Origin of the sequence: Phocaeicola plebeius, from assembly GCF_003437535.1 — a bacterium.
Taxonomy (GTDB): domain Bacteria; phylum Bacteroidota; class Bacteroidia; order Bacteroidales; family Bacteroidaceae; genus Phocaeicola; species Phocaeicola plebeius_A.
On the sequence record NZ_QSQT01000022.1, the window covers coordinates 1 to 57,671 of the forward strand.

Below are 57,671 nucleotides of genomic sequence, written 5' to 3' on the forward strand. Positions count from 1 at the left end.
GGAAAAAGTCTGTACCTTTGCAACCGCTTTCGAGAGGGAGAGCCGCTGAAGATGACAGACTGGCAGAGCTGAGGCTACGGGAGATAGTGCTGACTGCTGCACTGAGTATCTTACCTTGCGATGTGCAAGGGAGCGAGAAAGGGTAAGCCGCACGCCTTCTGAAAACCTTCCGAAAATTTTTTCAAAAAAACTTTCGAAAAAATTTGGAGGTTACGAAAAAACGCCTTACCTTTGCAAACGCTTTCCCGCTGAAACGGGAGCACGAAAGAAAAGATAGTTCTTTGAAAGACTTTAGATAAACAGACTAGGATGTAGTACAAGAAGTAGTCCTGTATATAATAAATAATGTATAGGATGAACGGAAGACAACCGTCAATAACCCTTGGAAACAAGGAGAATGAAAAAATCGGTTTCCTGAACAGAGAAAACAATACTCGAAAGAGTTAAGAAAATATTTTACAATGAAGAGTTTGATCCTGGCTCAGGATGAACGCTAGCTACAGGCTTAACACATGCAAGTCGAGGGGCAGCGGGATTGAAGCTTGCTTCAATTGCCGGCGACCGGCGCACGGGTGAGTAACGCGTATCCAACCTTCCGTACACTCAGGGATAGCCTTTCGAAAGAAAGATTAATACCTGATGGTATCTTAAGCACACATGTAATTAAGATTAAAGATTTATCGGTGTACGATGGGGATGCGTTCCATTAGGTAGTAGGCGGGGTAACGGCCCACCTAGCCAACGATGGATAGGGGTTCTGAGAGGAAGGTCCCCCACATTGGAACTGAGACACGGTCCAAACTCCTACGGGAGGCAGCAGTGAGGAATATTGGTCAATGGACGAGAGTCTGAACCAGCCAAGTAGCGTGAAGGATGAAGGTCCTACGGATTGTAAACTTCTTTTATAAGGGAATAAACCCTCCCACGTGTGGGAGCTTGTATGTACCTTATGAATAAGCATCGGCTAACTCCGTGCCAGCAGCCGCGGTAATACGGAGGATGCGAGCGTTATCCGGATTTATTGGGTTTAAAGGGAGCGCAGACGGGTCGTTAAGTCAGCTGTGAAAGTTTGGGGCTCAACCTTAAAATTGCAGTTGATACTGGCGTCCTTGAGTGCGGTTGAGGTGTGCGGAATTCGTGGTGTAGCGGTGAAATGCTTAGATATCACGAAGAACTCCGATTGCGAAGGCAGCACACTAATCCGTAACTGACGTTCATGCTCGAAAGTGTGGGTATCAAACAGGATTAGATACCCTGGTAGTCCACACGGTAAACGATGGATACTCGCTGTTGGCGATATACTGTCAGCGGCTTAGCGAAAGCGTTAAGTATCCCACCTGGGGAGTACGCCGGCAACGGTGAAACTCAAAGGAATTGACGGGGGCCCGCACAAGCGGAGGAACATGTGGTTTAATTCGATGATACGCGAGGAACCTTACCCGGGCTTAAATTGCAAAGGAATAATCTGGAAACAGGTTAGTCTTCGGACCTTTGTGAAGGTGCTGCATGGTTGTCGTCAGCTCGTGCCGTGAGGTGTCGGCTTAAGTGCCATAACGAGCGCAACCCTCGCCGCCAGTTACTAACAGTTAAAGCTGAGGACTCTGGCGGGACTGCCATCGTAAGATGTGAGGAAGGTGGGGATGACGTCAAATCAGCACGGCCCTTACGTCCGGGGCTACACACGTGTTACAATGGGCGGTACAGAAGGCAGCTACCTGGCGACAGGATGCCAATCCCTAAAGCCGCTCTCAGTTCGGACTGGAGTCTGCAACCCGACTCCACGAAGCTGGATTCGCTAGTAATCGCGCATCAGCCACGGCGCGGTGAATACGTTCCCGGGCCTTGTACACACCGCCCGTCAAGCCATGAAAGCCGGGGGTACCTGAAGTGCGTAACCGCAAGGAGCGCCCTAGGGTAAAACCGGTAATTGGGGCTAAGTCGTAACAAGGTAGCCGTACCGGAAGGTGCGGCTGGAACACCTCCTTTCTGGAGTGAAACCGAAAGAGGTTGGTTTCCACTTGTACTGCAGATGAGTTTGTTTAACGAAATAAAGAGAGAAAGATGAAGCCGAGTCAGTAACAGAGACGAGGTTGAACTGAATCACAAAGCTAGTCCTATAGCTCAGTTGGTTAGAGCGCTACACTGATAATGTAGAGGTCGGCAGTTCAACTCTGCCTGGGACTACCCGAAGAGAAGGAAGAAAAAAACTTCCTTAAAATTTTGCAGGAACAAAGTAAAATGCTTACCTTTGCAGCCGCAAAAAACGGGGGATTAGCTCAGCTGGCTAGAGCACCTGCTTTGCACGCAGGGGGTCAACGGTTCGAATCCGTTATTCTCCACAAGCAATGGGTTCTTAATTATTCATTATTAATTATTCATTGAAAGAAGGTCTATGACATGATGTAACAAGCAAAAGTAATTTTAGTACGAAAGCTAAAAGTATATATCATCCCGCACGCATCGGAAGATGCGCGTGCACGTGATAAGGAAAGTAGGAAAGGGCGCATGGCGGATGCCTTGGCTCTCGGAGGCGATGAAGGACGTGATAAGCTGCGATAAGTCACGGGGAGGTGCAAATAACCTTTGATCCGTGAATCTCCGAATGGGACAACCCGATATCCTGAAGGGATATCACCTCATCTAGTTGAGGAGCTAACGCAGGGAACTGAAACATCTTAGTACCTGCAGGAAAAGAAAATAACAATGATTCCCCCAGTAGTGGCGAGCGAACGGGGAAGAGCCCAAACCATTCATGTTACGGCATGGATGGGGTTGTAGGACCACGGCGTTGCAAGAACTCTTGTGAGAGGAACAGCCTGGAAAGGCTGACCAGAGACGGTGACAGTCCGGTATTCGAAGCAAGACGAAGCATAGTGGTATCCTGAGTAGCGCGGAACACGAGGAATTCTGCGTGAATCTGCCGGGACCATCCGGTAAGGCTAAATACTCCCGAGAGACCGATAGTGGACCAGTACCGTGAGGGAAAGGTGAAAAGCACTTCGAACAGAAGAGTGAAAGAGTACCTGAAACCGTGCGCCTACAAGCGGTCGGAGCACGAAAGTGTGACGGCGTGCCTTTTGCATAATGAACCTACGAGTTACCGTATCTGGCAAGGTTAAGGGTCACGAGACCTGCAGCCGAAGCGAAAGCGAGTCTGAAGAGGGCGTCGAGTCAGTTGCGGTAGACGCGAAACCAAGTGATCTACCCTTGGCCAGGATGAAGTCTGGGTAACACCAGATGGAGGTCCGCACCAATAAGCGTTGAAAAGCTTCTGGATGAGCTGAGGGTAGGGGTGAAAGGCTAATCAAACTTGGAGATAGCTCGTACTCCCCGAAATGCATTTAGGTGCAGCCTCGCGGGTTACTGATGTGAGGTAGAGCGACTGATTGGATGCGAGGGCTTCACCGCCTATCAAGTCCTGACAAACTCCGAATGCGCATCAGTTTTACCGCGGGAGTGAGGGCATGGGTGCTAAGGTCCGTGCCCGAGAGGAGAAGAATCCGGACTATCAGCTAAGGCCCCGAAATGACAGCTAAGTTAAACTAACGAAGTCTGATTGCTAAGACAGCTAGGATGTTGGCTTGGAAGCAGCCATTCATTTAAAGAGTGCGTAACAGCTCACTAGTCGAGGAATCGGGCGTGGATAATAATCGGGTATTAAGTTGTCTGCCGAAGCTATAGAATCAGCAATGATTGGTAGGGGAGCATTCCATTCTGCGTTGAAGGCGTGGCGTGAGCCATTCTGGAGCGTATGGAAAAGCAAATGTAGGTATAAGTAACGATAAAGGGGGTGAGAAACCCCCTCGCCGAAAGACTAAGGTTTCCTGATCAACGCTAATCGGATCAGGGTAAGTCGGGTCCTAAGGTTCAGCCGAACGGCGAGACCGATGGCAGAAACGGTTAATATTCCGTTACTACCTTTGAGGGTGACGTGGGGACGCAGGAGTGACACCGCCGCCGGCTGACGGAATAGCCGGTTAAAGAGTGTAGACGTTGATTTCCGCAGGCAAATCCACGGAAAGAGTCGAACTTGACAGTATGGAACGTCCTTCGGGACAATCCAATAGTGCGGGTAAGCAGACTGCCTAGAAAATCCGCTAAACATAACTTCAGAGGTACCCGTACCGCAAACGGACACACGTAGTCGGGTTGAATATACTAAGGCGCTTGAGTGAATCACGGTTAAGGAACTAGGCAAACTGACCCTGTAACTTCGGGATAAAGGGTCCCTACCCAGAAATGGGAGGGCGCAGAGAATAGGTCCAGGCAACTGTTTAACAAAAACACAGGGCTGTGCCAATATGAAAGTAGACGTATACAGCCTGACACCTGCCCGGTGCTGGAAGGTTAAGAGGAGATGTCATCGCAAGAGAAGCATTGAATTGAAGCCCCAGTAAACGGCGGCCGTAACTATAACGGTCCTAAGGTAGCGAAATTCCTTGTCGGGTAAGTTCCGACCTGCACGAATGGTGTAATGATCCGGACGCTGTCTCAACCGTGAGCTCAGTGAAATTGTAGTATCGGTGAAGATGCCGATTACCCGCGATGGGACGAAAAGACCCCGTGAACCTTTACTATAGCTTAGCATTGAATTTGGGCACGCGATGTGTAGGATAGGTCGGAGGCATTGAATCGGGCACGCCAGTGTTCGTGGAGCCGCTGTTGAAATACGACCCTTCGTTTGTTTGAGTTCTAACTTCCGGATAGAAGGACATTGCTTGGTGGGTAGTTTGACTGGGGTGGTCGCCTCCAAAAGCGTAACGGAGGCTTCTAAAGGTGCCCTCAGGACGATCGGTAACCGTCCGCAGAGTGTAATGGCAAAAGGGCGCTTGACTGGGAGACAGACAAGTCGAGCAGGTAGGAAACTAGAGCATAGTGATCCGGTGTTTCCGTATGGAAGGGACATCGCTCAAAGGATAAAAGGTACTCCGGGGATAACAGGCTGATCCCTCCCAAGAGCTCATATCGACGGAGTGGTTTGGCACCTCGATGTCGGCTCGTCACATCCTGGGGCTGGAGAAGGTCCCAAGGGTTGGGCTGTTCGCCCATTAAAGTGGCACGCGAGCTGGGTTCAGAACGTCGTGAGACAGTTCGGTCTCTATCTATCGTGGGCGTATGAAATTTGCGTGGCTCTGACACTAGTACGAGAGGACCGTGTTGGACCGACCTCTGGTTTACCGGTTGTGCCGCCAGGCGCATCGCCGGGTATCTAAGTCGGGATCGGATAAGCGCTGAAAGCATCTAAGTGCGAAGCCGGCCACAAGATTAGATTTCTTGAGGGTCGTTGAAGACGACAACGTTGATAGGATGCAGGTGTAAAGCTGGAGACAGCAAAGCCGAGCATTACTAATTGCCCGTCAGCTTTCCTTATCCGCGCGGAGCGGATGGAAGTCATCGAAAGGATGGTATATACGTTTAGCAGAAACAAGTGCTGAGATTGCTTGCTTGTGAGTCATGAATATATAAAGGTATTCAGGTGACTATTGCACGAAGGTTCCACCTCTTCCCATTCCGAACAGAGAAGTTAAGCTTCGTCACGCCGATGGTACTGCGCAAGTGGGAGAGTAGGTAGTCGCCGTTTTAACAGAAGTCCTGAGGCAGAAACGCTTCAGGACTTTTTTTGTCTGTACGCCTGCGTCCGTTTCCGCGGCAGGCCGCTTCTTCTTTTTGCTGCCGGATTCTTTCTTTCCTTCCTTTTCCCCTTGCTTTCCTTTGTTTCCTTACCGCTTATCCGGACGGCCTTCAGAAATGCGCCTGGAGACGTTTTCTCCGCAAAGGAGAGTCATTCTTTATTGGAGCATCCAGACTTCCTCAGAGCGAATGAAAACAGTTTGAGAAGAGAAACTATATTGAAGATATGTTTACTTCTTCATAGGATTATTATCCTGCTTGGAATTTCTGACATGTTGGGGATGTAGAAGGCACTTTGGAAGAAGGGGATAGAGAAGGGGCTGTATTGTACCAACCTTCCTGAAGTATAAAGACAAAAAAATCCCCGAACTTCACAGTCCAGGGAATTTTAGATTGATTTCTATAATATAATTAGGTTAGGTTAGTGAATCATTGTATTGGTGCCTTCCACGATTTTTCCTTGAGAGAATACGCAGCGTACATTGATGTCTTTGTCAAGAATGACAATGTCGGCGTCTTTTCCCTTTTGGAGAGTTCCTTTGTGTGATTCGATACCAATAAGCTTGGCGGGAGTTTCGGAAGCCATGCGAACAGCATCGGCCAATGGAATGGAGGCTTTTTTCACCATGGTTTGAATCAGTACATCCATGGTTGCCAGACTTCCTGCCAGTGAGGAGTGGTCGGCTAATTTACAAACTCCGTTTTCGATGATATATTTCGGATCATCAATGGTTCCTCCCTCGTTGGCTGCGTATTTAAGTGCGTCAGTGACCAGACAGGTTTGCTCTACTCCTTTGAGCTTATAGACTAATTTCAGGATGGTAGCAGGCAGGTGGATACCGTCGGCAATTACTTCTACACTCATTCCGTCTGTCAGGTATACGCTTTCTACTGTACCCTCATATTTATATTCACGGCGTTTGTGAAATCCCGGCATTGCATTGTAGAAATGTGCGGCGTGAGTGAATCCGGCTTCGAATGCGGCTTTGATTTCCGGATATTCGGCTTCGGTGTGAGTGACTGCTGTCAGAATACCTTTGGAACGAGTATATCTTGCGAAGTCATGTCCTCCAGGGAGCTCCGGACTGATGTCCCAGCGTTTGACACACTGTGTGCTTTCCAGTAAAGGAATATATTCTTCAGGATCTGGATCTTTCAGGAACTCTTCCCACTGTGCTCCAGCCATTTTCTTATTGAGGTACGGACCTTCAATGTGAAGTCCTTGAATAATGTTTCCAGGTGCTTTCATCAGTTCCTCGCATGTAGTTACTGCACATTTGATATTATCAAAGCTGGTAGAACTTAGTGTGGGGAAGATAGAAGTTGCTCCGTGGGCCAGGTGAGCTTGTGTAGCTTTCTGAAAAGCTTCGGTAGTACCTTCTGTAAAATCGTGTCCGGCACCTCCGTGTGCGTGCATGCTTACAAATCCTGGTACGATGTACATGCCTTTGGCATCAATTACTGTTGCACCGATAACAGCCAGGTCGCTGTTAGTTACTTCCAGGATTTTTCCGTCGCTAATGAGGACAGAGCCGTCTTTCAACCATCCTTGTGGGGTAAGAATATGCCCATTTATGATTTGAGTCAACATAATCGTCGAGTATTTAAGTCGTTAAAAAAGTTTGTTGGTACCTTCCACCAGTTTTCCCATTGCCCATACGGCACGAACATTCAGGTCGCGGTCAAGAGCGATGATGTCTGCATCTTTTCCTCTTTCCAGTGTACCTTTGCGGTCGAGCACACCCATAATGCGGGCAGGTGTTTCTGAAGCCATTCTGACTGCATCTTCCAATGGAATCTCAGCCTTTTGTACCATGGTACGAATCAGGCGGTCCATGGTGGCGATGCTACCTGCCAGTGCAGAACGGTCGGCCAGTTTACAAACTCCATCTTCAATGATGACACGAGGGTCGAAGGCTTCTTTGCTGTCGCTGGCTGCACATGCCAGTGCATCAGTAATCAGAGCTGTCTTTTCTACTCCTTTGATTTTATGTACCAGACGAAGAATGGTAGGAGGAACATGGATGCCGTCGGCTACCACTTCTACTGTCATGTCGTCCATTAGGTAGATACTTTCTACAGTTCCTTCGTACTTGTATTCGCGACGTTTGTGGAATCCCGGCATCGCATTATAGAAATGTGTGGCATGAGTATAGCCGGCGTAGAATCCTGTATAGATGTCTTCAAATTCAGCTTGTGTATGTCCTACTGAGGCTAATACACCTTTTGAAGTGATATACTTACCGAATTGCATAGCACCCGGAAGTTCGGGAGCAGCATCCCATCGCTTGATGCAGTGAGTTTCTTCCAAAAGTGGAATGTATTCTTCTGGATCAGGGTTCTTGATATTTTCCGGCATCTGTCCCCCTGCCATTTTCATATTGAAATAATGTCCTTCCAAATGGAGTCCGAGTACCGGACTGTCAGGTTCACTCATTAATTTTTCCGTAGTTTCAGCAGCAGCACGAATCATAGGAATGGTAGACGAAGAAAGCGTCGGGAAAATACTTGTGGTACCATGCTGCATGTGAGCCTTGATAGCTGCACGGAACGCATCTTCAGATCCTTCCATGAAGTCACGTCCACCTCCACCATGTACATGGATCTCGACTCCTCCCGGCACGATATACATTCCTTTTGCATCAATAAGTGTCGCACCGACGATAGCCAGGTCACAATTGGTTACTTCCAGGATTTTGTTGTCTCTGATTAGTACAGAACCGTCTTTTAACCAGCCTTGTGGAGTTAAAATACGGGCATTAATTATTTGAGTTAACATACAGATAAGGTTTTATTTCTTTGATATGTGCCGCAAAGTTACTTAATTTGCTAATTAAATGTGCTATTAATACTATATTTATTTACGATATTAGGGTTAATTATATTAAAACTCTATTCTATCAGGGGGCAATGTTGCTTCTTTAAAGATAAAGGAGAGGAAAGCAATAGCGTTTTAGTCTTAATGATTAGGAAATATGGGTATATTATAATAGGTATTAAGAAGGCAGATTCGAAGGGAAACAAGTATTTTTAATAAATAAAAAGTAGAAAGACTAGATAAAATGAATTATTATTTGTATCTTTGTCGCCCGATTTATATAGTATTGCGACTTGGGAAAACTTGCTACATATAAAATAGAATTGAAGAACATGAAGGAAAACTCGGCTCATTATGAGTTTTCACTGACAAATCAGTTCTTCGCGGATATTGATGCTCCGGAGATTCAAAAAGGAAAACTGCAGGTACAGTTGGATGTGAAGAAAACAATGGGCATTTATGTCTTGAATTTCCATATTGAGGGTTCCGTAGTTGTGCCGTGCGATCGTTGCCTGGATGACATGGAGTTGCCGGTAGAAACGGATGACACATTGAAGGTAAAACTCGGACTCGAATTCTCGGACGAAGACGATATGGTGATTGTGCCGGAAGAAGACGGCTATATTAACGTCGCTTGGTTTATGTACGAGTTTATCGCATTGAGCATACCGATGAAGCATGTGCATGCTCCCGGAAAATGTAATAAAGGTATGATGGGAGCCTTGAACAAACATTTGCGTACTTCTGCAGATGAAGAAGATGAAATGGATGATTTCCTGGATGAGGAGGAAATGACAGATGAGCCTTCAGAAGCACGTGAGATAGATCCGAGATGGAACGAATTGAAGAAAATATTAGATAATAATTAAATAAAAGTTTAGAAAAATGGCACATCCTAAAAGAAGACAATCAAAAACGAGAACTGCGAAGAGAAGAACTCATGACAAGGCAGTTGCTCCTACTTTAGCTATTTGTCCGAACTGCGGCGAATGGCATGTTTATCACACAGTATGTGGGGCTTGTGGTTATTACAGAGGTAAATTGGCTATCGAAAAAGAAGCTGCTCTTTAATAACTTGACGCTTTGTAGAACATCTTTGCATGTTCCAGGGAAATTAAAGCCGGAGAGCCATTTCGGCTCTTCGGCTGTTTTTTTATAAGCCACGAAATTAAGAAATGATGGAAAAAATAAATGCTGTAATTACAGGAGTCGGTGGATATGTACCTGATTATGTCCTGACAAACGAAGAATTGTCGAGAATGGTTGACACCAACGATGAGTGGATTATGACTCGTATCGGGGTGAAAGAAAGACGTATCCTGAACGAAGAAGGTTTGGGAACTTCATATTTGGCCCGTAAGGCTGCCAAGCAGTTGATGCAGAAAACGGACTCGGATCCGGCTTCTATTGACTGCGTGATTGTAGCTACTACAACTCCTGACTATCATTTCCCTTCTACTGCTTCTATTCTTTGTGACAAACTGGGATTGAAGAATGCGTATGCATTTGACTTGCAGGCTGCTTGTAGCGGATTCTTGTATGCCATGGAAACTGCTGCCAGCATGATTCAGTCTGGTCGTCATAAAAAAATTATCATTGTAGGTGCAGATAAGATGTCTTCAATGGTGAACTATGGAGACCGCGCTACATGTCCGATTTTCGGTGACGGTGCTGCGGCTTGCATGGTAGAAGCTACTACAGAAGACTATGGTATCATGGACTCTATCTTGCGTACAGATGGTAAAGGACTTCCGTTCCTGCACATGAAAGCAGGTGGTTCGGTTTGTCCTCCTTCTTATTTTACAATTGACAATAAGATGCATTATCTGTATCAGGAAGGTAGAACGGTATTTAAATATGCTGTATCTAATATGTCTGACGTAACGGCTCAGATTGCAGAACGTAATGGCTTGAATAAGGACAACATCAACTGGATTGTACCTCATCAGGCAAATCTGCGAATCATTGATGCGGTTGCTTCTCGTCTGGAAGTTCCATTGGATAAGGTGATGATTAATATCCAGCGTTATGGTAATACCAGTGCTGGAACTCTGCCACTTTGCTTATGGGATTACGAAAAGCAACTGAAGAAGGGCGATAATATCATCTTCACTGCGTTTGGTGCAGGATTTACCTGGGGTGCCTGCTATGTGAAGTGGGGTTATGACGGAAATAAATAAAGAAAGAATTAACACTACAGATAAAAAACGCATCCCAATCGATGCGTTTTTTTGTCTGTGAACTAATATTTACTTATGCACAAAGCCGGATTTGTGAATATTGTAGGTAATCCGAATGTCGGAAAATCTACTTTGATGAACTTGCTGGTGGGGGAACGTATCTCCATCGCGACTTTCAAGGCTCAGACAACTCGCCATCGTATTATGGGTATTCTTAATACGGAGGATATGCAGATTGTCTTCTCTGATACTCCGGGGGTATTGAAGCCTAACTATAAGCTTCAGGAGTCTATGCTCAACTTCTCGGAATCGGCATTGGTGGATGCAGACGTGTTGCTGTATGTTACTGATACGGTGGAAAAACCGGACAAGAATGCGGAGTTTATGGAAAAGGTGCGCAACCTGAAGGTGCCGGTTTTGTTGCTGATTAACAAGATTGACCTGACCAATCAGGAGGATTTGGTGAAATTGGTGGATGAATGGCACGAGATGCTGCCTGAAGCGGAAATTATTCCTATCTCTGCAATGGCCAAATTCAATGTGGATGTGGTGATGAAGCGTATTAAGGAGCTGTTGCCGGATTCTCCTCCTTATTTTGGAAAGGACCAATGGACGGATAAGCCTGCCCGTTTCTTTGTGACAGAGATTATCCGTGAAAAGATTTTGTTGTATTATGACAAGGAGATTCCTTATTCAGTAGAGGTCGTAGTAGAACAGTTCAAGGAAGACGAGAAAAGCATCCATATCAATGCGGTAATTTATGTGGAACGCGATTCTCAGAAAGGTATTATTATCGGTCGTCAGGGAAAAGCCTTGAAGAAAGTAGCTACTGAAGCGCGTAAGACATTGGAGCACTTCTTCCGTAAATCCATTTACCTGGAGACATTTGTCAAAGTGGATAAGGACTGGAGAAGCTCTGACAAGGAATTGAAAAATTTTGGTTATCAATTGGATTAATATCGGCTGCGAAGCCGTAAATGAAGATAATTATGGGAAATTTAGTTGCGATTGTGGGACGTCCCAATGTGGGAAAGTCGACACTGTTTAACCGTCTGACCAAGAGTCGTCAGGCGATTGTGAATGAACAGGCCGGTACAACCCGCGACCGACAGTATGGTAAGTCGGAATGGCTGGGAAAGGAATTCTCAGTAGTAGATACCGGAGGATGGGTAGTCAACTCGGATGATGTATTCGAGGAGGAAATTCGCAAACAGGTAATGCTGGCAATTGATGAAGCCGATGTCATTTTGTTTGTGGTAGACGTAATGAATGGAGTTACTGATTTGGATATGGAAGTAGCCGAAATCTTGCGCCGTTCCAAGACTCCTGTACTTTTAGTTGCAAATAAAACGGATAATAACGACCTGCAGTATAATGCGGCTGAGTTTTATTCCTTAGGCTTGGGTGATCCTTACTGTGTTTCTGCTTTGAGTGGAAGTGGTACAGGTGACTTGCTGGATTTAGTATTGAGCAAGTTCAAGAAGGAAACTCCTGAAATTTTGGATGATGATATACCTCGCTTTGCTGTGGTAGGACGTCCGAATGCCGGAAAATCGTCTATTATCAATGCCTTTATTGGAGAAGACCGTAATATTGTGACAGAAATTGCGGGTACTACGCGCGATTCTATCTATACCCGTTACAATAAGTTTGGTTTTGATTTCTATCTGGTCGATACAGCCGGTATCCGTAAAAAGAATAAAGTGAGCGAAGATCTGGAGTATTATTCTGTAATCCGTTCCATCCGCTCAATCGAAAATTCGGATGTATGTATTCTGATGCTGGATGCTACACGTGGTATCGAAGGTCAGGATTTGAACATCTTCTTTTTGGTACAGCGAAACCAGAAAGGACTTGTGGTCGTTGTCAACAAATGGGACTTGATTGAGGATAAAACGGCTAAGGTAATGAAAGGATATGAAGATGCGATTCGTGATCGTCTGGCTCCTTTTACTGACTTTCCAATTGTCTTTACATCAGCATTGACAAAACAACGTATTCTGAAGGTGCTTGAACTGGCGAAGGAAGTTTACCAGGCACGTACGACAAGAATCCCGACTGCTCGTCTGAACGAGGAACTTCTGCCGCTGATTGAGGCTTATCCACCACCTTCAAATAAAGGAAAGTATATCAAGATTAAGTACATCACTCAGTTGCCGAATACACAGGTTCCTTCATTTGTGTTCTTTGCCAACTTGCCGCAATACGTGAAAGAGCCTTACCGTCGTTTCCTTGAAAATAAGATTCGTGAACGCTGGAAACTTTCGGGAACTCCGATAAACATCTTTATCCGTCAGAAATAAACGGTGAAACTATATAATCTCTTGTTGCTGCTTGTGTAATACAAGGACAACAAGAGATTTTTTTGATAAAAATCAGCATTTTCCTTGTGTGTTTAGAAAATTGTGTTTACCTTTGCACACGCAAACGAAAAACAAATGCCCAGATGGCGGAATCGGTAGACGCGCTGGTCTCAAACACCAGTGGAGTAACATCCATCCCGGTTCGACCCCGGGTCTGGGTACAGAGAGGTTGACTTGATTAAGTCAACCTTTTTTATTACCAATCAATTCTTATGCTCCATGAAAAATCGTATTGCAGAGCTCGATTACTTGAAATCCATTTTTATTTTATTGATGATTGTGTTTCATCTTGTATATATCGGTGACAAATATCCATACGCTAAAGCTTTGGTTTATACTTTCCACATGCCTGCTTTCTTGGTCATTTCCGGTTATGTCATGAATATAGCTAAAGGAATACGTCCGTTTCTGCGTACAATGTGGTGGATTTTTATTCCATACGCTGTGATGGAAACAGGTTATGTCATCATGTCTGCTATTCTGCCGGTTCGTGAATCAGTGGAGCATCTAAGTGTTCCTCTATGGCTGGATAAATTGTTCTTACATCCTTTGGGACCCTATTGGTATCTTCATACGTTGATGCTGTGTGGACTTGTTTATTTATTGGTGGACAAATTGGCTGGAAAGTGGAGTAATACCGTTTCCGTCTTAATTATACTGGCCTTATGCTATGCCGTATTGTCAGCTTGTGGAATACTTTCTTTAATAAATGCGCTTTACTTTACAGCAGGAGTGGCTTTGAGACGGAGATCGATAAATTTCCGTACTTTCTTTTCAGCTTCATTTTGGGCTTTGTTGCCTGTAATATGGCTGGCTGCTGATGAGACAAACCTGAATAAATCAACTCTTTCAGGGGCTGCTCTGACTTATCTGATGATTAGTTTTCTGTTGGCTGTATATCGCTATTTACCCGATTATCTGAAAAAAGGATTGGGTTACATAGGCTCTCATACCTTTGTGCTGTTAGTATTTTCTCCGGTATTTACAATGGCAGTGAAGCCTTTGGTGCCTGTATTGGCTTTTGAACCTACCGGGATGCTCTTTTTATGTGTGTCCTTATGTTTCTGTGTAATTGGTTCGTTTGCTATAGCCTGGGGGATGGATAAGCTGAATTTGTCCCGTTTCTTCTGGGGAAAAGCCCGCATGCTTTCGTAGATAGACTTGGTCTGGTGACATCTTGTCAGTTCGCTGGAAAAAATGTGGCAGGAACTTATCTGGCATCTTTTTTGTGGTTTACTTCATAGATATTGAATTACTTACTTAAACACATAGAACTATGATTTCAGAAAAATTGCAAAATGCCATCAACGAGCAGATTACTGCGGAAATGTGGTCTTCTAACTTGTATTTGTCCATGTCTTTCTACTTGCAGAAAGAAGGTTTCGACGGTTTTGCTTCATGGATGCGTAAACAGTCACAAGAAGAATTGCAGCATGCTTATGATTTAGCTGATTATTTGGTTAAACGCGGTGGTGCAGCTAAAGTGGATAAAATTGATGTCGTTCCACAAGGATGGGGCAGCGTACAGGAAGTATTTGAACATGTTTACAAGCACGAATGTCATGTATCCAGCTTGATTGACGAGTTGGTAAATGTTGCTTCTGAAGTAAAAGACAAAGCTTCACAGGATTTCTTGTGGGGATATGTTCGTGAACAGGTGGAAGAAGAAGCTACAGCACAGAACATTGTAGAGAAACTTAGAAAATGTGGCGACGCAGCTGGCATTCTGTATTTGGATGACAAACTGGGACAACGTAAATAAACCACGTTTTTCATGAAATATTGATCCTGGATGGAAGCGGAATGATTTCTGCATCCATTCAGGATATTTTGTATCATAATTACACTATCCTTTTTGTTTTTCCACTATAAATTTTATCTTTGTCCCCCGTTATCAACCAATATTAGCGTCCGAAAAATGGGGGATTTTATATTAAGAGGGTGGAACTGGTGTCGTCGTTTCCGGCATCGTTGCGGATACGGAGTACATTCTCCTTCCGATTTCTTTTTTATTACGTTTGTCATTTACGAACGTTTACCATTCTATGCCTATGCACCATTGCATCATCTGAGACGTGTGGTGGCTTTTTTGCCTCATTATCGGGAAAAGGTCGATAAGTTCTTGTTCCGTCTGATTAATCATCTCCGGCCTTCTGTAGTGTGGGAAGTGGGAACTGGCAGCGGAATAAGTACCCGCTATATGGCCGAAGCCAATACAGGCATGCAGGTTTATACGTTCTCAGAACAATCGGAAGATGCAGTGAAACGGATTCTCTCCGGTAAATCTTCTATTGATTACCTGACCGGAAACTGTGAAGCAGATATGGATAGGCTACTCAAGGAGGGTGTAAAGCCGGAAGTGGTACATATCGCCCATACTCCAGCGTATAAGGAGATGTTTGAACGACTGATTCCACTGGCCGATAAACATACTTGTTTCATCATCGGTAATCCTTATGCTACTCCAGAGAAGAAAAGATGGTGGAAGGAAGTTATAGCAGATCCTCGTACGGGAATCACATTTGACCTTTATGATGTCGGACTGGTATTTTTTGATAAAGAGCGTGTAAAGGAGCATCGTATTGTGAACTTTCTTTGACTTTAAGACCTTAAATATATGAAAATGACCAAGATTTATACCAAGACAGGTGATAAAGGTACCACCTCACTGGTAGGAGGAGTACGTGTTTCAAAAGCAGATATACGTCTGGATGCATACGGAACCATAGACGAACTGAATTCTTTTATCGGGTTGTTAATTTCGGTGATGAAGGATGCAGAGCATGAAGAGTTGTTGCGCTTTGTGCAGCATAAACTGTTTTCATTGGGTTCTTATTTGGCTACCGACTTGGAAAAGACTACTTTCCCGGTAGAGAGTCATATCTCAGTAGAGAATGTGCAGCGTCTGGAACAGGCTATCGATGAGATAAACGCTTCTTTACCGTCGCTTGCAGGTTTTATCCTTCCGGGAGGGAGTTATCCGGCTTCCGTTTGTCATGTCTGTCGTACGGTCTGTCGTCGGGCAGAACGTCGGATTCAGGCCTTGGAAGAAAGTCTTTCCTATGAATTGGAGGAGCAGGCAAAGTGTTTTGTGAACCGATTGTCTGATTATCTGTTCGTTTTGTCACGCCGGTTAAACAATTTAACAGACGAAAGCGAAATTTATTGGGATAAGCGTTGCGAGTGAAAGAATTTGTTATATTTTTGCGAATCAATATAAAGAAGTAAAACTGTTTAAAATTATATACTATGTATTGGACATTGGAATTGGCCTCAAAGCTGGAAGATGCTCCTTGGCCAGCAACTAAAGACGAGTTAATTGACTATGCAATGCGTTCAGGTGCTCCACTGGAAGTAATCGAAAACTTGCAGGAAATGGAAGACGAAGGAGAAATTTATGAAAGTATAGAAGATATCTGGCCTGATTATCCGAGTAAAGAAGATTTTTTCTTCAACGAGGAAGAATATTAATAGCCGTCAGGGCAGATTAAAAGATTAAATCTCAGCGGGATGAACAAAGTATATTTGTTTGTCCCGCTGATGTTTTATAGTATTCCATCGGACTTTCGCAATAAAAGTTATAAACGCGCGTTTCTCTCAACTTGTTTGATTCAAAATTTGTTCTTATTACAAAATGCACTATTTTTGTGCACAAAGAAAAGAATTGATAACCCGTTATTTTGTGAATTATGAAAAGATTGCTGTTGATGGCGCTGGCTGCTGCCATGCTGACTCCGGCTTGTGGAAATAATGCTGGTAAAGAAACCAAGGCGGAAGTACAGGAGAGTGCAGCTGTACAAGCCAATGTTACTCATCTGACTAAAGCTGATTTCTTGGCTAAGGTATATAATTATGAGAAGAATCCGAAGGAATGGAAATACGAAGGTGGTAAACCGGCCATTGTGGATTTCTATGCCACTTGGTGTGGTCCATGTAAGGCTATCGCCCCGGTATTAGAGAAACTGGCTGCGGAATACAAAGGAAAGATTGTGGTTTATAAGATTGATACAGATAAGGAACCTGAGTTGTCGGCAGCTTTTGGTATACGCAGTATTCCGACCCTTCTGTTCATTCCGGCAAAGGGAACTCCTCAGGTGGCGCAAGGGGCTTTGCCTGAAGAGGCTTTGAGAAAGACCATTGACGAATTTTTATTGGGAAAGAAGTAAATTTTTGATAAGAAAAAAATGAGGAGGGCCTGAAGTTGTTGGAATTTCAGGCCCTTATTGTATATTTTTATCTACGGTTGCTGTCTTCAATCAATTCACGGATTGTCTGGTTCAGTTCCTTTTCTTTCAGAAGTTGCTCCAGTGTGAGGTGCATTCTCCATCGCCAGTAATGCCGTGGATGGGCCGGTATGTTAATTCGCTCTCCTTCTATATCCGGATTGCGTAACTGCTCGTTGATGCTCATCCAGTCCTGCCATGCCAAAATGCAGAGCAGTGAAGGGCTTTTCAGGTGATGGAATACGATGTCCTTACAGAGCCATCCGGGAGCATGTACAGGAATCTCTCCCTGATGGTGCATTTCCTGATGGTAGAAGCGCTCTGTGAGGACTGGGTCTTCTTCCCACCATCCGCGGAAAGTGGACATGTCGTGCGTACCGATGGTGCATACCGACAAGAACGGATAGTTTTCAGGGTGTCCGAAGTCTTCGTACATTTGTTTGGGCATGCGTTGGATTTCAAGCGAGAGTATCTGCAACTGTCTCATTACCCAGGGCACACACTCCGGAACCATGCCTAAATCCTCTCCACATACTAACATAGGAGTGGACTGGGTGAGCACCGGAAGCTTTTTCATGGCTTCCTGATACCAGAATTCGTTGTGGCGCTGGTAGTAGTAATGATTGTACAGGTGATTGAAGGCTCCCTGTTGCTTCCAGTTCAGCTGCTGGAATACGGAATCATTCTGTACGGCAATTCTGGGATGGAGTTTCTCGGTGTCGTGGTGGTCTGTGACGAACAGCACGTTGCTGATCAGGGAATAAAGTCCTTCTTTTAGTTTCAGACTATCCTCGTCTTCTTTTCCATTGAAATAAGCTTCCACCTTTCGCTGGGTATCAAACTCCGGCAGTAATGCGTAGCCTCCTTTTCCGTTGGGCGTGATAAAATGTTGCCGTACGTACTCACTTTGTGCGCCGAAGACTTCTTCCAGCACCTTGTCGTTGATAAACGGCTGTGTCATGAAGTCCCGGTCCAGATTCAGACCAAAGCTTCTGATTTCATCCATGCTCAGGGGAAGGGAAGGGGAGAACTGTCCGAGCAGACCGTGTACCGAATGGTCGGGAATTTCCCAGATGCGGAAAAATCCTAAGATATGGTCGATGCGGTAGGCCGTAAAGTATTCTGCCATCTTGGAGAAACGGCGGCGCCACCAGCGGTAATTGTCTTTTTCCATTACTTCCCAATTATAGGTTGGGAATCCCCAGTTTTGTCCGTTGACAGAGAACGCATCGGGAGGAGCACCTGCCTGACCGTTGAGATGGAAATAATGGGGTTCTACCCAGGCTTCTACGCTGGAACGGCTGATACCGATGGGAATGTCGCCTTTCAGCAGAATGCCTTTTGCTCTGGCATACGTACTAACGGCGAGTAGCTGCACGTGCAACTGGTATTGCAGGTAATAGTAGAAGGCGATTTTGGTATAGGCTTTGTTTCCGGGTGTACACAGTCTGGCTATTTCATCGGCATCGTAAGTAGAATATTTCGGCCAGTGATTGAAATCCGGTGTGCCATACGAGTCGCGCAGGTAGCAGAAAGCAGCATAAGGCTGAAGCCATTCCTCATTATGCTGGAAGAAGTTCAGGAAATCTTCCGAGGCAAGTACTTTTTTCCCTTCCATCTGGTATACTTTTCTCAGGTAGTCCATCTTCAGCTTGTTAGCTTTCTCATAATCCATCATGGGAAGGGTATTCACTTCGATGCGTGCTTTTTCGAACGCTTCTGCGGCTTTCTTGTCCTTCAGGGCTGGGAGCTGGCGAAGGTCGATGTACATCGGGTGAAAAGCGTAGATGGAGATGCTGTTATAAGGATAAGAGTCAGTCCACGTACCACTCATAGTCGTATCATTGATGGGAAGAATCTGAATGGCTTTCTGTCCGGTCTCATCTGCCCAGTCGGCCAGTAGCTTCAGGTCGCCGAAGTCGCCTACGCCGCAACTGCCTTCCGAGCGAAGGGAGAATACGGGAATGGCGCAACCGGCTATCCGTTGCGGGGCATCGTCAAAGAACACTTCCGTTTCCATGGGCAGGTAGGTTTCTCCGCGTTGTAACGGTTGCAGAGGGAATATCCGGTTGGGGCGGGTTTCCCATTTCTCTACGGCTCCGGTTTCTTCATGAATGGCCACGAACTTATATTCAAAAGGATATTCCAATGAGGAGGCATCCAGTGTCAGGTGCCATACGTTGGGCTGTACTTCCTTCATTCTCAGCGGGCGGCAGTACTCCCAACTACCCAGTGCTGCACAGCTTCCGATGAGGCCCAGACGCTGTCCGTGGGTACTCAGTCCGGGGCAAAGTGCGCGGAAGGTGATGCACCTGCCGGTATTGTCAGACAAGCGGGAGGGCTGTTCCGGCGTGTATGCATTGTTGAAAGCCGATGTATAGCGGTAGGCATCTTGTGGCAGATCTCTCCAACAGTCTTCTACGAGGTAGTGCTGCTGTTGCAAGTTACCCGGATAGAAAGAATGGGGGATGGCGCCAAATTCCTGGCGTACAAGGGTGCCTTGACGGCTTACGGCATAACGGTAGCAGATAGGTTCGGAAGGGTGAAAGTCGAATTCTGCCTTTCCGGTCCATTCTTCTCCGTTGCGGGTAGTCATTTCTACGGTATGTTGTATGTGATTCTGGCTGAGAAGCACGCACAGGCTTTCTCCCCAGACTGTACGGTATTGTATGCGAAAAGTAATTTTCATATCTTATGTATTAGTTGTGGCTCATAGTTTTGTCCAAAAATAATGAATCTCATGGATTCATGCAAATAAAAAACCTCCGGATGTCCTTTCGGCTTCCGGAGGTTCCCTCGTGTAAGATGTGAGGATGGATTTAATAATAATGAATTAAAAAATGAGATTATGCGTCGATATTTGCATACGTCGCATTTTTCTCGATAAATTCACGGCGTGGACCTACATCGTCGCCCATTAGCATGGAGAATATATAGTCGGCTTCGGCCGCGTTTTCGATATTTACCTGTTTTAGGATACGGGTTTCCGGATTCATGGTAGTTTCCCATAACTGTTCCGGATTCATTTCACCCAAACCTTTGTAACGCTGGGTATGAATACCTTGCTCGTTTCCTTCGCCATATTTCTGGATGAAAGCCTGGCGGGCTTCGTCTGTATAGCAGTATTCGCTGATTTTACCTTTGCTGCATTTGTACAACGGAGGAGTAGCGATATACAGGTGACCACCCTGAATTACTTCAGGCATATAGCGGTAGAACAGTGTCATGATCAGTGTGTCGATGTGAGAACCATCGACGTCGGCATCGGTCATGATGATGACCTTGTGGTAGCGCAGCTTGTCAATGTTGGCTTTCTTGCTGTCTTCTTCACCGTCCACACCGAAACGTACGCCCAGCGCCTGAATGATGTTGTTCACTTCATCGCTTTCGAACGCTTTGTGCCACATGGCTTTTTCTACGTTCAGAATCTTACCGCGCAATGGCAGGATGGCCTGGAACTGACGGCTTCTTCCTTGCTTGGCCGAGCCACCTGCAGAATCACCCTCGACGAGGAAGAGTTCGCATTCTTCGGCTACACGGCTGGAGCAGTCGGCCAGTTTTCCCGGCAGTCCGCCACCGCCCATCGGACTTTTACGCTGAACCGATTCGCGGGCCTTGCGGGCAGCCACACGTGCGGTAGCAGCCAGTACCACTTTGTCGACAATAATCTTTGCTTCTTTCGGATGTTCTTCCAGGTAATAAGTCAGGGCTTCTCCCACAGCTTGATTCACAGCACCGCTCACTTCGTTGTTACCCAACTTGGTCTTGGTCTGTCCTTCAAACTGAGGTTCCGATACTTTTACAGAAATCACGGCAATCAGTCCTTCGCGGAAGTCTTCACCTGAGATTTCTACCTTGGCTTTTTCAAGCGCCTTGCTTTCTTCTGCATATTTCTTCAATACACGTGTCAGAGCCATACGGAATCCGGCTTCGTGTGTACCACCTTCGATGGTGTTGATGTTGTTCACATACGAGTGAAGGTTTTCACGGAATCCGGTGTTGTACATAATGGCACACTCGATGGGAATACCCTGTTTTTCGGTATTCAAGTAGATTACGTCATCAATGAGCGGTGTATTGTTGGAATTCAGGAAACGTACGAATTCTTTCACGCCTTCTTCTGAGTGGAACTTTTCCTGTTTGTAAGAACCGTCTTCCTCCTTCACGCGTTTGTCGGTCAGGGTGATGGTGATTCCTTTGTTCAGGTAAGCCAGCTCGCGCATGCGGGCCTGAAGAATGCTGTATTTATATTCGGTTACGGTGAAGATACTTCCATCCGGCCAGAAAGTCTGGCGTGTACCGGTAATGTCGGTTGTACCCACTTCTTTTACGGCATACAGCGGTTTTCCGCATTCATATTCCTGCTGGTAGATTTTTCCGTTGCGGAATACGTTGGTGGTCATGTGAGTAGACAAGGCGTTCACACAAGATACACCCACACCGTGCAGACCTCCGGAAACCTTATAGGAACCTTTGTCGAACTTACCTCCGGCATGAAGCACGGTCATTACGACTTCGAGGGCTGATTTTTTTTCTTTTTCGTGGAAATCGACCGGAATACCGCGACCGTTGTCTTGTACGGTAATCGAGTTGTCTTCGTTGATAGTTACTTCTATATGTGTACAATAACCGGCAAGGGCTTCGTCAATGGAGTTGTCCACTACCTCGTAGACCAGGTGATGCAAGCCTTTTTCGCTGATGTCGCCGATATACATGGCGGGGCGTTTACGAACGGCCTCCAGTCCTTCCAGCACCTGGATACTGCTGGCCGAGTAGTTGCTTCCGCTGTTCTGTGTCAGTTCTTCACTCATGTTTTTTCTTCGTTTTTTTAAGCTTTCAAAGATACTAAAAAAACTGGAACGAAGCGATTTTCAGCACTCTAAAAATCGTGAAAAAGACATGAACCGAGTCTATACGACAAAAGGCTAGATGTAATCATCCAGCCTTAATATCTTTCTTGCGTCAAGCGTAGACTTAAGCCAATTTGCTGATGTGAGCAGCCAGTTTAGACTTCAAGTTAGCAGCCTTGTTCGCGTGGATAATGTTGCGCTTAGCCAGCTTATCCAACATTTTCTGTACACTAGGATACAATGCAACAGCTTCAGCTTTGTCTGTAGTTGCACGAAGTTTCTTCACTGCGTTACGCATTGTCTTAGCATAATATCTGTTGTGAAGTCTTCTTTTTTCTTCCTGTCTGATTCTTTTAATAGATGATTTGTGATTTGCCATCTCGACTAATCTTTAATATTGTTCTTGATTTTTGTTTATTATGTAGCCCGTGGGGGAATCGAACCCCCCTTTCAAGAATGAAAATCTTGCGTCCTAACCGATAGACGAACGGGCCATCCTTTATTTCAGGAAGAACTCCTGAATTCTCACGAGGATACATATCTCTCGTTTGCGGATGCAAAGGTAGGAAGAATTTTGAAATCTCCAAAACATTCGCTCCTTTTTTTATGAAATTTGCTGTGTTTTTTTGAGTTCCCTTTCATTAAATGGAATTCCTTTTGCCGTTTTTTAGGTTTCTCGTGGCTGAACCTTATGTTTCCCTTCCGTAAAACTTACGGTTCCGCCTTGAGAAACGTAGGTTTCGCGGGAAGGAAACGTAAAAAGTGCCTCGTGGTGTGAAGAAAAAGTTTACGGGTTTTGTTTGTTTTGTATAAGGACTTTTTCTATCTTTCGTCCGCAAAAATGGATTTTATATTTAGGATAATTTGAAAGATGGAATGCTGTAAATTAAGGTCCGTCGGCCTGTATAATGGAAAGGTCTGTCTGGCAGAATGGGGAGATAAAGAAGGGGAGCCTTCTTCTTTCCAGGTGTTGGCTGAGTGTACGGAATTAGTGTATGTGCGTTTACGTACGTTGGAGGCGGTGGCCTCTTTTCGTTTTTTAGAGAGGGCTCTTGCCGTGATGGCGCATTATGACATGCCTGTTTTTGCCATGGCTTCTTCGGCCGGAAATTTTTCTGTGGTGACGGGAGCGGATGCTTCTGCTTTGCAGAATGTTTGTAAGGAACTTTCCGTATTTGCGGAAGTGACGGTGGAGAAAGAGGTGGAAGTGATATGTGTACAAGAGACGGCTGAGCGCAAAGGGGAGATGTCGGAAAAAGGTCTGGTGACTTTGCTGAAGGATATTCCTCTGCTGATGGTGTCTTCTGAAGAAGGTTCGGGCAGTGTTTCGCTGACGGTGCGGAGAAAGGACCGTGACAAAGTGCTGAATTTGTTCTTTGCTTGCTGATATGTTGCAGAAGTTGGATGGAGTAGTGCTGCACGTAGTAAGGTACAGTGACAAATCGAATATTGTGCATATCTATACTTGTCAGCATGGAAGTATGTCGTTTGTGATACCTGCCACGCGTTCGCGCAAGTCGCTGGTAAACGGGGCGTTGTTTCGTCCGCTTTCCCTGGTTGAGGTGGAAGCCGATGTGCGTTCCCGTACTTCTTTACCTCCGGTGAAGGAAGCAAGATTGTCTTATCCGTTGGAGTCAGTACCTTACGACCCGTACAAGTTAAGTATCGCGATGTTTTTGGCTGAGTTCTTGTCGCATGCCTTACGCGAGGAAGGGAAGAACGAACCGCTGTTTGCTTATCTGGTGTCGTCTATTCGCTGGCTGGATGCCTGCAGGAGTGATTATGCTAATTTCCACCTGGTGTTTCTGATCAGGTTGTCCAGGTTCTTGGGTTTTTATCCTAATCTGGAAGATTATCGGGAGGGAAGCTGGTTTGATATGTTGAATGCGTGTTTCGTAGAGAACAAGCCTTTGCACGGCATCTGTCTGTCTCCGGAAGAGTCGTCGCATATCTGCCAGCTGGCACGTATGAATTATGAAACGATGTTTCTATTCGGTATGAACCGTATGGAGCGGCAGCGTTGTCTGACTGTGATGATGGAATATTATCGTCTGCATCTTCCGGAATTCCCTGAACTGAAATCGCTTGATGTGCTGAAGGAACTTTTTGCTTGATACCTGAGTGACGATGGGAATAAAAAAACGGGACTCTCCTTTCATTTGAGAAAAGAGAATCCCGTTTTTTTGATGGGGATATGAATGATCTTATCCCAGCAATTCTTTTACTTTGGCAGAAATTGCTCTACCTTCAGCCAGACCAGCCAGTTCTTTAGAAGCTACTCCCATCACTTTACCCATGTCTTTTCCGCTGGTAGCACCTACGCGGGCAATGATTTCTTTCAGTTTAGCTTCCAGTTCTTCCGGAGAAAGCTGTTTCGGGAGGTATGCTTCAATCACACGTACCTGAGCCATTTCTTCTTCTGCCAGGTCGGCGCGGCCTTGTCCTTCGTATACAGAAGCTGAATCTTTTCCTTGTTTCACCAGTTTCTGCATGATTTTCAGGGCTGCATCATCGGTCAGGGTATCGTTGGCACCCGGAGCGGTTTTTGCTTCCAGAAAACATTTCTTTACGTTGCGCAAAGTCTCCAGTCTGACTTTGTCTTTGGCTTTCATGGCCTCTTTGATATCGTTGCTAATCTGTTCAAATAAATCCATATTCATTATAAAGTTTAAATGTTGTTCTCTTGGTGATGTTTAGAAAGTAATTGTCATAGAGCCGGTATTGGTTGTGGTTTCCGGTTCCGGTGCAATCTTTTCTTCTGTAGTCGCTTTCGAACGGATATTCTCCAGTTCCATCTTGGTGCGCTTGTAGGTAGGGGTTGTTTCTACCATGCTGATGATGTCATCGTTGGCCAAGTCTTCCTGACTGAAGATGTAGATGTTCGGACGTTTCTTGCGGATGCTGCTTTTCAGGATGCTTTTTCCGTAGTAGTCGCTTCGACGTTCGTCTTTCTTTTGCTCTTCTTCTTCCAGATCGTCCAAACGTTTCTGCTCTTCAAGTGAACGCTGTTTGAGCACATTGTCCATACCCGGAACGTCTTTGATACCGAATCCCGTAGCCAGAATGGTGAATTTTACTTTGTTTTCCAGCGTTTCATCAGTGTAAAGACCCCATTTGGTTTCTACGTCCTTGCCAAACTTGCTCATGAATTCATGGATTTCATCCATTTCACCCATCATCAGTTCGCTGTTCGGGCTATAGGTAATTACGAACAACACTTTCTTGGAGTTGAAAATATCGTTGTTGTTCAGCAACGGGGAATGAAGGGCATCGGTAATAGCCTGTGTGACTCTTCCTTCGCCTTCTCCGTATCCTGTACTCATGATTGCTACACCACCGTCCTTCAACACGGTTTTCACATCGTTGAAGTCCAGGTTGATGATACCTCTCAAGGTAATGATTTCTGCAATACTCTTTGCGGCGATAGACAGCGTGTCGTCTGCCTTTCCAAAGGCATTCATTACACTGATATCGGAATATACATCGCGCAGGCGTTCGTTGTTGATAACCAGCAGGGCATCTACATGCTTACTCATTTCTTCTACACCATCAAGAGCCTGGTCGATTTTCTTGTTGCCTTCGAACAGGAACGGAATGGTCACGATACCTACGGTCAGGATTTCCATGTCCTTAGCCGTTTTGGCAATGATAGGAGCCGCACCGGTTCCGGTTCCACCTCCCATACCAGCCGTGATGAATGCCATGCGGCATCCGTCGTTCAGCATATTCTTGATGTCTTCGATGCTTTCTTCAGCAGCAGCACGTGCCTTGGCCGGACGGTTTCCGGCTCCCAGTCCTTCGCTACCAAGCTGTAGTTTCCGGAGCACGGGTGATTCTTCCAGAGCCTGGTTATCCGTGTTGCAGACCACAAATGTCACATCATGGATACCTTCTTTGTACATGTGATTGACGGCATTACCTCCTCCGCCACCCACACCAATTACTTTTATTATATGTGGAGAGTCTTTCGGGAAATCGAAAGGTACCATTGTTTCGTCTGACATAATCCTAATATGTTTATGTAAATGAATAATCAGTTATCTTTTAATATTTCATCTGAAAGGTTTGTAACTTTCTTGGCAAAGAGGTCAAACCAACTGTTCTCTTTTTTCTCCTTGTTGATTTTCTTCTCCAGTTCATCCAGTTCTTCCTCCTTTTCAGCGAGGTGCATGCGCCGTGCATTTTCTACTTCCTTCAATGCAGCTTTGTATTTCTTTTTGCTGAGAAGTAGATGTGCTTCTTCTACGTATGCAGTATATTCTTCCAGTCGTTTACGGTTACGTTCTTCTTCCTGACGTTTTTTCTCTTCATTGATTTTGCGGATGCGTTCAGCTTCTTCTTCCGCTTTGCGTCTGGCTTCTTCCGCCTGAATACGTTCGGCTTCTTTGCGTTTGGCTTCTTCTTCCTTTTCCTTCAAATCTTCAATGAAGTCGAGCTGGTGACCTTTTCGAGGGTCTACTTTGAGACAGTTTTCTTTACCTTCGGCCAATAATCCGATCAGTGTGTTCTGTGTACCGTCTTTGGGAATTTCGATGGCACCGTTCAGTGTAATGTTTCCTCCTTTGGCAATACGGATTTTTTCAATCTTGGTAATCTGTTTGAATGCTTCGTCCATGTTGGGCATGTTGGAAGCCCCACCGGTAAGAATCAGTCCGGCCAGCAATTTATCGCCGTATTCAGATACCATGATTTGATTCCATACGTTCGAGATGATTTCATTCACACGAGCTTCCACGATGTATTCCAATTTGTGGGCTGCAATGCTACATTTCCCTTCGATGCTGTATTCCTGTTCATCTGCGGTTTCGTCATTTTCTGCTGGAGGTGTCAATGCACATCCGTAGCGGAGTTTCAGCTGTTCTGCATCTTCTTCTTCGATTTGCAGGCTGCAAATATCTTTGGTAATGTTATTGCTTCCCAATGGAATGACTGCCAGATGGCGCAGGATGTTGTTCTTATATACTGCCACAGTCGTTGTGTCTGCACCTAAATCCACGAGTGCACAGCCGGAGCGTTTTTCACTGTCGGTCAGTACCACGCTGGCGGTAACAACCGGCGAAAGGAAATAGTCTGCTATTTCGTATTTGGTCTGGTTGAAACACTTGGTGATTCTGTCTTTGAGCGTATGGTGTGCGATAATATTCAAATAACGCCCCTCAATGCGGTCGGCTGAAATACCGACAGGTTCAGTCAGCAGATTGTTTCCTACTTTGTATTCTTGTGGTTCTACATCCAGAATCTCCTGATCTATCAGTGAGATTTCCCGGTTGCTTTCCATAAGTGATTCAATCAGTGCTTGTGATATTTTTGTATCTTCCCCTAATTGCTTGGTCACATTGTTACGTGTGCTTCGTATAGACTGTCCGCCTATTCCCACATAGACTTTCTTGATGGAAGCCTGCAAATCTTCTTCCAGCTTCTGGATAACAGAAACCAGCACTTGGGTGGTTTTATCCAGATTGAAGATTGCCCCCTTTTTGATACAATCTGACGAAGGAGTATTGGCATAGGCAAGAATCTGGATACTTCCATCAGCATTCTTTTTGCCGGCAATTCCTGTGATGTGAGTCGAACCCAGTTCGATAGCTGCTATAAAATCTGTTACTGCCATATCTTAGTCTTCTTTTTTTGTTCCGATAATTTGATTGTTAAACTCAATACTGATTCGCTCATATTTGTTCCAGCCGATGCGGTTGAGCACTTTGCTGTAAAACGTTTGCAATTTACTGAATTTTTCTTCAAAATCAGTGGCTTTCCCTAAAAAAAGAATATGGTCGCCTACTCGGGGAACAATTTCCAGTTCTTTTTTCGGGGTTACGTTGATCTGTTCCACTTGGGCTTTCCAAAACGGATTGCGCTGGAGGTACAAGCCTAATTCATATAATTCCTGTTGAGCAAACTTTCGGTCAATAAAACCCGTGGCAACGGCTACATGAATTGGCTTTCCTGTGGCATTCATGATTTTCCCGGAATGGTCAATGTAGTAATTGTCCCCATTGCTGCTCATGATTCGTAAGAGAGGGATACGCTGGTAGATTTCAATTCCTACTTTCCCTCCCGAAGTGAGATAGCATTCAGCTCTGCTGATGAAAGGATGCTGTGACAGCACTTCCTCTAGCTGGCGGACATTGATTGTGCCAATACGCTTTTTCTCCGGGTATAGATTCTTCTGCTTTAGTAGTTTGGTTACTTCTGCTTCAGTGATGAAACCGTAGTCAACGCTGTCTTTAACAACCAATTCCATACCCTTGCAGACCTGATTTTCGGGCTTGCGATTGAATATGGTAACGGCCACTATGAGGTAAATAGAGACCGCTACCAGAATGCAGAGTATGAGAATTCGTTTAATCATCTATCTTTTAGTAATTCATAAATTTGTGGAACGTAATTGTCTATGTCTCCAGCTCCAAGCGTGATGAGTACGTCCAGCTTTTTATTTTTCAGTACTTCCATAATCTGCTCTTTGGAACACATGCTTTTTTCTATGCCGGGGCGTAAGTTATCATAGATAAGCTGACTGCTTACTCCTGGTATCGGAGCCTCCCGGGCTGGATAAATATCCAACAGAATCACTTCGTCTAAGAGTGACAGGCTATGGGCAAAATCCTGATAGAAATCGCGGGTACGCGTGTAAAGATGAGGCTGGAACACGGCCGTGATTTTCCGGTTAGGATATAATTTGCGGATAGAGCTTACACTCTGTCGGATTTCTTCCGGATGATGTGCATAATCACTCAGAAAGACGATGTGTGAATTCTTTATCTTGAAATCAAAACGACGGTCCACCCCTCTGAACTGTGGCATTGCGGCCTTTATTTCTTCTGTGGTGGCACCTCCGATTTGTGCTAAAGCCATAGCGGCAATACCGTTTTCAATATTGACAAAGACAGGTACTCCTAACTGCACGTTGGTGATGTTGCCTAAAGGAGATATGTAGTCGAAATAAATTTCACCGTCGTCAATACGGATGTTTTCGGCATGGAAGTCTCCTTTTTCGGTAGAGTAGGTGTACACAGTAACTCCCGGCTGTACATCGGGTTTCAGTTCCAGTCCTTCCTTGATAATCAGGTATCCGTCCGGACGGATAAGTGAGGTGTACTTACGGAAACTTTCCAGGTAAGCTTCGTGCGTACCGTAAATGTCCAGATGGTCTGAATCGGTGGCGGTAATAACCGTAGCATACGGAGTCAGCCAATGGAATGAACGGTCGAATTCGTCTGCTTCGATAACTACATAGTCACTTTTATCTGATAATAACAGGTTGGTCTGGTAGTTCTTGGAAATACCTCCTAAAAATGCATTGCATCCCACGTGTGAATGGTCCATCAGGAAAGCTGCCATGGTAGAGGTGGTTGTTTTTCCATGGGTCCCGGCTACACACATTCCTTTCTCAGTCTGAGTCAGCATTCCCAATACCTGGGCACGTTTGTGAATCTCAAACTGATGTTCCTGGAAATAAACCAATTCTTTGTGGTTGGTAGGGATAGCAGGCGTATAGACCACCAGCGTGGTTTCCGGATGAAGAAATACTTCCGGGATGAGAGACACATTTTCTTCATAATGGATGTCTGCTCCTTCTGCAATCAGTTTCTCTGTCAGCTCGCTTGGAGTGCGGTCATAACCGCCTACTTTTTTCCCTTTTGACAGGAAATAACGTACCAGAGCACTCATGCCTATGCCTCCGGCTCCAATGAAATAGACTGCCTGTATGGTATTAATGTTCATGATTTTCTTTGTATTTTAACGCTAGCTTGCAGACCTCCTTTGCGATGATAGTGGCAGAGTCCTTGATAGCCAGTTTGGTAATGTTGTTCCTTAATTCTTTCAATAAATCGGGTTTGTGAACCGTTTCGATGGCGGTATCCAGCAGTTTTTGAGTTGCTTCGCTATCTTTAATGTAAAGTGCCGCATTCTTGTTGACAAGTGCCAGTGCATTTTTTGTCTGGTGGTCTTCTGCCACATTGGGAGAAGGTACCAGGATGACTGGTTTGCCTAACAGACAGAATTCTGAGATAGAACCTGCGCCTGCACGACTGATTACCACATCTGCAGCGCTATAAGCAGCAGCCATATCGGATATGAAGTCGGTTACGTGCAACATTGGAAGTTCCCCGTAAGCCTTTACAGCTTGTTGGGCTTCATTGATATAGATTTTCCCGGTCTGCCAGATAAACTGCACTCCTGATTCTTTGATTTTGTCGAATCCCTGCATCATGCAGTTGTTGATTGTGCGTGCTCCCAAGCTGCCTCCGACAATTAGAATGGTCTTCTTCTTGGGGTCTAATCCGAACGAGCGGATTGCTTCTTCACGTGATATGTTTTTGCTCAACAACCCTTGTCTGACTGGGTTTCCTGTCAGAATGATTTTGTCTTTATCAAAGAACCGTTCCATTCCTTCGTATGCCACGCAGATTTTTTCTGCTTTTTGAGCCAATAGCTTATTGGTGACTCCGGCATAAGAATTTTGTTCCTGTATCAGCGTGGGAATACCCATCATGCCTGCCATTTTCAGGGTAGGACCACTGGCATAGCCTCCTACGCCTACAGCAGCATGAGGCTTGAAATCCTTTATGATTTTGCGGGCCATCAGTTGACTTCTGAACAATTTGATAAGTACACTGATGTTTTTCAATAAATGCTTTCTGTCAAATCCAGCGACTGGCAATCCGATAATCTTGTAACCTGCGGCAGGAACGCGTTGCATTTCCATTCGTCCTTCTGCTCCGATAAACAAAATCTCAGTGTCCGGATATAATTCCTTTATGGCGTTGGCGATGGAAACGGCGGGAAAAATATGTCCTCCCGTGCCACCTCCACTTACTATGATGCGTAATTTTTCTTCCATATTCTAATGTGATTTACCTGCAAAGGTAAGAATAAACTTTTAAACGGATTTCTCCTGTGGTATGATATTATTTTCTGGAGCAATCTCCTGAGATTGTTCTGTCTGTTGTGCGAGCAATTCTTCTGCCTGCTGACGTTTCAAGTCGTTTACGTATCGGCTGATACTCAGAATCATTCCAATGTAAACACAGTTGACGAGGGTTGATGTACCTCCTTTACTGATAAGTGGCAAAGGCTGTCCGGTGACTGGCATGATTCCTACGGCTACCAGCATATTAAACGTGGCCTGCAACACAAGCAGAATCCCAATGCCTGTAACCAGAAATATGTAATATGACTTGTCACAGTTTCTGGCTATTTTGGCAATTCTCATCAGAAGCAGGATGTAAAGAATGGCTACGAAAGCTCCTCCTACAAGTCCCAACTCTTCGATGATGATGGCATAGATAAAGTCGGAAAAAGCTTGTGACAGGAAATCTCGTTGTACACTGTTTCCCGGGCCTTTTCCTAAAATGTGGCTACTTGCTATGGCAATATTGGCATGGGCTATCTGTGCATCATTGTCGATGTCGAATTTGGCTGCCGGTATTTCACTCTCGTCAAAATGATTGTTCAAGCGGCTTTGCCAGGTTACCATACGATGAAGCCCGATTTTATCCCAGGCTTCTCCAGGAATATATTTGATGGTTCCTACACCAATGATGATGCAGGCAAAACCGATACCTGCAAGTAATCCGAGCTGCTTGAAGGGAACTCTTCCTACAAACATGAGAAGAAAAACACTTCCTGCCAACAAAACTGCCGTAGAAAGGTTTTCAGTCACAATGAGTCCGCAAGTTGCAGCCGTAATGCCGCATATATACTTGAAAGCTTTTTTGTTGGCTCCATTTTCTTCCTGCATGCGCGAAAGAATGAATGCGACGGTGATGATGGTTGCCATTTTGGCAACTTCTGAGGGCTGGAACTGAATGAAACCTAAATCAATCCATCGTTTGGCTCCATTGGTAAGGGCACCAATCACGAATACGGCTATCAGTAATGCCCATGATATAGGTAGTAAAGCGATAAAAGTCTTAAACCAGCGACAGGGAATATTATGCACAATCCATACAGCGATAGTACCAACCATCAGCAAGGTCAGATGGTTGGTAATCGGTCCCCAGTGGTCTCCACTTTTATAGGTAAGCGTACTGGATGCACTGAATACCTCTACAATGGATATCAGGCAGAGAAACAGGTAAATAATCCAGATCGCTTTATCCCCTTTAAAAAAGTTTTTTAGCAAATCCATGTGCTATGATTCTAACTTTTTAATGATGCTTATAGGTTTCTTACACACTCTTTAAACTGGTCGCCTCGGTCCTCATAACTTTTAAACAGGTCAAAGCTTGCGCAGCACGGACTCAGCAACACGGTTTCTCCTTTTTTTGCCATGTTGTAGGCTGCGTTTACGGCATCAGGCATGCTTTGTGCGTCTACAATCGGAAGACCAAAGTTGCCGAAAAAGTCGTGCAGCTTTTCGTTATGGAGTCCCAAGAATATCAGTCCGCTACATTTCTCTTTTACAAGGTCGGCAATCTCATTGTAGTCATTTCCTTTGTCTTTTCCTCCCAAAATCAAAACTGTTTTGGTTTTCATGCTTTGAAGTGCATACCAGCAAGAGTTGACGTTCGTAGCTTTTGAGTCGTTGATATAATCCACTCCTTTTACGCGTGCTACCTTTTCCAGTCTGTGCTCTACGCCTTTGAAGTCATTCAGTGCTTCGCGGATGCATTCTTTGCGAATACCTGCAATGTTAGCAGAAATACCGGCAGCCATGGAGTTGAAGAGGTTGTGAGTTCCAGTCAAAGCTAATTCTTCCTGTTCCATGTTGAATGCGATAGGACGGGTGAAGTACACCTTGTTTTCTTCGGTAAAGGCGGCGACTCCCTCTTCGTTCTTTTCAGCGAATGGGAAGTATTGTCCGTGAATACCATATTTATGAAGTTCCTTCTGTATGATGGGGTCGTCGTTCCAGAAAATGAAGGCATCATCATCCGTTTGGTTCTGGATAATACGGAATTTGGCATCTACGTAATTCTGCATTTCGAATCCGTAACGGTCCAGATGGTCTGGAGTGATGTTCATCAGCACGGCGATATTGGCATGGAACTTATACATGTTGTCGAGCTGGAAGCTGCTGAGTTCAATGACATAATAGTCATAATTACATTCAGCCACCTGATAAGCCAGACTTTGCCCGATATTGCCTGCCAGTCCCACATTCAGGCCTGCTTTCTTGAAGATGTGATAAATCAGTGAGGTTGTAGTCGTTTTACCATTGCTGCCTGTGATACAAATCATTTTGGCATTGGTATATCGGCCTGCAAATTCAATCTCCGAAATGATGGGAGTACCCTGATTCTTTAATTTCAGAATGATAGGAGCATCATTGGGAATTCCCGGGCTTTTAATCACTTCATCCGCATTCAGAATCAACTCTTCTGTGTGTTTACCTTCTTCCCATTGAATACCTCTTTCGTTCAACATTGCTTTGTACTTGTCCTTGATGAGGGACATGTCTGATACAAATGTGTCAAATCCTTTTTTCTGTGCCAGGACAGCGGCACCAGCTCCGCTTTCTCCTGCTCCTAAGATGACAATTCTTGCCATTGCTTTATCTGATTTTAAGTGTGATTATCGTAATTGCTGCTAATACAATGGTTACAATCCAGAAGCGGACTGTAATCTTGGACTCATGGAATACGCTGTGAGGGCGTGTGATCAAATAAGTACAGTTCGGGTCGAGCTGTGCCAGTGTCGTACGGAAATGGTCGTGAATCGGTGAACGCTTGAATATGCGCTGTTTGACTCCTTTTTTCTTACCGCGCTGGAAATACTTTACCTGAAGAATAACCGACAGGTTCTCGACCAGAAATACTCCACATAGAATAGGAATTAATAACTCCTTGTGTATGATGATGGCAAATACGGCGATAAGTCCTCCAATAGTAAGACTTCCCGTATCGCCCATGAATACTTGTGCAGGGAAGGCATTGTACCATAAGAAACCAACCAGTGCTCCAATGAAGGCACAGATAAAGATTACCAGTTCCTCACTTCCTGGAATATACATGATATTCAGGTATTCTGCATATTCTATGTGACTGGATACGTAGGCCAATATTCCTAAGGTAACTCCAATAATGGCCGAGTTCCCGGCTGCCATTCCATCCATACCATCGTTCAGGTTGGCTCCGTTGGAAACGGCTGTGACCACAAAAATAGTGATGAATACAAAGACAATCCATCCGGCATCCTGTGCATGCTCTCCTAAGAATCCTACAAAATCAGCATAATCCAAGTTGTTGTTCTTGAAGAAGGGGATTGTTGTCTTGGTTGATTTCTCATCCACAGGTTTATGGACCACGTCAACTACACGACCGTTTTGTTGGATTTCAATGTTCTCTCGTATTACTACATCCGGACTCAGGTACAGAGCCAGGCCGACAATCAGTCCGAGACCTACCTGGCCGATGATTTTAAATTTGCCATGAAGTCCTTCCTTGTCTTTCCGAAAAACCTTGATATAGTCATCCAAAAAGCCTAAAGTTCCGAGCCATAGGGTGGTAACCAGCATCAATATCATATAGATGTTATGCAATTTACCTAATAACAGGCAAGGAATCAGAATGGCTACGATGATAATGATACCTCCCATTGTCGGGACACCAACCTTATTGACGTTAAAAGGGTCAATAGACGCATCTCGCTGCGTCTCTGTAATCTGCTTCTTTTTGAGCAGGTTAATGAAATATTCTCCAAAGATGGCAGAAATCAACAAGGAGAGGATGACAGCCATTAATGAACGGAACGATACGTATCCGAACATTCGTGCTCCCGGAAAATTGAATTGCTCTAAATATTGAAATAAATAATATAACATTGTCTTGTCTCTGTTTTTTAAAGTTCTCCTTTGAATATTTCCTCCAATACCTCTTTGTCGTCAAAATGTGATTTGACACCCTTTACATCCTGATAAGTTTCGTGTCCTTTTCCGGCAATCAGGATGACATCTTGCGGTTGGGCCAACATACATGCGGTACGGATAGCTTCTTTGCGGTCGACAATGCTGATAACTTTTTTCATGTCGTCCTTGCTAAGTCCCGCTAACATGTCATTGATGATGTCTTGCGGCTCCTCGAAGCGTGGATTATCAGAAGTGATAATTACTTTGTCACTTCTTTGAGCAGATTCTTTTGCCATTAAAGGACGTTTCCCTTTGTCACGATTTCCTCCCGCACCTACTACTGTAATGACTTGTCCTCTTCCTCTTAACACTTCATGAATGGCTTCCAATACGTTTACTAAAGCATCGGGTGTATGTGCATAGTCAACGATGGCTGTATAGCCTTTGGGAGAACGTTTGGCATCGAAGCGTCCGGAAACAGGGCGAAGCATACTCAGTTTTACCAATATATCTTCCGGGCGTTTCCCTAACAGGCAAGCTGCTCCATATACAGCCAGCAGGTTGGATGCATTGAAGCGTCCGATAAATTGCACGTTAACTTCGCGGTTATTAATGTCAAGCAACATTCCGTCAAAACTGTCTTCCAGTACTTTGCCTTTGAAGTCACAAAGAGAATGTAATGAATAGGCAGCCACTTTGGCTTTGGTGTTTTGCGTCATGACCGTACCGTTCTTGTCATCTAGGTTAGTCAGTGCAAAAGCTTGTTTCGGAAGATTGTCAAAGAATGCTTTCTTTGCTTTCAGATAATTTTCAAATGTCTTGTGGTAATCCAGGTGATCACGGGTAATGTTCGTGAAAATGCCACCGGCAAAAGTCAGACCACTGATACGTTTCTGTACAACAGAATGTGAACTGACTTCCATGAATACATATTTGCATCCTTCATCAGCCATACGTCCCAGCAACTGATTCAGTGTAATCGGGTCTGGAGTAGTATGGTCAGTAGGGATGGCCTCTCCGTCAATGTAATTGCACACTGTAGAGATTAATCCGGCCTTATATCCAAACAAGCGGAACATATTATATAATAAGGTAGCGATGGTCGTTTTTCCGTTAGTACCAGTTACTCCTACTAATTCCAGTTTGGAAGTCGGGTCTCCATAGAATGTAGTAGCAAGTTTGCCAACAGCTTCTTCTGTGTCTGACAATTGTACATAAGTCACATTAGATTCTATGTGTACAGGCAGTTGTTCACAAACAATTACTGTGGCTCCATTCTCAATGGCTTTGGAAATATAGTTATGTCCGTCAGCTTGCGTTCCTTTTACGGCTACAAACATGAATCCGTTTTTCACCATGCGAGAATCCATGTGAATACCATTTACCTCCAGGTTGGTATCTCCTATGATTTGCTGTGCGTTGACAGCTTTTAGCATATTCTCAAGTTTCATTGCTTTCTAGTTTAATGTTAATGTTATTGTTTGTCCTTTATGTAAATAAGAGCCTGCATTCAGGCTTTGTCTGATTACCTTTCCTGTACCAGATAAGCGTACACGGAGTCCTTTGCTTTCCAATAAATAGACTGCGTCCTTTGCTCCCATACCTCTTACGTTAGGTACTAAATTCTTTTCCGTATTTGTTCGCTTCAGTTCTGCATAAGTCGTTGTGCAGTTCGCTTTGCCCCAGATAGGAGTACTGCTTTTCGGTATGCTTGAACTATTACTCTGAATATTCAGATTCTGTAATACATAAGATGCTTCGCGCAAGTCTCCATTCTTTACTTCAGGAATAATAATTGAAGTTGAGTCTTTTGCTGAGGCTAAATCCTGATACAGATGCTTAGCATAAATACGTTCAGCAATCCGGCTGAATACGCTACCAGCTTGCAAACCTCCTGATGCAGGACCATGCGGTATCTGAATGGATACCATACAACTGTATTTAGGCGCTTCAGATGGGAAATAGCCGCAGAAGCTGACTAAGTAACTTACTCCTCCAGCTTTGTATCCAGCTTTCCCTTGAGAAACCTGGGCGGTACCTGTTTTTCCGGATACACTAAACTGCTTACTTCCGGCAGGCTTGGCCAGTCCTTGAGAAACCACCTTTCGTAGAATCCCTTGAATCATGGTCAGAGTAGTGTCCGAACAGATTTTAGGATTTACAATCTCTGTCGGGAATTCTTGTATGATTTCTCCATCTTTTGCGATAGCCTTTACAAACTTAGGCTTGACCATGACTCCGTTATTGGCTATGGCATTGTAAAAATTCAGCATATAGATAGGAGGAATCATCGTTTCGTATCCGATACTCATCCAAGGCAAAGAGGTCTTGGCGAAGTATCGTTCTTTAGGCCCCAATATACGAGGACTTGCTTCTCCTACGAAACCTAAATTTAAAGGTTTGTCAATGCTCATGCGTTTCAGCCCATCTATAAATTTCTGTGGATTGTCTCCGTAAAATTTGTCAATGATGCTTGACACGCCGACATTGGATGACACTTCCATGATTCTGGTTACATCTATTTTTCCATATCCGCCTTTATACCAGTTCCAGTCCTTCATGTTGCTTCCGTGCATATTGACCACACCATTGCCCGTGTCTACCATGTAGTCAGGGGTGATAAATTTATCTTCCAGTGCGACCATGATTGAAGCCGTCTTGAAGGTAGAACCCGGTTCCATCAAGTTACTTACGGCGATATTTCGCATTTCATAATAGTTCCCGTCACCTGCTCGGGTCATGTTTACGTTAGCTTTTACTTCTCCAGTTGCTACATCCATGACAATGGCTACACCAAATACCGCTTCAAGATTCTTTAGCTGGTCTACAAGAGCCTTTTCGGCAATATCCTGCATGTCGACGTCTATTGTGGTAATTATATCACAACCGTCTACGGCAGGTTTGTCGATGATGTTCAGATATTTGTTCATGACTTTCTGACGGTGAGTAATACCATCCTGTCCTTTCAAGATAGAATCGTACGTCAACTCTATTCCGTTCTTTGCTCCCAATGTTACATCCGGATACATATCGCCTAACGTACGTGCCGCCAATGAACCGAATGGCTTTTTGCGCTGGTTGAAAGCCAGTTCATGAAATCCTCCTTTAAATTTACTTAAGTTGAATACGGGCAATTTCTTGGCTTCTTTGTATTCAATGTAAGAAATACGTCGTGGATAGAGAAGATAGTTCCGGCTCTTCTGCCGTCTGCCTTTCAAGATGTGCTGGCGAAATTCCTTTGCACTTTTATCAGGAAAGATTTGATGAAGCCCTTCGCATATTTCCGTCAGGTGGTTCATCAGCATGGTGTCTTTTGTTTCTCCACCTGCCTTGAAATCCATGTAAATCTTATACTCCGGCAGACTGCTGGCCATCAGTTTCCCATCTGCAGAAATGATATTGCCTCTGGTGGGATGGACAATGACATTCTCTTTGATGAAACGGTCGGCCACATCCTTCCAGTATTGTCGCTCTGCAAACATGATAATTGCTGCTTTTGCAATAATTGCAATAGCCAGCAATGCCATGATGAACATAATGAGCGTATATCGTAATATGATATTTTTTTGTCCTGGTACCATTTTAATCCTTGTTTTTTATTAGATAGGGTGGTGTGGAAGCTGTTTCCAGTGGAGTCCCTTCTGCAGAAATATACTCTTCAATGCGCGACTGGCGGCTTTTCTCCGTCAGCTCAGAGGAAATAGTCAGTGCGTCATATTTGGTATCGATTAATTCCTTTTTCAAGCGGTCTATTTCAATCATTTCCTGCTGACTGGAATAGCGGTTGTCTATGTACAGGATGACAAGAATCATAATCAGTATGATTAAGTTAGCTTGTTTTCTCATCAGGTGTACCAGTACTTCCCCTCCTAATATGCTTCTCCAGGTAATATGTGGAGAATCTTGTGGTGTCATCTCTTGGTGTTCCATGTGTTACTTCTTTTCTGCGATTCTCAGTTTGGCGCTGCGTGAACGTGGGTTACGCTGTATTTCGTCCTCGCTGGGGATAATAACCTTGTTGTTGATTAACTTGAATGGAGTTTCTACGTTCCCGAAAAAGTCCTGTTTAGCCTTTCCTTCAATGTTACCCGTTTTCATGATGTTTTTCACCATGCGGTCTTCCAGTGAATGATAGGTTATGACTACCAGTCGTCCTCCGGGCTTGAGAGCTTCCGTTGCAGCATAAAGCATTTCTTTCAGCGCTTCCATTTCTTGGTTTACTTCTATTCGAAGAGCCTGAAAAACTTTTGCTAATTCTTTCTTTTCTCTTTCTCTTCCGTAAAGTGGTTTTACAATCTCAATGAATTCCCCTATGGTCTCCACTGGCTTTTGTGCTCTGGCCTTTACAAGTGTGGCAGCCAGTTTACGACTGTTTTTCAACTCTCCGTAAAGATAAAACAGGTCAGCTAGCTTTTCCTCCTCATACGTATTGACAATATCGGCGGCAGTAATGCCTGCACGTTTGTTCATTCGCATGTCCAGTTTTCCGTCAAAGCGGAAAGAAAAACCGCGTTCAGAGTCATCAAAATGGTGAGATGAAACACCTAAATCGGCTAAGATGGCTTCTACTTCTTCCACTCCGTAATAGCGAAGGAAATTGTGCAGGTAGCGAAAATTACTTCTGACAAAAGTAAAACGTTTGTCGTTGATAATATTTCTTTCCGCATCGGCATCCTGGTCAAAGCTGAACAGCCGGCTCTTACTGTCCATGTTCCGTAATATTTCTCTGGAATGTCCTCCTCCTCCGAATGTGACGTCCACGTAAGTGCCTCCAGGTTGAAGATGCATGCCTTCAATACTCTCGTGTAATAGTACCGGTATATGATATGTAGACTCTGTTTTCTCCATGCGATTTTCTTGTAAATTCACCTTATTATATATTCAAGCGGTAAAATTAGAAATTTCCATAGAATCACGCATCATGTTTTCTATAGAAAATTTGAATAAGTTATCAACAGGTTACTCTTTCTGTGCAAAACAAGGAAGAAACGTCAAAGATTTGTCTTAATGAAATTAGTTCTGCAATTTTTTTTGTCTGTATAAGTGTATTTTTTGTCATAAAATGAGTGTCTTTTCAAAAGATGAGTTACTTTTGCAAAGTAAACTTTTGTAGAATGGGTGAAAATTCAATATTTTTAATTGACATTGACAAAGTATTGAGAGACAAAGCAGGGAAAAAGGCTGACCGCATACCGCGTTTTTTAGTGTCATACTTAAAGCATATTGTGCATCAGGACGAAATTAATGTGTTCCTGAAAAGTGTTGCCGACAAGACCGGTGTGGATTTTCTGGAGGCTTGCATGGAATTCCTTGACATTAAGCTGGAAGTGAAAGGGATAGAGAATCTTCCTTCCGATGGCTTATGCACGTTTGTGTCTAATCATCCTTTAGGAGGACAGGATGGTATCGCCTTAGGCTATATATTGGGCAAGCATTACAATGGTCGCATAAAATACCTTGTAAATGATTTGCTGATGAATCTTCATGGGTTAGCTCCATTGTGTATTCCTATTAATAAGACTGGGTCTCAGTCGCGCGATTTTCCTAAGATGGTAGAGGCTGGATTCCGCTCTGATTCTCATATTATTATGTTTCCGGCTGGCATCTGTTCCAGAAGGCAAAAAGGAGTGATAAAAGATTTAGCCTGGAAGAAAACCTTTATCTCTAAAAGTGTGGAAACACAACGGAATGTCATCCCGGTGCATTTCGAAGGAAGAAATTCTGATTTTTTCTACAATCTGGCCAATCTGTGTAAATTTTTAGGGATTAAGTTTAATATAGCCATGCTTTATTTGGCTGATGAAATGTTTAAAAACCGTCATAAGACCTTTAAGGTAACAATTGGCAAACCGATTCCATGGCAGACGTTTGACAAATCACGTTCGGCAACGGAATGGGCGGACTATGTAAGAGAGTTAGTTTATAAACTGTGAAAAGAAAATACGATTTAATCATTGGATTATGGAAGATATAATTGCTCCGATTGACAAGGAAGTTCTAAAATCGGAACTAACGGAAGACAAGCGCTTAAGATTTACGAACAAGAGCAACAACGAGATTTACATTGTTACATGGAAGAATGCGCCTAATGTGTTGAAAGAAATTGGGCGTTTGCGTGAAATTGCATTCCGTGCCGCTGGAGGGGGAACCGGTAAGTCAATGGATCTTGATGAATATGACTTGATGGAAAATCCTTATCAACAATTGATTGTATGGGATCCTGAAGCCGAAGAAATCCTGGGTGGCTACCGTTATCTGTTAGGAGATGAAGTGGAATTTGATGCCGACGGCAAACCTTTGCTGGCAACAGCTCACATGTTCAATTTCTCCGAGAAATTCCTGAAAGACTATTTGCCTACCACGATAGAATTAGGACGCTCTTTCGTGACGCTTGAATACCAGTCTACTCGAGCAGGTTCAAAAGGACTGTTTGCCTTGGATAATTTGTGGGATGGTCTGGGAGCGTTGACGGTTGTCATGCCGCAGGTAAAATATTTCTTTGGAAAGATGACCATGTATCCCAGCTATAACCGCTTCGGACGTGATATGATTCTTTATTTCCTGAAGAAACATTTCAATGATAAAGATAAGTTGATTACCCCGATGCAGCCTTTGCTGATTGAAACCGATGAAAAGGTACTTGAGAAGCTGTTCTGCTACGATACCTTTAAGGAAGATTATAAGGTGTTGAATACAGAGGTGCGCAAGTTGGGATATAACATTCCCCCTTTGGTGAATGCCTATATGAGCTTGTCGCCGACCATGCGTATGTTCGGTACGGCGATTAATGATGGCTTTGGCGATGTGGAAGAAACCGGCATCTTGATTGCTGTGGATGAGATTCTTGAAGAAAAGCGTGTGCGTCACATCGAATCTTATCTGCGTGAACATCCGGAGGCTCTGCAGATAACTTCTGGAGCCAATCCGGTGGTAAATAAAACGCAGAAATAATAATATTCTTTATAGAGCAGGCAGGCTGTTCCCGTTTATTTTTCGGTATAGGTCAAGTGCATAGACATCTGTCATACCGGAAATATAATCGAGTACAGCCTGAATTTTTTCATATAAGGTAGGAGCCTGGATATGATATTGGCTGGACACTCGGTTGATTAACAACTGGGAATACGCCTTTTCCGGGTATCTTACGGCTTCAATCATTAAGTCGACCAGCGTGGTAATTACTTGGTAACCGGCCAGTTCAATGTCGACTACATCTTTCGAGCAATAAATCTTTTCAAAAGCCGTATGTGAGCAGTTCTCATAAGCCTCTCTGACTCTTGAACTGAGCTTCTGAATCAACGTTCCTTGAAATTCACCTTTTAGAATTTCCTCTTCGTGCAGAATAAAGGTGCGTACACATTCACTGATTAATACTCCGATGGCCGATGAACGCAGGTAGGCTATTTGCTCGTTGGTATCGTCCACCATTTTGCATATCGATTGAATATGGCCTAACTTTTCGGGTGCAAAGAAACGTAAATACAATTCTTTGGTCTCCTGTGTAGTCAGTATTTTCAGTTTATGCGCATCTTCTATGTCCATCATCTGGTAGCAGATGTCATCTGCCGCTTCTACAAGATACACCAGCGGATGGCGGCAATACTTCAATGGCTCTCCTTCCTTGCTAATCTTTTTAAGTCCCAGTTCATGAGCTATCTTCTGAAAAGCTTCTTCTTCGCTGGTGAAAAATCCGAATTTCTGTTTGCTTCCGGCCAGTTGCGAGGAAAAAGGATATTTCACGATGGCAGCCAGCGTGGCATACGTCAGTACAAAACCGCCGGGGCGTCGTCCCTGAAACTGATGGGTGAGCAAGCGGAATGCGTTGGCATTTCCTTCGAAGTGAGTGAAGTCATCCCATTCCTTTGCTGAAAGATATGCTTGTAAGGTCCGTCCTTTTCCTTCGGAAAAATACGTGCCGATGGCCTTTTCTCCCGAATGACCGAAAGGAGGATTTCCCAAGTCATGCGCCAGGCAGGCGGCCGATACAATGGAGCCTATTTCTGAAATATGCGTATCATGCAGTTCCGGATGAAGCTTTAATAGCTCGGATGCGATTTTATTGCCGAGCGAACGCCCTACGCATGAAACTTCCAGGCTGTGTGTCAGTCGGTTGTGTACGAAGATACTTCCCGGTAAAGGAAAGACTTGTGTCTTGTTTTGCAAACGCCGGAAAGGAGCTGAGAATATCAGGCGGTCATAGTCACGTTGGAACTCTGTACGGTCTTCTTTTCGGGCTTCATGAAGATTCTCCAGACCGAATCTTTTATTTGATAGCAATTGTTTCCAGTTCATAATGTAACTCCTTTGTGATGTGGTACTTAAATTTAAAGAAGCTCTAAAAGTTAAGTGCAAAAATATAAAAAAATGGTAAACGTAACTATTAATTCTGTGGATTGTGTAACTTCGCAACTTCATAAAAGCATAAAATAGATGAAAATACAGATTATAAATACTTCCCGGCATCCGTTGCCGCAATATGCTACTCCACAGTCGGCTGGAGTAGATCTTCGTGCGAACCTGAATGAACCGATTGTGTTGAAGCCTTTGCAGCGTTGTCTGGTACCCACCGGATTGTTTTTGGCGTTGCCACAGGGGTATGAGGCTCAGGTGCGTCCGCGTAGTGGACTGGCTATCAAAAAAGGTATTACCGTATTGAATTCTCCGGGAACCATTGATGCCGATTATCGGGGAGAAATCAATGTGATATTAGTCAACTTATCAGCTGAAGAGTTTGTGATTGAAGATGGTGAACGTATAGCACAGATGGTGATAGCTCGTCATGAACAGGCTGAATGGGAAGAAGTGGAAGTGTTGGACGAAACGGAGCGTGGGGCAGGAGGATTTGGTCACACAGGAACCGTATAAACCTGAATGTATGAAAAAACTATTAGGAATCATCGGGATGGTTTTCCTGCTGTTTGCCTGTGGTACCACCGGAAAGCAGCATTCGGCAAAGCAAAACTTGGCAAATGAGGAAAGGGATACCTTGTCATACGAACAGCGCAGGAAGTATAATTACTTTTTTCTGGAGGCAGTTCGCCTGAAGCAGAAGGGAGAGTATGATGCTGCGTTTGAACTTTATAAGCACTGTCTGGATATTTATCCGGGTTCCGCTCCAGCTTTATATGAGATTTCCCAGTTCTATATGGTCTTGGGCCAGGAACAGAAAGGCGAAGAAGCGCTGAAGAAAGCAGTACGTTCGGATGAATCAAATTTCTGGTATAAACAGACTTTGGCGGCTTATTACCAGCGGAAGCGTGATTGGGCGAAAGCCATTGCCGTGTATGACGACATGGCACATCAGTTCCCGTCCCGATTGGAACCGCTGATGGCATTGGTCGATTTGTATAATCAGACAAAAAGCTACGCACAGGTAGTTTCTGTGTTGAACCGTCTGGAAGAACTGGATGGAAAGTCTGAGCAAATCAGTATGGAGAAGTTCAGAATGTACCTGCTGATGGATAATCAGGAACAGGCGTTTAATGAAATTGAAAGTCTGTCGAAAGAGTATCCGTATGATTTACGCTATCAAACGATTTTAGGCGATGTGTACCTGAATAACGACAAGCCCGAGGAGGCTTATGCGGTTTACCAGCGGATTTTAAAGGAAGAACCGGGATATGCACCGGCTTTGCTATCAATGGCTTCTTATTATAAACAGTTGGGTAAGGACAGCCTGTATCGTCAGCAATTGGATACCATTCTGTTGAATGAGGATGTGGAGTCGAACACTAAGATGGAAATCATGCGTCAGCTTATCCTTCAGTCGGAACAGACCACGAAGGACAGTACACAGATTGTATCCTTGTTCAAGGAAATCTTGGACCGTCCGCAGCAAAATGCCGATTTGGCCATGCTTTGTGCACAATACATGATTACAAAGCACATGGAAAAAGAGTCTATACCTGTACTGAATCAGGTTCTGTCGCTCGATCCGGAAAACAAGCCTGCACGCTTACAGTTGCTCAGCTATGCTATTCGTGACAATAACCTCGATGAAGTGATTCGTGTGGCTACTCCTGCGCTGGAATACAATCCCGATGCCATGGAGTTCTACTATTATTTAGGCTTGGCTCATTATCAGAAAGAAGAAACGGATAAGGCTATGGAGATTTTCCAGCAAGGGCTGAAGCAGGTAAATGAAAAGAGTGATAAAGGAATTGTCTCAGATTTTTATGCCATTTTAGGAGATTTGTACCATTCTAAGGAAATGAAAGCAGAAGCTTATGCAGCCTATGATTCTTCATTGGTTTATAATCCGAACAACATCGGTACGCTCAACAACTATGCTTACTATCTGTCTGTAGAACGGACCAATCTGGATAAAGCCGAGGAAATGAGTTACAAGACCGTAAAGGCAGAACCTGAGAATGCGACTTATCTGGATACTTACGCCTGGATTCTGTTTGAGAAGAAACGCTATACCGAAGCTCGTATTTATATCGAACAGGCCATGAAGAACGGAGGAGACAGCAGTCAGGTGATTGTGGAACATTGCGGTGACATTTATTATATGTCAGGCGAAAAGGAAAAAGCGCTGGAATACTGGAAAAAGGCGGATAGCATGGAGAATAAGGAAGAAGACGGAGCTACTCCGCGTACAGAAGCTGAATTGAAGCGCTTGAAACGTAAAATCGCATTGAAAAAATACATAGAATGAAACGGTTTATTTACTGGGTATATGTGGTGTGCCTGATTGTATTGGCCTCTTCTTGTCGTTCTCTGCGTCATGCAGAACGCGCCCCGATGATTGGTGGACTGAAAGGAGAAGAGTATCAGGAAAAGGTAATTTCCGGTCTTCCTCACTGGAATTGTGTGACAGGAAAGGTCGCTTTGAACCTGAATGTAGACGGGGGGAAGAATACGAAATTATCGGCTACGCTCCGAATGAAGAAAGGAGAAGTCATACAATTGTCGGTGGCTCCTTTGCTGGGCATTGAAGTGGCACGTCTGGAAATTTCTCCAGACCGTATTTTAGCCGTCGACCGCCTTCACAAGCAGTATGTGGAAGTTTCTTTTGATGAGTTGAACCGGATGGCCGATCTGAATCTGAGCTTTAATGTGCTGCAGTCTTTGTTTCTGAACGAAATCTTTTTGCCGGGTAAGGAAACCGTTGAGGTGTCCGATTTGCATCGTTTCCGGATGACATCAGAAGGAGACCGTGCTCTGTGGGAAGTAAAAGATACCCGAAAACTGGCCTACCGTTTCCGGACTACGGCCGATAAAGGATGGCTTGAAAACACTTCTGTGGCCCTGTCTGGCACTCCGTATGCATTAAGCTGGACGTATGGAGATTTTGGGAAATTAGGTACGGCTTATTTCCCTCAGCATATATTGGCAGAGTTGCAGGGGACTGGAAAAACTTATAGTCTGGACATGAAGCTTTCCCGTATGTCGGTGGGAGAAGACTGGGAGACGCGGACAAGCCTGTCCTCCAGATATAAGAAAATAGAATTAACAACCTTGCTCAAAATGTGGTTGGAAAGATGAAACGTTTTGTAGTCATATCTTGTATTTGCTTTTGCGTTTGTACGCTTGCTGCTCAAACTACTCCGAAGATTCGTCAACTGGAAAAACAGCGTAATGAGCTGAAACAACAGATTGCCGAATCGGAAACCTTGTTGCAGTCTACCAAGAAGGATGTGAAAAGTCAGCTGGGAAACCTGGCTTTACTTTCAGGGCAAATAGAGGAACGACAAAAATACATTCAGACCATAGAAAATGATGTAAAGGCCATTCAGCAGGAGATTAGCCGTCTGGAGCGAGATTTAAAGAGTCTGCAGAAAGAACTGAAAGAAAAGCGGCAAAAATATGAATTATCTGTAAAATACATTTATCGGAATAAGTCTATACAAGACAAGCTGATGTTTATTTTCTCAGCCGAAGATTTCGGGCAAATGTACCGGCGTTTGCGGTATGTGCGTGAATATGCCGATTATCAGCGTTTGCAAGGCATTCAGGTACAGCGGAAGCAAAAGCAAGTTACCGAAAAGGCCAATTCTTTGAAAAACAGCCGGAAGGCGAAGGAAGACTTGCTCAAGCAGGGAGAAGCGGAGAAGGCTAAGCTGGAAGCACAGGAGCAGGAACGCAAGCAGATTTTGTCAGGCTTGCAAAAGAAACAGCGGAGCATTCAGTCGGAACTGGCTAAACAGCGTCGTTCAGCGGATAAACTGAATGCGCAAATTGACCGTCTGATAGAAATTGAAATCGAAAAAGCTCGTAAGCGTGCGGAAGAGGAAGCTCGCCGTAAAGCCGAAGAGGCTCGTAAGAAAGCGGAAGCTGCAAAGGGCAGTACCGAAACATCATCGTCGGCTAAAAAAGAGACAGCGAAGACTTCTGTCGAGAAGTTAGAAGCTTATAAGGTGGATTCGGAAGACCGTCGCTTGTCAAGTAACTTTGAGAAAAATAAAGGAATCCTCCCAGTGCCAATTACCGGACCATACGTGGTGGTAGGACATTATGGACAGTATCAGGTGAAAGGACTTCGTAATGTGAAGCTGGACAATAAGGGAATGGATATTAAAGGAAAGTCGGGTGCCAATGCCCGTGCTATCTTTGACGGTGAAGTTTCGGCTGTCTTCCAATATAATGGCCTGACCAATGTGCTGGTACGTCATGGAAGCTATATCTCCGTTTATTGTAACCTGTCTACAGTGCGTGTCAAGAAAGGCAGTCTGGTACGTGCCCGTGATGTGTTGGGAGAAATCCATACCAATGCAGAAGGAGAAACGATTTTGCATTTCCAGTTGCGTAAGGAAACGGTGAAACTGAATCCGGAACTTTGGATACATCGTTAACAATCGTGCGGATATAGAATGGGGAGTCCTGGTTTTATTAGCCAGGACTTTTTAGTGTATAAACTCTTCAATATAGGGATATGATGGCGCATTTCCTATATGTGTACTTACATAAAAAGGAAAATTTTAGTGCAAATTCTCTGTTTCACACTGTGAAATATAAAAACCACACTGTGGGATACATATTTCACACTGTGAGATACAAATACCACAGTGTGAAACAGAGAATTTATCAGAGCGTTGTGAGGAATGTACTAAGGCAACTTTGATTAGGGCTGATTGAGTTATGATTTTAAACCATAGTAAATGAAAATTACTATACTTCACTGTAATAACTTTAATACTTTTATCGTGGCGTTCCGGTTTCTCAAAAGATATATTTATTTTTATATTGAATTCACGTTATTTTCTATGTATTTTTGTAATAAAGTTATGAGTTGCATAGTAGTAAGACAATAGTTTGATGAAGAATCATTATTTTCAGATGGATGACAGGGCATTGTGGTTAGAGTTGCGTAGTGGTAGTCTGATTGCTTTGGAGGTTATATATAGAAGATACTATTCATTGCTTCTCAATTATGGGATGAAATGTACTCCTGATGATGATATGGTTCGCGATTGTATTCAGGAGCTGTTTGTGAAGCTGGCTAAGAGTTCAAATCTTTCGGATACGGAATATCCTCGCTCTTATCTTCTGAAGTCGTTGCGCAATATGATTAATGATAAGTCTACTTCAGCAAGGTCTCAGGTAGAATGTTTCTCATTTAATGATGAGATTTTTTCGGATATTATGGATGATGATTCTTTTGAAAAGATTTTTGGAAACAGTGATGAGGATCTTCGGAAGAAGAAGGCACTTGTCCAGGCACTTTCTCAACTTACCTCTCAACAAAAGCATATCCTTTATCTTCGGTATATAAAGGGGCTATCTCATAAGGAAGTAGCTGAGGCTATGGATATGAATGTACAATCTTCAATGAATCTATTGTCTCGTAGCGTTTCAAAACTTCGTGAGATTCTTGCAACTCATTCGATAATGTGTATCACATTCCTTCAGTGGATGCAAATTATTTTAAAATAGTTTCTTGATTATAGACTCCGATATATATTTTGATGAATATATATCGGATTTTTTTTCTTTTTATATTATCCTGAAAGACATTGTGTTATAAAAAATCGCATAAAAAAGTCATTAAAAGTGAGTAGGTTTTTGTTATATTATCGTATTAAAGATAAAAGGCAGAAATAATGAGTAGAGAAAACAATATATCATACTTTAGGAAATTAATTTATTATTTTAAATCGTGTGAGGTATCACCAACGGTTGATGAAGAAGACAGATTGTGGAATAATATAATGTCTGAAATCAGTGCTTCTAGACGTCGGAGAAGATATGAGTTAAATAGATGGCGTATCTCCTTAATTTCTTTGGGAGTAGCTGCGATGCTTTCAGGAATAGTCTGGATACTTCAGGATAATAACAGAAATGAGTTGCACGCTCTTTATGTAGCCTATCAGGCAATGGATGTCAGTACGCATATAAAGAGTGACAAGGTGAAGATTCTGACTGGTGAACAAGAACTGGTTTCTGTAGATAATGGTGCGAGAATAGATTATACAAAATCTGATGAGAAACTTGTTTTAGGAGATAGGGAAGTTGCGATGCCTGATGATGCAGCATATCACCAGCTTGTGGTTCCGAATGCTAAACATGCATCTTTAGTTTTGTCAGATGGCTCTGTTCTCTATGTGAATGCAGGTACACGCGTGGTTTATCCTGATAAATTCAAGAAAGACTATAGAGAGATTTTTGTGGATGGTGAAGTCTATATAGATGTGGTAAAAAATGAAAAAGCTCCTTTCAAGGTTCATACTACCTCTTGTGATATAGAGGTTTTAGGTACGTCTTTTAATGTTCAGGCATATAGTAGTGATACCAATGCGGAGGTTGTATTACTTCGCGGTTCTGTGAAACTTAAGGATAAACATGAGGAAGAGTTGCTGTTGCAGCCTGATGAACTGGCTGTGATAATGGGCAGTAGCATAAAAGAGAAGAAGCATGTTAATGCTTCAGACTATATATTGTGGACGAAAGGTCTTCTTAAACTTGATGCTACACCTCTTTCTGCTGTATTTAAACGGTTGGAAAGATACTATGGAGTTAAATTAGCATATCCTGAAGAAATGGAGAGCATGAAATTATATGGTAGTCTTGATTTGCAATGCTCACTTGAAGAAGTGCTTCGCCGTATAAGTTTGACAGCTCCTATTTCTTTCCAAAAGATGGATAACGAGATAGAGATACATATAAACAACGTTCATAAAAATAACTGACTTGTGAATCAAGAAATATAAGTCGGATAAATATTAACCCAATAAAATCTGTATACTATGGTTTTAATGAATTATTACTCAACTTAAGAAAAGTCATTGTCTTTTTTTATTTGAAAAAGGATGTATGAAGAAGATTTTTAACCTTTTAATTTAATAACAAACATGGAAAGCAACAAAAAGATTTTCAGGAGTAATAGTATAAGAACACTATGTACTCTACCTTTATTTTTACTGCCTATAGCAGAAATGAATGGAACTACAACTTATGCTCAGTCAGTGCAGTTTAGTTTTAGTTTATCTAATTCAACTGTAAAAGAAGTGTTGGAGCAGATAGAAAATGAAAGTGAATTCGTTTTTGTATATTATGAAAACACATTTGACCCTTCAAAGAAAGTTAGTATAAATGCAAACGGAAAAGAAGTCGATGAAATTCTCGATGAAGTATTTGCCGGACAAGGAGTCAGTTATGAAATAAACGATCGTCAAGTTATCTTGAAAAAAGGAGATGTTGCCAATACTGCTTTCAATGCTGTGAGCCAGCAGGAAACAAGAAAGGTCAAGGGAATTGTAAAAGATAGTTCTGGAGAACCCATTATTGGTGCCAATGTATTGGTGAAAGGTACATCTATAGGTACTATAACTGATATGGATGGTAATTTTATTCTTGATGTTCCGTCAGATTGTACTCTTCAGATTTCTTATATCGGTTTTAATACTCGGGAAATAAAGGTAACGAACCAAACCAATGATTTAACTGTAAGCCTGAAAGAAGATACAGAAACTCTTGACGAAGTGGTGGTTGTGGGATTTGGATCACAGAAGAAAGCAAATCTTACAGGGTCTGTTTCTACTGTAAAAATGGATGAAGTAATGGGTAGCCGTCCTTTAGTTTCCGCGTCAGATGCTTTACAGGGAACTATGCCGGGACTTATGGTATCTAATAATGGAAATGCTCCAGGAAAGGGAAAGTCCTTCCAAATTCGAGGTGCCTACTCGCTGGGTGCACAAAATACCACAGATGGTTCTTATGGAGCCGTGATAGAACCTTTGGTTCTTATAGATAATGTGGAAGGTGATTTAGATTTGGTTAACCCTGAAGATATTGAAAGCATTACTGTTTTGAAAGATGCTGCTTCATCTGCTATTTATGGTGCAAGAGCTGCTGGTGGTGTGATATTGGTAACTACTAAACGTCCACAAAAGAACACTCAGTTCACGCTTAACTATAATAACAACTTTGCTTTTGCTAGTGCTATAAATCTTCCAAAACAAACGTCTTTGGAAACTTACTTACGAGCCTATTCTGATGCAACAGGTGATGCATTTTGGACAAAAGGAACTCCTAGTGTAAGTAAGTGGCTGCAGTATCTGGAACAATATAAGAAAGATCCTTCTTCGATGAAAGTTTATGGTGATGGAATTTATAAGGATGCTGATGGCGGAATTTATTTCTTGAATGAAAAAGATCTTGTGAAGAATATGTTGGAAAGAAGTTTCCAGCAGACACATAATATTTCGGCAAGTGGAGGTACTGATAAAGTTCGCTACAGACTTTCTGCAGGTTATTTGTCAAGTGATGGAGTGCTTATTACGAATAAAGATAAATATACCAGAATGAATGTAAGCGGGTTTATGTCAGCTGATTTGACTAATTGGTTTACTCAAGAGGCTACTTTTTCTTATGCACACGGCAAAAAGAGTGAACCTAAATCGGCTTTAGGAGCAATATATTCTACTCGACTCGCCTCATTCTATCCAGAAGGAACTATGCCGGAAGAGATTGTTCCAGAGGTGGCTGGCTTACCATTCTTTACTTCTAGAAATCAGATTCAATGGTCTAATCCCATGACTGAGAAGACTGATAACCCGAGAATATTCTTAAAGTCAATATTGAAGCCGCTGAAAGGTTTGCAAATAGCTTTTGAATATACATTTGATAAGAATATCTACGATTATCATTGGTATACAGGTAGTGAATATTACACTACAGTACAGGGTGATAAGAGTGTTACTCCTGCTGAAGATTATTTGGAGAAAAGAAAACGTTCTACAAATTATAACGCTATAAATCTTTATGCAACTTATGATCTTACTATTAAAGATATTCATAAGATGAAGTTTATGGCTGGTTTTAACCAGGAATCCAGTTATATGGATGAATTGGAAGCTTATTCTTATGGTCAGGCAGTGATTGAGGTTCCTTCGCTTGGTGGAGGTACTTCTACGCTTAAAGCCAATGACAGCTATGACGAATATGCTGTAAGAGGTGGATTCTTTAGGGTAAATTACAGCTATAATGATATTTATTTACTTGAAGTTAATGGTAGATATGATGGCTCTTCCAAATTCCCGAAAAATTCACGTTTCGGATTTTTCCCTTCAGTATCAGCTGGATGGAATATTGCGCAGGAGTCTTTTATGGAAAGAACCCGTACGTGGCTGGATGGTTTGAAATTGAGAGCTTCGTATGGTGTGATAGGTAATCAAAATATTCCTACTTATGCCTTTAATCCTACTATGTCTATCAACAATAAGTACAACGGATGGTTGCAGAATGGAAACTATGTGGCTGCTATAACTACGCTGCCTTCTCTTGTAAGTCAGAACTTTACCTGGGAAAAGGTTGGAACTGTTGACGTTGGTCTTGATTTGACAATGTTGAGTAACAGACTTACCGGAACTTTCGATTGGTATCAGAGAAATACTAATGGAATGTTGGCTCCGGGTATGCAATTGCCAGCTGTAGTGGGTGCAGAAGCTCCTTATCAGAATACTGCAGATATGCGGACCAGAGGATGGGAAGTTGCGCTGAACTGGAGAGATATGGTTGGTAATCTTGAATATCGGGTAGGTTTCAATCTTTCTGATAGTAAATCAATCATTACTAAATATGATGGAAATTCTGATTATTTGCTTAGTAGTCAGCGAACAAATATTTATACAGGAGGAACATATACATTCTGGGATTATTATGAAGGTAAAGAAGTCGGTGAGATTTGGGGGTATGAATTCGATGGATTCTATACAGTAGATGATTTTAAGAATACTACTACTTGGGAATTAAAAGATGGCATTGCCAAACCGGATAACGCAAATCCTATGCCGGGTGATGTGAAATTCAAGAATTTACGTGATGATGAGAAGGGTACTAACTTGATTACAAGTGGTGATAATACTTTAAAGAATCCTGGTGATAGAAAGGTGATTGGAAATGAGATGCCTAGGTACCTTTACGGAATCAATTTGGGCTTGGGATATAAGGGCTTCGATTTAAGTGTGTTTATGCAAGGAACCGGTCGAAGAGATAAATGGATTGCTAATACATTGACATTCCCGTTGTATTCTGACTTTAAATTTATTCCATTGTATGAAGGTCTTGAGAATTATTGGAAGCCTGCTGATGTAGCAAATGGTGATTATACCTGTGTTAATCCGGATGCAGAATATCCTCGTATTTATGGAAGCTATGGTAATCAGGCTTCAAACTATCGTGAATCTGATAAATATCTTTGTGATGCTTCTTATTTCAGAATTAAGAATGTGACACTTTCTTATACATTCCCTAAACCGGTGATTTCTAAGTTGCTATTACGTCAATTGAAAGCATTTGTGAGTATAGAAAACTTAGCTACATTCTCGTCATTACCTAAAGGTATTGACCCGGAAACATTGACGTGGGATTATCCTGCATTCCGTACGGTTTCATTTGGTATAAATGTTACATTGTAAAATCTAATATGTATAGTTTTATGAAAAAGATTTTTATTAATATGATGATATTGTCAAGTATTGCATTTACAGGATGTAATGATAGCTTTCTTGACAAAACTCCTGTTACAGAATTGACAGAAGAAACTGCATTTAATTCTTATGATAACTTTAAGGCCTTTATGTGGCCTTGTTATGAAATGTTCACCAATACAACGATTAGGACCTCTATTGCTTCTGGTTCAGCATGGGGAGCTAATGGGCATTATCTTGGTGATGTGGATGCAGGTTACCTCCAAAAAAATAATGTGGCCGGTTATAATGAGTTTGCCAATCAGGTGAAAGGTAGTACTGCTTCTGGAAATGGATGGGATTTCAGCTCATTTATAAGAAGAATTAATATAATGTGGTCTCATTTGGATTCTTCACAGATGACACAGGCCGAAAAAGATCATTGGCGAGCTGTAGGAAACTTTTTCCATTCATTCTGGTATATGGAACTTATTGACAGATTCGGAGATGTTCCTTGGGTAGATACGGTCTTAGATGAAAATTCGCCGGAAGCATACGGACCAAGAATCAGTAGAGATATAGTGGCGAAGAATGTCATGACAAATTTAAAATGGGCGTATGAACATATTGGTGACTTTAATGATGGTGAGAATACCATAAATAAAGACTGTATTCTTTTTGCCATTTCACGATTCGGTCTTCGCGAAGGTACATGGCGAAAGTATCATGGTCTTGAAGGAGGGGATGACTATCTTAAAGAGTGTATTGCTGCGAATGCGATTCTTATGAAAGCATATCCGACTCTATATAAAGGGACCGACAAGTCTCCAGCTAGTGGATATGGTGAAATGTGGACTACAGAAGACCTGAAAGGTATTCCTGGTATAATATTGTACAAATCGTATGTGGCAAATATCAATCCTCATGGGGCTTGCTATGTAGAACATACTTCTTCTCACCCCATAGAAATGAATCAGTTTACTGTGGACTTGTATTTGATGAAGAATGGCAAACCTATTGCAAATTCGGCTTCTGGTTATGAGGGAAAGGATAAGGATATGTATCATATCTTCAGAAAACGTGACCCCAGACTTTACCAGACTGTTATACCTCCGTATAAGGTAAGTGCAGGTAGTGGTGATTATCCTACCTGGTCGTTTACAGGAGAGAGTGCAGATAGAGAATATATAGATGTAATGGGTATAAATGAAACTTGTTCTAATCCTGGTGTTGGCATGAAAAGATTGCCAGGACAGAATTGGACGGCAGCTTTGGTGCCTGAGATTCCACGACTTGGAACAGGAGCGTTTGTGATGTGCCGTTCTGGATATTATGTATGGAAAAACTGGGACAGTTGGGAAACTAATTTCAATAATGGAAATTTGAATACAGCAGATAAGCCTATATTCAAGATTGAAGAGATTCTTTTGAATGAGGCTGAGGCCCAGTACGAACTAAATGGAAGAATAGAGCAGACCACAGTTGAAGAAACTATAAATAAGCTTCGTGAACGTGCAGGTGTTGACAAAATGGTTGTTGCAGATATTGATGATTCTTTTGATCCTAACCGAGGAAAATACTATCCAAAGGATAATGAAAATGGTGTGTTGGTAGATCCTGTTCTTTGGGAAATACGTAGAGAAAGAATTGTGGAACTCATGGGTGAAGGTTTTGGCTTTTATGATATTCGCAGATGGAGAATGGCGCCTTGGTTCCTGAATAGAGTAACAGTTGGTACTTGGGTCAAGAAAGAAGTGGCTAATGCGGCTGGACTTACATTGTACAATCCTGCTACAGGTGAGTCTGATGGCGTAAATGGTTCCTTGGCAGAGGGTAATATATTTTTATTCCCGAAACCTAAAGGATGGCTGGAAAAATATTATTTGTATCAGGTTCCTACAACTGAAATCGTTCTTAACGATAAGCTTGAACAGAATCCTGGCTGGTGATAGGTAATAATTGAAGTGTAAGTCCTGGTTTATTTCAAATAAGTTTATAAACCAGGACTTGTTTTAAAATCTAATATGATGAGAAAAGACGTTTTATTTACAAGTTGCTTCGCTGCTCTTCCTTTGTGTATGGTCAGTGCAGCATCGGAGCAGAAGCCTAATATTATTTTTATCCTTTGTGATGATATGGGGTATGGTGATTTGGGATGTTATGGACAGCAATACATTAGTACTCCCAATATAGACCGTATGGCTCAGGAAGGTATGAGGTTTACCCAGGCGTATGCCGGGAGTCCAGTTAGTGCCCCTTCACGTGCGACTATCATGACCGGACAGCATTCTGGGCATTCTCATGTGCGTGGAAATAAAGAGTATTGGGGAGATTCTCCGTTGATGAAGTATGGAGATAATGATGAGTATACGGTAGTTGGACAAGAACCATACGACCCTAATCACATTATTCTTCCTGAAATAATGCAAAAGAACGGATATACTACCGGTATGTTTGGGAAATGGGCTGGTGGATATGAAGGCTCTTGTTCTACTCCGGACAAGCGTGGCATTGATGAGTACTACGGGTTTATCTGTCAGTTTCAGGCTCATCTCTATTATCCTAATTTCTTGAACCGATATAGTAAATCGAATGGTGATACTGCTACTATACGTATCACATTGGATGAGAATATCAAATATCCGATGTATGGCGATGATTACAAGAAACGTCCTCAGTATTCTGCAGATTTAATTCATCAGGAAGCATTGAAATGGATAGATTCCCAGGATGGTAGTCGGCCTTTCTATGGATTTTTTACTTATACGCTTCCTCATGCAGAACTTGTTCAGCCTAATGATTCTATTTTGAAACAATATAAAGAGAAGTTTTTCCATGATAAGACTTGGGGGGGATCTGAGGGTAGCAGATACAATCCTGCAGTACATACACATGCAGAATTTGCCGGTATGATAACCCGTTTGGATGCATACGTCGGTGAAATACTTGCGAAACTGAAAGAAAAAGGTCTGGATGAAAACACAATAGTAATATTTAGTAGTGATAATGGCCCTCATGAAGAGGGAGGAGCTGATCCTGAATTTTTTGGTCGTGACGGAAAATTGCGTGGCTTGAAGCGCCAGTGTTATGAAGGTGGCATACGAATCCCGTTTATCGTGCGTTGGCCAGGGAAAGTGAAAGCTGGTACCGTGAATGATCATCAGCTTGCTTTTTATGATATTATGCCTACTTTCTGTGAGCTTATAGGAGATAAGAAATTTCCTAAAAAATACATAAATAAAAATCTTGAAGGTGATTGTTTTGACGGTATTTCTTTTGTTCCTACGTTGTTTGGTGATGATGAAAACCAGAAAAAGCATGATTATCTTTATTGGGAGTTCCATGAAACAGACCAGCTTGCAGTACGTATGGGTGACTGGAAACTTGTGGTTAAGAAGGGTATTCCTCATCTGTATAATCTGGCTGATGATATTCATGAGGATAATGATATTTCGACCAATCATCCGGAAATAGTAAAGCAAATGATAGAGATAATAAAGAAAGAACATAAGGAAAGTGATATATTCAAAATAACTTTACCTCTATGAAAAAGAATTGTGTGATTGCTTTTTCCTCTTTGATGTTGTCTTGTGCATTATATGCTCAGAACAAAAGAATGAATGTCGTGTTTATTATGGCCGATGACCTGGGGCTGAACGATACGGGGTATACGGGAAGTGATTTTTATGAAACTCCTAATATCGATAAATTGTCTGAAGAAGGAATGGTGTTTACGAACGCATACTCTTCTGCGGCTAACTCAGCTCCAAGCCGGGCCTGTTTTATGAGCGGAATGTATACGCCCCGGCATGGAATCTTTACTGTAAGCCCTCCTGACAGGGGAGACAGAACGAAACGTAAACTGATTCCCATTCCCAATGTGGAGGATTTGAGGAAGGATATACCTACTATGGGGGAGTTGTTTAAAAGAAACGGCTATAGATGTGGTCATGTTGGAAAAT

The 57,671-nt window shown here is 43.2% G+C and carries 44 protein-coding genes, 4 tRNA genes and 3 rRNA genes (1 of these 51 running past the window's edge); 31 read left to right on the plus strand and 20 right to left on the minus strand.

What is annotated here, in order from left to right; all coding sequences use genetic code 11:
• The first annotated feature begins 458 nt into the window (after positions 1 to 458).
• The 5 genes from DXD04_RS11650 to rrf all read left to right on the plus strand — a co-directional run bounded on the left by DXD04_RS11650 (position 459) and on the right by rrf (position 5,581).
• Positions 459 to 1,986 (plus strand): 16S ribosomal RNA (locus DXD04_RS11650).
• Positions 1,987 to 2,110: 124 nt separating this feature from the next.
• A tRNA-Ile gene (locus DXD04_RS11655) sits at positions 2,111 to 2,184 on the plus strand.
• A gap of 81 nt (positions 2,185 to 2,265) precedes the next feature.
• Positions 2,266 to 2,339, plus strand: a tRNA-Ala gene (locus DXD04_RS11660).
• A gap of 146 nt (positions 2,340 to 2,485) precedes the next feature.
• Positions 2,486 to 5,370 (plus strand): 23S ribosomal RNA (locus DXD04_RS11665).
• Positions 5,371 to 5,472: 102 nt separating this feature from the next.
• A 5S ribosomal RNA gene (gene rrf / locus DXD04_RS11670) occupies positions 5,473 to 5,581 on the plus strand.
• Together the 16S, 23S and 5S rRNA genes with 2 tRNA genes alongside form the textbook arrangement of a ribosomal RNA operon.
• 471 nt (positions 5,582 to 6,052) lie before the next feature.
• Here rrf and nagA (DXD04_RS11680) read toward each other — a convergent pair.
• Entirely contained in the window at positions 6,053 to 7,222 is a 1,170-nt protein-coding gene (nagA, locus tag DXD04_RS11680) for an N-acetylglucosamine-6-phosphate deacetylase (protein ID WP_117673425.1), read from the minus strand.
• A gap of 21 nt (positions 7,223 to 7,243) precedes the next feature.
• Positions 7,244 to 8,410, minus strand: coding sequence for an N-acetylglucosamine-6-phosphate deacetylase (gene nagA, locus DXD04_RS11685; RefSeq protein ID WP_117673427.1), 1,167 nt, complete (start codon positions 8,408 to 8,410; stop codon positions 7,244 to 7,246).
• Between the two features lie 371 nt (positions 8,411 to 8,781).
• On the opposite strand from nagA (DXD04_RS11685), the gene DXD04_RS11690 reads away from it, so the two are divergent.
• From DXD04_RS11690 to trxA, 12 genes are all read left to right on the plus strand, one after another.
• Positions 8,782 to 9,318: a YceD family protein gene (locus DXD04_RS11690; RefSeq protein WP_022052394.1), complete on the plus strand. Its 537-nt coding sequence runs from the start codon at positions 8,782 to 8,784 to the stop codon at positions 9,316 to 9,318.
• A gap of 16 nt (positions 9,319 to 9,334) precedes the next feature.
• Positions 9,335 to 9,520: a 50S ribosomal protein L32 gene (gene rpmF, locus DXD04_RS11695; protein ID WP_007559879.1), complete on the plus strand. Its 186-nt coding sequence runs from the start codon at positions 9,335 to 9,337 to the stop codon at positions 9,518 to 9,520.
• 107 nt (positions 9,521 to 9,627) lie between these two features.
• Positions 9,628 to 10,629 (plus strand): beta-ketoacyl-ACP synthase III, encoded by a 1,002-nt coding sequence (locus tag DXD04_RS11700; protein WP_040312523.1) that lies wholly within the window; start codon positions 9,628 to 9,630, stop codon positions 10,627 to 10,629.
• 75 nt (positions 10,630 to 10,704) lie between these two features.
• Entirely contained in the window at positions 10,705 to 11,586 is an 882-nt protein-coding gene (gene era / locus DXD04_RS11705) for a GTPase Era (RefSeq protein WP_007559883.1), read from the plus strand.
• 32 nt (positions 11,587 to 11,618) lie between these two features.
• The gene (gene der / locus DXD04_RS11710; protein ID WP_117673487.1) at positions 11,619 to 12,932 is read left to right on the plus strand and encodes a ribosome biogenesis GTPase Der; all 1,314 of its coding nucleotides are present in this window, start codon (positions 11,619 to 11,621) and stop codon (positions 12,930 to 12,932) included.
• 137 nt (positions 12,933 to 13,069) lie between these two features.
• Positions 13,070 to 13,153 (plus strand) — tRNA-Leu (locus tag DXD04_RS11715).
• A 58-nt stretch (positions 13,154 to 13,211) separates the two neighbouring features.
• Complete coding sequence (locus DXD04_RS11720) at positions 13,212 to 14,147, plus strand: acyltransferase family protein (protein WP_117673429.1); 936 nt, start codon at positions 13,212 to 13,214, stop codon at positions 14,145 to 14,147.
• Positions 14,148 to 14,268: 121 nt separating this feature from the next.
• Positions 14,269 to 14,754 (plus strand): ferritin, encoded by a 486-nt coding sequence (locus DXD04_RS11725; RefSeq protein ID WP_007559889.1) that lies wholly within the window; start codon positions 14,269 to 14,271, stop codon positions 14,752 to 14,754.
• Between the two features lie 156 nt (positions 14,755 to 14,910).
• Positions 14,911 to 15,591 (plus strand): O-methyltransferase, encoded by a 681-nt coding sequence (locus DXD04_RS16710; protein WP_179138496.1) that lies wholly within the window; start codon positions 14,911 to 14,913, stop codon positions 15,589 to 15,591.
• A gap of 18 nt (positions 15,592 to 15,609) precedes the next feature.
• On the plus strand, positions 15,610 to 16,179 hold the full coding sequence (locus DXD04_RS11735; protein ID WP_022054649.1) for a cob(I)yrinic acid a,c-diamide adenosyltransferase: 570 nt from the start codon (positions 15,610 to 15,612) through the stop codon (positions 16,177 to 16,179).
• A gap of 62 nt (positions 16,180 to 16,241) precedes the next feature.
• On the plus strand, positions 16,242 to 16,463 hold the full coding sequence (locus DXD04_RS11740) for a DUF2795 domain-containing protein (protein WP_002558131.1): 222 nt from the start codon (positions 16,242 to 16,244) through the stop codon (positions 16,461 to 16,463).
• A 218-nt stretch (positions 16,464 to 16,681) separates the two neighbouring features.
• Positions 16,682 to 17,158, plus strand: coding sequence for a thioredoxin (gene trxA, locus DXD04_RS11745; protein WP_117673431.1), 477 nt, complete (start codon positions 16,682 to 16,684; stop codon positions 17,156 to 17,158).
• Between the two features lie 67 nt (positions 17,159 to 17,225).
• On the opposite strand, the gene DXD04_RS11750 is transcribed toward trxA, so the two are convergent.
• The 4 genes from DXD04_RS11750 to DXD04_RS11765 form a co-directional block, all read right to left on the minus strand.
• Positions 17,226 to 19,904, minus strand: a complete 2,679-nt coding sequence (locus DXD04_RS11750; protein WP_117673433.1) for a 4-alpha-glucanotransferase — start codon at positions 19,902 to 19,904, stop codon at positions 17,226 to 17,228.
• Between the two features lie 157 nt (positions 19,905 to 20,061).
• The gene (gene gyrB, locus DXD04_RS11755) at positions 20,062 to 22,026 is read right to left on the minus strand and encodes a DNA topoisomerase (ATP-hydrolyzing) subunit B (RefSeq protein ID WP_007559905.1); all 1,965 of its coding nucleotides are present in this window, start codon (positions 22,024 to 22,026) and stop codon (positions 20,062 to 20,064) included.
• A gap of 163 nt (positions 22,027 to 22,189) precedes the next feature.
• Positions 22,190 to 22,444, minus strand: a complete 255-nt coding sequence (gene rpsT, locus DXD04_RS11760) for a 30S ribosomal protein S20 (protein ID WP_007559907.1) — start codon at positions 22,442 to 22,444, stop codon at positions 22,190 to 22,192.
• A 43-nt stretch (positions 22,445 to 22,487) separates the two neighbouring features.
• Positions 22,488 to 22,559: transfer RNA gene (locus DXD04_RS11765), tRNA-Glu, on the minus strand.
• 377 nt (positions 22,560 to 22,936) lie between these two features.
• On the opposite strand from DXD04_RS11765, the gene DXD04_RS11770 reads away from it, so the two are divergent.
• Entirely contained in the window at positions 22,937 to 23,452 is a 516-nt protein-coding gene (locus tag DXD04_RS11770; RefSeq protein ID WP_117673435.1) for a hypothetical protein, read from the plus strand.
• A gap of 1 nt (position 23,453) precedes the next feature.
• Positions 23,454 to 24,179, plus strand: coding sequence for a DNA repair protein RecO (recO, locus tag DXD04_RS11775; RefSeq protein ID WP_007559912.1), 726 nt, complete (start codon positions 23,454 to 23,456; stop codon positions 24,177 to 24,179).
• A gap of 90 nt (positions 24,180 to 24,269) precedes the next feature.
• On the opposite strand, the gene DXD04_RS11780 is transcribed toward recO, so the two are convergent.
• Genes DXD04_RS11780 through rsmH form a run of 13 tightly spaced genes read right to left on the minus strand, consistent with a single transcriptional unit; the run spans position 24,270 to position 39,706 of the window.
• Positions 24,270 to 24,719, minus strand: a complete 450-nt coding sequence (locus DXD04_RS11780) for a GatB/YqeY domain-containing protein (protein ID WP_040312526.1) — start codon at positions 24,717 to 24,719, stop codon at positions 24,270 to 24,272.
• A 39-nt stretch (positions 24,720 to 24,758) separates the two neighbouring features.
• Positions 24,759 to 26,069, minus strand: a complete 1,311-nt coding sequence (ftsZ, locus tag DXD04_RS11785; protein WP_117673437.1) for a cell division protein FtsZ — start codon at positions 26,067 to 26,069, stop codon at positions 24,759 to 24,761.
• Positions 26,070 to 26,098: 29 nt separating this feature from the next.
• Positions 26,099 to 27,676 carry a cell division protein FtsA gene (gene ftsA / locus DXD04_RS11790; RefSeq protein ID WP_117673439.1) on the minus strand — a complete coding sequence of 526 codons (1,578 nt, stop codon included), beginning with the start codon at positions 27,674 to 27,676 and terminating at the stop codon, positions 26,099 to 26,101.
• A 3-nt stretch (positions 27,677 to 27,679) separates the two neighbouring features.
• Complete coding sequence (locus tag DXD04_RS11795) at positions 27,680 to 28,417, minus strand: cell division protein FtsQ/DivIB (RefSeq protein WP_022054657.1); 738 nt, start codon at positions 28,415 to 28,417, stop codon at positions 27,680 to 27,682.
• On the minus strand, positions 28,414 to 29,790 hold the full coding sequence (murC, locus tag DXD04_RS11800; RefSeq protein WP_117673441.1) for a UDP-N-acetylmuramate--L-alanine ligase: 1,377 nt from the start codon (positions 29,788 to 29,790) through the stop codon (positions 28,414 to 28,416). The genes DXD04_RS11795 and murC overlap by 4 nt, the downstream gene beginning before the upstream one ends.
• On the minus strand, positions 29,780 to 30,910 hold the full coding sequence (gene murG, locus DXD04_RS11805; RefSeq protein ID WP_117673443.1) for an undecaprenyldiphospho-muramoylpentapeptide beta-N-acetylglucosaminyltransferase: 1,131 nt from the start codon (positions 30,908 to 30,910) through the stop codon (positions 29,780 to 29,782). Before murG ends, murC begins: the two co-directional genes overlap by 11 nt.
• A 39-nt stretch (positions 30,911 to 30,949) precedes the next feature.
• The gene (locus DXD04_RS11810; RefSeq protein WP_022054660.1) at positions 30,950 to 32,200 is read right to left on the minus strand and encodes an FtsW/RodA/SpoVE family cell cycle protein; all 1,251 of its coding nucleotides are present in this window, start codon (positions 32,198 to 32,200) and stop codon (positions 30,950 to 30,952) included.
• 29 nt (positions 32,201 to 32,229) lie between these two features.
• Positions 32,230 to 33,561: a UDP-N-acetylmuramoyl-L-alanine--D-glutamate ligase gene (murD, locus tag DXD04_RS11815; RefSeq protein ID WP_117673445.1), complete on the minus strand. Its 1,332-nt coding sequence runs from the start codon at positions 33,559 to 33,561 to the stop codon at positions 32,230 to 32,232.
• Between the two features lie 4 nt (positions 33,562 to 33,565).
• A complete protein-coding gene (gene mraY, locus DXD04_RS11820) occupies positions 33,566 to 34,834 on the minus strand; it encodes a phospho-N-acetylmuramoyl-pentapeptide-transferase (RefSeq protein ID WP_117673447.1) in 1,269 nt (422 codons plus the stop codon).
• A 17-nt stretch (positions 34,835 to 34,851) separates the two neighbouring features.
• Entirely contained in the window at positions 34,852 to 36,309 is a 1,458-nt protein-coding gene (locus DXD04_RS11825) for a UDP-N-acetylmuramoyl-L-alanyl-D-glutamate--2,6-diaminopimelate ligase (RefSeq protein WP_117673449.1), read from the minus strand.
• 6 nt (positions 36,310 to 36,315) lie between these two features.
• Complete coding sequence (locus tag DXD04_RS11830; RefSeq protein WP_117673451.1) at positions 36,316 to 38,439, minus strand: penicillin-binding protein; 2,124 nt, start codon at positions 38,437 to 38,439, stop codon at positions 36,316 to 36,318.
• A gap of 1 nt (position 38,440) precedes the next feature.
• Complete coding sequence (locus tag DXD04_RS11835) at positions 38,441 to 38,788, minus strand: FtsL-like putative cell division protein (RefSeq protein WP_022054665.1); 348 nt, start codon at positions 38,786 to 38,788, stop codon at positions 38,441 to 38,443.
• A gap of 3 nt (positions 38,789 to 38,791) precedes the next feature.
• The gene (gene rsmH, locus DXD04_RS11840; RefSeq protein WP_117673453.1) at positions 38,792 to 39,706 is read right to left on the minus strand and encodes a 16S rRNA (cytosine(1402)-N(4))-methyltransferase RsmH; all 915 of its coding nucleotides are present in this window, start codon (positions 39,704 to 39,706) and stop codon (positions 38,792 to 38,794) included.
• Positions 39,707 to 39,972: 266 nt separating this feature from the next.
• On the opposite strand from rsmH, the gene glsA reads away from it, so the two are divergent.
• Both glsA and glsB read left to right on the plus strand, forming a co-directional pair.
• A complete protein-coding gene (gene glsA, locus DXD04_RS11845; protein WP_022054667.1) occupies positions 39,973 to 40,791 on the plus strand; it encodes a lyso-glycine lipid O-acyltransferase GlsA in 819 nt (272 codons plus the stop codon).
• A 28-nt stretch (positions 40,792 to 40,819) separates the two neighbouring features.
• Positions 40,820 to 41,809 (plus strand): glycine N(alpha)-acyltransferase GlsB, encoded by a 990-nt coding sequence (gene glsB, locus DXD04_RS11850; RefSeq protein ID WP_007559941.1) that lies wholly within the window; start codon positions 40,820 to 40,822, stop codon positions 41,807 to 41,809.
• 9 nt (positions 41,810 to 41,818) lie between these two features.
• Here glsB and DXD04_RS11855 read toward each other — a convergent pair whose 3' ends face one another.
• Positions 41,819 to 43,150, minus strand: a complete 1,332-nt coding sequence (locus tag DXD04_RS11855) for a deoxyguanosinetriphosphate triphosphohydrolase (protein WP_117673455.1) — start codon at positions 43,148 to 43,150, stop codon at positions 41,819 to 41,821.
• Positions 43,151 to 43,288: 138 nt separating this feature from the next.
• Between DXD04_RS11855 and dut the strand changes: the two genes are divergently transcribed.
• The 10 genes from dut to DXD04_RS11905 form a co-directional block, all read left to right on the plus strand.
• Positions 43,289 to 43,723 carry a dUTP diphosphatase gene (gene dut / locus DXD04_RS11860; protein ID WP_022054670.1) on the plus strand — a complete coding sequence of 145 codons (435 nt, stop codon included), beginning with the start codon at positions 43,289 to 43,291 and terminating at the stop codon, positions 43,721 to 43,723.
• Positions 43,724 to 43,733: 10 nt separating this feature from the next.
• A complete protein-coding gene (locus DXD04_RS11865) occupies positions 43,734 to 45,518 on the plus strand; it encodes a tetratricopeptide repeat protein (RefSeq protein WP_117673457.1) in 1,785 nt (594 codons plus the stop codon).
• Positions 45,515 to 46,348, plus strand: a complete 834-nt coding sequence (gene lolB1, locus DXD04_RS11870) for a lipoprotein insertase outer membrane protein LolB1 (protein WP_239474278.1) — start codon at positions 45,515 to 45,517, stop codon at positions 46,346 to 46,348. Before DXD04_RS11865 ends, lolB1 begins: the two co-directional genes overlap by 4 nt.
• Positions 46,345 to 47,655, plus strand: a complete 1,311-nt coding sequence (locus tag DXD04_RS11875) for a murein hydrolase activator EnvC family protein (RefSeq protein WP_117673459.1) — start codon at positions 46,345 to 46,347, stop codon at positions 47,653 to 47,655. The genes lolB1 and DXD04_RS11875 overlap by 4 nt, the downstream gene beginning before the upstream one ends.
• A 463-nt stretch (positions 47,656 to 48,118) precedes the next feature.
• Positions 48,119 to 48,736, plus strand: coding sequence for an RNA polymerase sigma factor (locus DXD04_RS11880; RefSeq protein WP_259299550.1), 618 nt, complete (start codon positions 48,119 to 48,121; stop codon positions 48,734 to 48,736).
• 167 nt (positions 48,737 to 48,903) lie between these two features.
• Positions 48,904 to 49,989, plus strand: a complete 1,086-nt coding sequence (locus DXD04_RS11885) for a FecR family protein (protein WP_117673463.1) — start codon at positions 48,904 to 48,906, stop codon at positions 49,987 to 49,989.
• 246 nt (positions 49,990 to 50,235) lie between these two features.
• Positions 50,236 to 53,718: a TonB-dependent receptor gene (locus DXD04_RS11890; RefSeq protein WP_117673465.1), complete on the plus strand. Its 3,483-nt coding sequence runs from the start codon at positions 50,236 to 50,238 to the stop codon at positions 53,716 to 53,718.
• 20 nt (positions 53,719 to 53,738) lie between these two features.
• Positions 53,739 to 55,658, plus strand: coding sequence for a RagB/SusD family nutrient uptake outer membrane protein (locus DXD04_RS11895; RefSeq protein WP_117673467.1), 1,920 nt, complete (start codon positions 53,739 to 53,741; stop codon positions 55,656 to 55,658).
• 75 nt (positions 55,659 to 55,733) lie between these two features.
• Positions 55,734 to 57,257, plus strand: coding sequence for an arylsulfatase (locus DXD04_RS11900; protein WP_407440260.1), 1,524 nt, complete (start codon positions 55,734 to 55,736; stop codon positions 57,255 to 57,257).
• 32 nt (positions 57,258 to 57,289) lie between these two features.
• Positions 57,290 to 57,671, plus strand: partial view of a sulfatase gene (locus DXD04_RS11905; RefSeq protein WP_117673495.1) — the start only. Its footprint extends 995 nt past the window's final position; 382 of the gene's 1,377 nt are visible here — the first part of the coding sequence; its start codon is at positions 57,290 to 57,292; the stop codon falls past the right edge of the window.

Excerpts from the sequence above, each read along its gene's own strand:
- gyrB (WP_007559905.1), bottom strand. The coding sequence starts at position 22,026 with ATGAGTGAAGAACTGACACAGAACAGCGGAAGCAACTACTCGGCCAGC.
- der (WP_117673487.1), top strand. The coding sequence starts at position 11,619 with ATGGGAAATTTAGTTGCGATTGTGGGACGTCCCAATGTGGGAAAGTCG.
- DXD04_RS16710 (WP_179138496.1), top strand. The coding sequence starts at position 14,911 with ATGGGGGATTTTATATTAAGAGGGTGGAACTGGTGTCGTCGTTTCCGG.
- DXD04_RS11855 (WP_117673455.1), bottom strand. The coding sequence starts at position 43,150 with ATGAACTGGAAACAATTGCTATCAAATAAAAGATTCGGTCTGGAGAAT.
- DXD04_RS11900 (WP_407440260.1), top strand. The coding sequence starts at position 55,734 with ATGATGAGAAAAGACGTTTTATTTACAAGTTGCTTCGCTGCTCTTCCT.
- murD (WP_117673445.1), bottom strand. The coding sequence starts at position 33,561 with ATGGCAAGAATTGTCATCTTAGGAGCAGGAGAAAGCGGAGCTGGTGCC.
- mraY (WP_117673447.1), bottom strand. The coding sequence starts at position 34,834 with ATGTTATATTATTTATTTCAATATTTAGAGCAATTCAATTTTCCGGGA.
- nagA (WP_117673427.1), bottom strand. The coding sequence starts at position 8,410 with ATGTTAACTCAAATAATTAATGCCCGTATTTTAACTCCACAAGGCTGG.
- DXD04_RS11735 (WP_022054649.1), top strand. The coding sequence starts at position 15,610 with ATGAAAATGACCAAGATTTATACCAAGACAGGTGATAAAGGTACCACC.
- DXD04_RS11890 (WP_117673465.1), top strand. The coding sequence starts at position 50,236 with ATGAATGGAACTACAACTTATGCTCAGTCAGTGCAGTTTAGTTTTAGT.
- era (WP_007559883.1), top strand. The coding sequence starts at position 10,705 with ATGCACAAAGCCGGATTTGTGAATATTGTAGGTAATCCGAATGTCGGA.
- DXD04_RS11720 (WP_117673429.1), top strand. The coding sequence starts at position 13,212 with ATGAAAAATCGTATTGCAGAGCTCGATTACTTGAAATCCATTTTTATT.
- DXD04_RS11700 (WP_040312523.1), top strand. The coding sequence starts at position 9,628 with ATGGAAAAAATAAATGCTGTAATTACAGGAGTCGGTGGATATGTACCT.
- DXD04_RS11875 (WP_117673459.1), top strand. The coding sequence starts at position 46,345 with ATGAAACGTTTTGTAGTCATATCTTGTATTTGCTTTTGCGTTTGTACG.
- glsB (WP_007559941.1), top strand. The coding sequence starts at position 40,820 with ATGGAAGATATAATTGCTCCGATTGACAAGGAAGTTCTAAAATCGGAA.
- murC (WP_117673441.1), bottom strand. The coding sequence starts at position 29,790 with ATGAACATTAATACCATACAGGCAGTCTATTTCATTGGAGCCGGAGGC.
- glsA (WP_022054667.1), top strand. The coding sequence starts at position 39,973 with ATGGGTGAAAATTCAATATTTTTAATTGACATTGACAAAGTATTGAGA.
- rpsT (WP_007559907.1), bottom strand. The coding sequence starts at position 22,444 with ATGGCAAATCACAAATCATCTATTAAAAGAATCAGACAGGAAGAAAAA.
- rsmH (WP_117673453.1), bottom strand. The coding sequence starts at position 39,706 with ATGGAGAAAACAGAGTCTACATATCATATACCGGTACTATTACACGAG.
- murG (WP_117673443.1), bottom strand. The coding sequence starts at position 30,910 with ATGGAAGAAAAATTACGCATCATAGTAAGTGGAGGTGGCACGGGAGGA.
- DXD04_RS11835 (WP_022054665.1), bottom strand. The coding sequence starts at position 38,788 with ATGGAACACCAAGAGATGACACCACAAGATTCTCCACATATTACCTGG.
- ftsZ (WP_117673437.1), bottom strand. The coding sequence starts at position 26,069 with ATGTCAGACGAAACAATGGTACCTTTCGATTTCCCGAAAGACTCTCCA.
- DXD04_RS11885 (WP_117673463.1), top strand. The coding sequence starts at position 48,904 with ATGAGTAGAGAAAACAATATATCATACTTTAGGAAATTAATTTATTAT.
- DXD04_RS11895 (WP_117673467.1), top strand. The coding sequence starts at position 53,739 with ATGAAAAAGATTTTTATTAATATGATGATATTGTCAAGTATTGCATTT.
- DXD04_RS11810 (WP_022054660.1), bottom strand. The coding sequence starts at position 32,200 with ATGGATTTGCTAAAAAACTTTTTTAAAGGGGATAAAGCGATCTGGATT.
- trxA (WP_117673431.1), top strand. The coding sequence starts at position 16,682 with ATGAAAAGATTGCTGTTGATGGCGCTGGCTGCTGCCATGCTGACTCCG.
- DXD04_RS11780 (WP_040312526.1), bottom strand. The coding sequence starts at position 24,719 with ATGGATTTATTTGAACAGATTAGCAACGATATCAAAGAGGCCATGAAA.
- DXD04_RS11690 (WP_022052394.1), top strand. The coding sequence starts at position 8,782 with ATGAAGGAAAACTCGGCTCATTATGAGTTTTCACTGACAAATCAGTTC.
- dut (WP_022054670.1), top strand. The coding sequence starts at position 43,289 with ATGAAAATACAGATTATAAATACTTCCCGGCATCCGTTGCCGCAATAT.
- recO (WP_007559912.1), top strand. The coding sequence starts at position 23,454 with ATGTTGCAGAAGTTGGATGGAGTAGTGCTGCACGTAGTAAGGTACAGT.
- DXD04_RS11795 (WP_022054657.1), bottom strand. The coding sequence starts at position 28,417 with ATGATTAAACGAATTCTCATACTCTGCATTCTGGTAGCGGTCTCTATT.
- lolB1 (WP_239474278.1), top strand. The coding sequence starts at position 45,515 with ATGAAACGGTTTATTTACTGGGTATATGTGGTGTGCCTGATTGTATTG.
- DXD04_RS11725 (WP_007559889.1), top strand. The coding sequence starts at position 14,269 with ATGATTTCAGAAAAATTGCAAAATGCCATCAACGAGCAGATTACTGCG.
- DXD04_RS11770 (WP_117673435.1), top strand. The coding sequence starts at position 22,937 with ATGGAATGCTGTAAATTAAGGTCCGTCGGCCTGTATAATGGAAAGGTC.
- DXD04_RS11825 (WP_117673449.1), bottom strand. The coding sequence starts at position 36,309 with ATGAAACTTGAGAATATGCTAAAAGCTGTCAACGCACAGCAAATCATA.
- DXD04_RS11740 (WP_002558131.1), top strand. The coding sequence starts at position 16,242 with ATGTATTGGACATTGGAATTGGCCTCAAAGCTGGAAGATGCTCCTTGG.
- DXD04_RS11750 (WP_117673433.1), bottom strand. The coding sequence starts at position 19,904 with ATGAAAATTACTTTTCGCATACAATACCGTACAGTCTGGGGAGAAAGC.
- nagA (WP_117673425.1), bottom strand. The coding sequence starts at position 7,222 with ATGTTGACTCAAATCATAAATGGGCATATTCTTACCCCACAAGGATGG.
- rpmF (WP_007559879.1), top strand. The coding sequence starts at position 9,335 with ATGGCACATCCTAAAAGAAGACAATCAAAAACGAGAACTGCGAAGAGA.
- DXD04_RS11865 (WP_117673457.1), top strand. The coding sequence starts at position 43,734 with ATGAAAAAACTATTAGGAATCATCGGGATGGTTTTCCTGCTGTTTGCC.
- DXD04_RS11830 (WP_117673451.1), bottom strand. The coding sequence starts at position 38,439 with ATGGTACCAGGACAAAAAAATATCATATTACGATATACGCTCATTATG.
- DXD04_RS11880 (WP_259299550.1), top strand. The coding sequence starts at position 48,119 with ATGAAGAATCATTATTTTCAGATGGATGACAGGGCATTGTGGTTAGAG.
- ftsA (WP_117673439.1), bottom strand. The coding sequence starts at position 27,676 with ATGGCAGTAACAGATTTTATAGCAGCTATCGAACTGGGTTCGACTCAC.